This is a genomic window from Agromyces tardus, from assembly GCF_003710805.1.
GTDB classification, from domain to species: domain Bacteria; phylum Actinomycetota; class Actinomycetes; order Actinomycetales; family Microbacteriaceae; genus Agromyces; species Agromyces tardus.
The window spans coordinates 1-57,671 of the sequence record NZ_RHHB01000010.1; the positions used below are offsets into that span (position 1 = coordinate 1).

Below are 57,671 nucleotides of genomic sequence, written 5' to 3' on the forward strand. Positions count from 1 at the left end.
CGGCGCGGGCGGCGGCGGCACTGGCGGGGATGGAGCCGGCGGTCGAGGTCGCGGCGCCGGCGATCGCAGCGGCCGGCCGCACCGCGGCGCCCGCCGGAGTGCAGGCGCCACGAGCGGTCCCGCGCAGCGGCCGGCATCCGTCTCGCGCGCCCGTGTCGTCGCGTTCGAGGTGCTCGAGGCCGTGCGCGAGTCCGAGGCCTACGCGAACCTGCTCATGCCGGCCCGCATCGAGCGGGCGCGGCTCGACGAGGCGGATGCCGCCCTCGCGACGGAGCTCGGCTACGGCACCCTGCGCATGCAGGGCTTCTACGACGCCGTGATCGCGCTCGCCGCCGGCCGACCCGTCGACCGCATCGATCCGCCCGTCCTCGACGTGCTGCGTCTCGGCGTGCACCAGCTGCTCGCCACCCGGGTGCCGACGCACGCGGCCGTCAACGAGTCGGTGGCGCTCGTGCGCCGCGTCGCGCCCGGCGCGACGGGCTTCGTCAACGCGGTGCTGCGCAACGTGTCCCGCCGCGAGCGCGACGACTGGAGTGCCCTCGTCGCGGAGGAGGCGACGACCGACGACGCCCGGCTCGCGGCGGTGCACTCGCATCCCGAGTGGATCGTGCGGGCCCTGCGCTCGGCGCTCGAGCGCGAGGGTCGCGGCGACGAGCTCGTGCCCCTCCTCGAGGCCGACAACGCCTCGCCGCGGATCAACCTCGTCGCGCTGCCCGGAATCGAGGCGAGCGGCGAGGCGGATGCCGCGGCCGCGGCCCCGATCGACAGGGTCGCCCTCGGGGAGCCCGACCGCTATTCGCCGATCGGCTTCACCGCCGCACGGCCGCTCGATCTCGTGGCGGCGCACGCCGGCCGCATCCGCGTGCAGGACGAGGGCTCGCAGCTCGCGGCGCTCGCGCTCAGCCGGGCGGAGCCCGTGCGGGCGGGCGAGCGGTGGCTCGACCTCTGCGCGGGGCCGGGCGGCAAGACCGCGGTGCTCGCCGCGGAGGCGCTCGCGGGCGGCGCCGTGCTCGTCGCCAACGAGATGGTGCCGGCGCGGGCCGAGCTCGTGCGTCGCGCCGTGGCGGGCGTGCCGCTCGACGTCCCCGTCGAGGTCGGCGACGGGCGAGAGCTCGACCCTGCGCGGCTCGGCGCAGACGGCGGCTTCGACCGCATCCTGCTCGACGCCCCGTGCACGGGCCTCGGCGCGCTCCGCCGCCGTCCGGAGGCTCGCTGGCGCAAGGCGCCCTCCGACGTCGCCGAGCTCACGGCGCTGCAGGGCGAGCTGGCGGATGCCGCGTTCCGGGCGCTCGCGCCCGGCGGCATCCTCGCCTACGTCACGTGCTCGCCGCACACCGCCGAGACGCACGGCACCCTGCGCGCCGCGCTCGCCCGCTGGGGCGACGACGCGGAGCAGCTCGACACCGCCGCGGTCGTGCAGGGGCTGTCGGGGCATCCGCTCGACCTCGCGGGGGAGCCGACGACCGTGCAGCTCTGGCCGCACCGGCACGGCACCGACGCGATGTTCATCGCGCTCGTGCGCCGTCGCGCCTGACGCACCGCGACACCCTCCTCGGCGACGACGTCACGCGACGCGAGGGGACCTGCGGTGCTCGGTAGGCTGGCGGCATGACGACGCGGATCAACCCGAGCATCCTCGCTGCCGACTGGGCCAACCTCGAGCACGAGCTCGGGCGCATCGCCACGGCGGACCTCGTGCACGTCGACATCATGGACAACCACTTCGTGCCGAACCTGACCTTCGGCCTGCAGATGGTCGAACGGCTGCAGCAGGTCTCGCCGATCCCGCTCGACGTGCACCTCATGATCGACGACCCCGACCGGTGGGCTCCGGCCTACGCCGAGGCGGGCGCGTTCTCGGTCACCTTCCACGCCGAGGCCGCCGGCGAGCCGGTGTCGCTCGCGCGCCGCCTGCGCCAGATCGGCGCCCGTGCGGGCATCGCGCTGAAGCCCGGCACCGACGCCACGCCGTACCTCGACCTCCTGCCCGAGTTCGACCAGGTGCTCGTCATGACGGTCGAGCCGGGATTCGGCGGCCAGTCGTTCATCCACGAGACGATGCCGAAGCTCGCCCGCGTCGCCGATGCGGTGCACGACGCGGGCCTCGACGTCTGGCTCCAGGTCGACGGCGGCATCACGGCCGACACGATCGGCATCGCCGCCGAAGCCGGCGCCGACACCTTCGTCGCGGGCTCCGCCGTGTTCAACGGCGACGTGCCGGCCGATCGTATCGCGTCGCTGCGGGCCTCCGCTGCCGCGCACCCGCACCGGCACGCCCCGAGGCACCGGTAGTCTGGACGGGTGAAGACCTTCGACGACCTCTTCGTCGAGCTCAGCGAGAAAGCCCGCACCCGCCCAGAGGGTTCCGGCACCGTGCGCGAGCTCGACGCGGGCGTGCACGCCATCGGCAAGAAGATCGTCGAGGAGGCCGCCGAGGTGTGGATGGCCGCCGAGTACCAGGGCGACGACGAGCTCGCCGAGGAGATCTCGCAGCTGCTCTACCACCTCCAGGTGCTCATGCTCGCGAAGGGGCTCGCGCCCGAGGCCGTGTACCGACATCTCTGACCGCTGACCATGCTCATGACCGATCAGTACCGTCGACACGAAAGTCAGGGAATGCTCCGCATCGCCGTGCCCAACAAGGGTTCGCTGTCCGAAACCGCCGCGCAGATGCTCTACGAGGCCGGGTACACCGGTCGCCGTGACCCGCGCGAGCTCATCGTCGCCGACCCCCGCAACGGGGTCGAGTTCTTCTACCTCCGCCCCCGCGACATCGCGACCTACGTGGGCTCGGGCGCGCTCGACGTCGGCATCACCGGGCGCGACCTCCTGCTCGACTCCGGGTCGGATGCCGGTGAGATCGCCTCGCTCGGCTTCGGCGACTCGACGTTCCGGTTCGCCGGTCCGCCCGGCGCGTACACCGTGCTCGCCGATCTCGACGGCAGGCGCGTCGCCACGAGCTACCCGGGCCTCGTGGGCGCGTTCCTCGCCTCGCACGGCGTCACGGCGAAGCTCGTGAAGCTCGACGGGGCCGTCGAGTCGGCCGTACGGCTCGGCGTCGCCGACGCCGTCGCCGACGTGGTCTCCACGGGATCCACCCTGCGCAAGGCGGGCCTCGAGATCTTCGGACCCGTCATCCTCGAGTCCGAGGCCGTGCTCATCGGATCGGGCGTCGACCGTCCCGGCACCGAGACGCTCGTGCGGCGCCTGCAGGGCGTGCTCGTCGCGCGCCAGTACGTGCTGCTCGACTACGACGTGCCCGTGGCCGACCTCGAGGCCGCCACGGCCGTCGCGCCCGGATTCGAGTCGCCCACCGTCTCGCCCCTGCACGACCCCGAGTGGGTCGCGGTGCGGGTCATGATCCCGCGCGACGAGATGAACCACGTGATGGACGAGCTCTACGCCCTGGGCGCGCGCGCGATCCTCGTGAGCGCGATCCACGCGGCACGGTTGTGAGGTAACGGATGACTCTCGCCGTTCGCGTGATCCCCTGCCTCGACGTGGCCGCGGGCCGCGTCGTCAAGGGCGTGAACTTCCAGAACCTCCGCGACGCGGGCGATCCCGTGGCGCTCGCCGCCCGGTACGCCGAGCAGGGCGCCGACGAGCTCACCTTCCTCGACGTCACGGCCACGGTCGACGACCGCTCCACCACCTACGACGTGGTGCAGCGCGTCGCCGAGCAGGTCTTCATCCCGCTGACGGTCGGCGGCGGCGTGCGCTCCAACGACGACGTCGCGCGACTCCTCGGCCATGGCGCCGACAAGATCGGCGTGAACAGCGCCGCGATCGCGCGGCCGGAGCTGCTCGCCGAGATCGCCGAGCGCTTCGGCGCCCAGGTCCTCGTGCTCTCGCTCGACGTGAAGCGATCGGATCGCACCGAGTCGGGCTTCGTCGTGACGACCCACGGCGGGCGCACCGAGACCGACCTCGACGCGCTCGACTGGGCGCGCCGGGCCATCGAGCTGGGCGCAGGGGAGCTGCTCGTCAACTCGATCGACGCCGACGGCACGAAGGCGGGCTTCGACCTCGAGCTCACCGCGCTCATGCACGAGCTGGCCCGGGTGCCCGTGATCGCGTCGGGTGGCGCCGGCAAGGTCTCGGACTTCGCCCCGGCGATCGCGGCGGGCGCCGACGCGGTGCTCGCGGCATCCGTGTTCCACAACGGCGAGGTCACGGTCGGCGAGGTCAAGGCGGCGCTGCGCGCCGATGGGAGGATCGTGCGATGAGCGAGCCGGGCGACGAGGAGCTGGAGCGCGACGAGGAGGCGTGGACGCCGCACGGCACCGCGCTCGACCGGGCCGCGTTCAACGCCGACGGCCTGCTGCCCGCGATCATCCAGCAGTGGGACACGGGCGAGGTGCTCATGCTCGGCTGGATGGACCGCGAGGCGCTGCGCCGCACGCTCACCGAGGGCCGCGTGACCTTCTGGTCGCGGTCGCGCCAGGAGTACTGGCGCAAGGGCGACACCTCGGGACACGTGCAGTACGTGCGCACGGCCGCGCTGGACTGCGACGCCGACGCCCTGCTCGTGCAGGTCGAGCAGGTGGGCGTCGCCTGCCACACGGGCACCCGCACCTGCTTCGACGGCGACCCGCTCGAGGTCGTCGTCGGATCCGCGATCGAGGGATGACGAGGACGAGATGACGGACCCTGCCGCCGGCGCCACGACGCGCTTCGAGGACTTCGCGAGACTGCTCGCCGGCCGACGAGTCGTGCCCGTCGTGCGGGAGCTCTTCGCCGACGGCGAGACGCCCGTGGGCATCTACCGCAAGCTCGCCGCGGGCCGCCCGGGCACCTTCCTGCTCGAGTCCGCCGAGCAGGGCGGCATCTGGTCGCGTTACTCCTTCGTCGGTGCGGGATCGTACGGCGTGCTCACCGAGCACGCCGGCCGCGTGCAGTGGCTCGACTACGGGCTCCCGGCCGAGCGCGCGCTCGGCGAGGCATCCGGCCTGGCCCCCCTCGCCGCGCTCGAGGCGCTGTACGAGCGCTGGGCCACCGAGGACGTTCCCGGCGCCCCGCCGCTGACCGGCGGCCTCGTCGGGTTCATCGGCTGGGAGGCGATCCGCCAGATCGAGCACCTGCCGAACCGCCCGCCCGCCGACTTCCCGATGCCCGGACAGGCGTTCGCCTTCGTCTCGGAGCTCGTCGTGATCGACCACCGAACGGGCACGGTGCAGCTCATCGCCTCCGCGCTCACCGACACGGATGCCGCGGCCGACGCGCTGTGGGCCGACGCCCAGTCGCGGCTCGACCGCATGCAGGCCGACCTCGCGCGGCCGTCGGAGGCGTACCTCGCCGAGATCGACCTCGGGCGGGCCGCTTCGCCCGCTCACCGCACCGAGAAGGCCGACTTCCTCGCCGCCGTGGAGCGCTCGAAGGAGTACATCCGCGAGGGCGACATCTTCCAAGTGGTGATCTCGCAGCGGTTCGAGCAGGAGACGTCCGCCGACCCGATCGACGTCTACCGGGTGCTGCGGAGCCTCAACCCGAGCCCCTACATGTACTTCCTGCACCTCGAGGACGCGGCAGCCGAGCCGTACTGGATCGTGGGCTCCTCGCCAGAGGCGCTCGTGAAGGTCGAGGACGGCCGGGTGTTCACGCACCCGATCGCGGGCTCCAAGCCCCGCGGCGCCTCGCCGGAGGAGGACGCCGACCTCGAGGCCGAGCTCGTCGCCGACCCCAAGGAGCAGGCCGAGCACCTCATGCTCGTCGACCTCGCCCGCAACGACCTCGCGAAGGTGTGCGACGCCGGCTCGGTGGAGGTCACCGAGTTCATGCGCGTGGAGCGGTTCAGCCACATCATGCACCTCGTCTCCTCGGTCGAGGGCGACCTCGCGAGGGGCCGCAACGCGGTCGACGTGTTCCGCGCGACGTTCCCCGCCGGAACGCTGTCGGGTGCGCCGAAGCCGCGCGCCCTCGAGATCATCGACGAGCTCGAGCCCGCGCAGCGCGGGCTGTACGGGGGAGTCGTGGGCTACTTCGGGTTCGGCGGTGACGCCGACCTCGCGATCGCCATCCGCACCGCCACGATCTCGGGTGGCGTCGCGCGCGTGCAGGCGGGCGGGGGACTCGTCGCCGACTCGATCCCCGAATCGGAGTTCCAGGAGTCGGTCAACAAGGCCGCCGCACCGCTGCGCGCCGTGGCCGTGGCCGATGCGATGCGGAGGGTCGGCTAGGTGCGCCGCGATCGCATGAAGCTGCCTTCGATCGTCGCCGTCATCGCCGGCGCCGGCCTCGTGCTGCTGTCGTGGAGCCAGGCCTGGTTCGAGCTCGTGCTCACCGCCGATTCGGCCGCGCCGTCGGGCGGCGCCGCGATCGAGGTGTCCGGGCAGGTCGCATCGCCCGCGCTCGCGGCCCTCGCGCTCGCGGGCCTGGCGCTCGCGGGCGCGCTCGCGATCGCGGGTCCCGCCATCCGCATCGTCCTCGGCATCCTCGCGGTCGTGCTCGGCGGAGCGGTCCTCCTCGCCGCCGGGATCACGCTCGGCGACCCGGTGGCCGCGGTCTCGCCCGCCGTTGCCGCCGCGACGGGCGTCACGGGCGACGATCCCACGGCCGCGCTCGTGCAGTCGGCCACGGCGACCCTGTGGCCGCTGGCCGCCATCGCCGGCGGCGTGCTGGTCGCGGCATCCGGCGTGCTCGTGCTCGCCACCGGCACCGCGTGGCCCGTCTCGACGCGCCGCTACCGCGCCGTGCGGTTCGCCGCAGCGGATGCCGCAGCGGATGCCGCAGCGGGCGGATCCGGCTCCGATCGGGCCATCGACGACTGGGACGAACTGAGTCGCGGCGACGATCCCACCGGCGACGAGCCGCGGGGCGCCAGCCGCTAGACTTGTCCGGACCCCGCAACGAAGGAGCATCATGAGCACTGAGACCGCTGATCCCGGCCACGGACACTCGCCCGCGGCGTGGACCGCCGTCGTGATCATGCTCGTCGCCGTCGCCATCGGCACGGTGGCGTTCTTCCTCGACGTGCAGTGGCTCGTGTGGGCGTCCGCGGGTCTGCTCGTGGTGGGCGCCATCGTCGGGTGGGCGCTCGCACGCGCCGGCTACGGCGTCGACGGAGCGAAGACCGTCTCGAAGGCGCACTGACGCGTGCTCGCCGAACTGACGGCGAACGCCGTCGCCGACGCACTCGCGCGCCGCGAGGGCCGTCCGCTCGCCGAGGTGGAGGCCGCTGCGCTCGCGCGCCCGCCGGCACTCGACGCGCTCGCCGCGCTCGCCCCCGCCGACCACGTCAAGGTCATCGCCGAGATCAAGCGCTCGAGCCCATCGCGCGGCTCGCTCGCGTCGATCTCCGACCCCGCGGCTCTCGCTCGCAGCTATGAGCTCGGCGGTGCGAGCGCGATCAGCGTGCTCACCGAGGGTCGCAAGTTCGGCGGCTCGCTCGCCGACCTCGAGGCGGTGCGCGCGGCGGTGTCGCTCCCCGTACTGCGCAAGGACTTCATCGCGACGCCCTACCAGGTGCTCGAGGCGCGCGCGGCCGGTGCCGACCTCGTACTGCTCATCGTGGCCGCGCTCGACGACGCGCAGCTCGCGGAGCTCTTCGCGCTCATCACCGACCTCGGCATGACCGCGCTCGTCGAGACGCACGGCGCCGACGAGCTCGACCGTGCCGCGCAGCTCGGAGCCCGGCTCATCGGCGTCAACGCCCGCGACCTCTCGACCTTCGAGCTCGACCGCGACCTCTTCGCGCGCCTCGCCGACCGGTTCCCCGACGACGCGATCCGCGTCGCCGAGTCTGCGGTGCTCTCGGCCGACGACGTCGCGCACTACCGCCGTTCGGGCGCCGACGTCGTGCTCGTCGGCGAGGCGCTCGTCACCGGCGATCCGATTGCCAACCTCTCTGCATTCCTGGCGGTGTGACATGGCGCTCAGAGCGCAGACCGGTCCGTACTTCGGCGACTTCGGCGGGCGCTTCGTGCCCGAATCGCTCGTCGCCGCCCTCGACGAGCTCTCCGAGGCCTACGAGCTCGCGAAGCTCGACCCGCTGTTCCAGGAGGAGCTCGCCGAGCTCGGCCGCAGCTACACCGGCCGCCCGTCGATCATCACCGAGGTGCCCCGGTTCGCTGCGCACGCCGGCGACGCCCGCATCATCCTGAAGCGCGAGGACCTCAACCACACGGGCTCGCACAAGATCAACAACGTGCTCGGCCAGGCGCTGCTGACGAAGCGCATCGGCAAGCAGCGCATCATCGCGGAGACAGGCGCGGGCCAGCACGGTGTCGCGAGCGCCACGGCGGCGGCGCTCTTCGGCCTCGACTGCACGATCTACATGGGCGAGGTCGACACCGAGCGCCAGGCGCTCAACGTCGCGCGCATGCGGCTGCTCGGCGCAGAGGTGATCCCGGTCACCGCGGGCTCGCGCACGCTGAAGGACGCCATCAACGAGGCCATGCGCGACTGGGTCACGAACGTCGAGACCACGAACTACCTCTTCGGCACGGTCGCGGGCCCGCACCCGTTCCCCGAGATGGTGCGCGACTTCCAGAAGATCATCGGCGAGGAGGCGCGCGAGCAGGTGCTCGCCCTCACCGGCGCGCTGCCCACCGCGGTCGCGGCGTGCGTCGGCGGCGGCTCCAACGCCATCGGCATCTTCCACGCGTTCCTCGACGACACCGACGTGGCGCTCTACGGCTTCGAGGCCGGCGGCGAGGGCGTCGAGACATCGCGCCACGCGGCGACGATCAGCAAGGGTCGCCCGGGCGTGCTGCACGGCGCGCGCAGCTACCTCCTGCAGGACGAGGACGGCCAGACGATCGAGTCGCACTCGATCTCCGCGGGCCTCGACTACCCGGGCGTCGGCCCCGAGCACTCGTGGCTGTCGGCCATCGGCCGCGCCGCGTACCGGCCGATCACGGATGCCGCGGCGATGGACGCGCTGCGACTGCTCTCCCGCACCGAGGGCATCATCCCCGCGATCGAGTCGGCGCACGCCCTCGCGGGCGCCCTCGAGCTCGGCCGCGAACTCGGTCCGGAGTCCGTCATCCTGGTGAACCTCTCGGGTCGCGGCGACAAGGACATGGAGACCGCGGCGCGCTACTTTGAGCTGCTCGACGGCGGGAGTGCCGAGTGAGGAACGTCGGTCCCGTCATCCGGGAGCGCAACGAACAGGCTGCCGGCGCGCTGATCGGGTACCTCCCCGTGGGCTTCCCCACGCTCGACGAGAGCGTGGAGGCGGCCGTGGCCCTCGTCGAGCACGGCGTCGACGTGCTCGAGCTCGGCCTGCCCTACTCCGACCCGGTCATGGACGGCCCCGTCATCCAGGCGGCCACCCAGCAGGCACTCGCGAACGGCTTCCGCCTCGCCGATGGCTTCGAGGCGGTGCGCCGCATCACCGAGCGCACGGATGCCCCGGTGCTGATCATGACCTACTGGAACCCCGTGGTGCAGTACGGCGTCGACCGCTTCGCGGACGACCTCGCCGCCGCCGGGGGCGCCGGACTCATCACGCCCGACCTCATCCCCGACGAGGGCGGCGCGTGGATCGCGGCATCCGAGCGGGCCGGCCTCGACCGCGTGTTCCTCGCCGCACCCACCTCCACCGACGCACGCGTGCGCCAGGCGGTCGAGTCGAGCCGCGGGTTCGTCTACGCGGTCTCGACCATGGGCATCACGGGTGCCCGCACCGACGTCGACAGCGCGGCACGAGCGCTCGTGGCGCGCCTGCACGAGGCAGGCGCCGAGGCGGCGTGCGTCGGGCTCGGCATCTCCACCGCGGCGCAGGTCGCCGAGGTGCTCGAGTACGCGGAGGGCGCGATCGTGGGCTCCGCCCTCGTCAGGGCGCTGGCCGAGGGCGGCGTCGCCGCGGCCGGCGAGCTCGCGGCGGAACTCGCGCGCGGCACCCGCATCCAGTGAAGTAGTCTCGACACCGGCCGCACGCGGCCGCGCACCATCGACGAAAGGCAGACGCCGGCGTGATCGCACCCCTCAGCATTCCGAGCCCCGACTGGGACGGCTTCGAGATCCCCACGCCGTGGGGCACGGTCATCTCGATCCGCGCCTATGCGCTGTGCATCCTGCTCGGCATCATCCTCGCCACGATCATCACGTCGCGACGGCTGACGAAGCGGGGCGCGGAGCCCGGGGTCGTGCTCGACATCGTGCTGTGGGCGGTGCCGCTGGGCATCATCGGCGCGCGCCTCTACCACGTTCTCACGCACCCGGCCGACTACTTCTACCCCGGCGCCAACGTCTGGAACCCCTTCGAGCCCGGAGCGATCTGGAACATCTGGGAGGGCGGCAACGCCATCTACGGCTCGCTCATCGGCGGCGCCGTCGGCGTCATCATCGGATGCCGCTTCACCGGCCTGCGCTTCTGGTCGTTCGCCGACGCCCTCGCGCCGGGCCTCCTCGTGGCGCAGGCCACCGGGCGCCTCGGCAACTGGTTCAACCACGAGCTGTTCGGCTCGCCGACCGACCTGCCCTGGGGCCTCCAGATCGAGTCGACGAACCCCGCCTTCCCGGCCGGCCTGCCCGACGGCACCCTCTTCCACCCCACCTTCCTCTACGAGATCGTGTGGAACCTCCTCGGCGTCGCCGTCATCCTCTTCCTCGAGCGCCGGTTCAACCTGCGCTGGGGCAAGGCGTTCGGCGTCTACCTGATCTGGTACGGCATCGGGCGATCGTTCCTCGAGTCGATCCGCGTCGACCCGAGCGAGCTGTTCCTCGGCATCCGATCGAACGTCTGGGCGTCGTATGCGGCCGTCGTCATCGGCATCGTGATCATCATCGTGCAGTCGCGCCGACACACCGGAATCGAGCCGAGCGTCTACGTTCCCGGCCGCGAATGGACCCCTTCCGACGCTGAGGTAGACTCGGACGAAACCGAGTCCGAATCCGACTCTCTCGACGACGGCGTCGAGGGGAAGAACGAATCCGGCGAGACGGCTGCCACAAGCACGAGCCGTACGACCTCCGCGTAGGGGTCTCGCCCCGCATCGCGTTCTCCGACGTGGCGCCGCACCATGCGCCGCGACATCTCCCTCCGCGGGCCAGCGTCGTCCCCGTTGCCACCGAGTTCACCGAGGACGGTCCACGTGACGATTCCCCTTCCCCACTCGAGGTTCGGTTCCATGCCCGCCGCGCAGGGCATGTACGACCCCGCCGCTGAGAAGGACGCCTGCGGCCTGGCGATGGTCGCCACCCTGCGGGGCGCCGCCGGTCACGACATCATCACCGCGGCGCTCGACGCGCTGCGCCACCTCGAGCACCGCGGCGCCGTCGGCTCCGACGCGGGCACGGGCGACGGAGCGGGCATCGTCACGCAGGTGCCCGACGCGTTCCTGCGCGAGGTCGCGGAGTTCGCGCTTCCGCCCGCCGGCAGCTACGCCGTGGGCAACGCGTTCCTCCCGGTCGACCCCACCGCGCGCAGCGGCGTCAAGCAGCGGCTGCAGCGGATCGCGGCATCCGAGGGCCTTCGGGTGCTCGGCTGGCGCGAGGTGCCCGTGCGCCCCGACGAGCTCGGCACGCTCGCGCGGGCGGCGATGCCCGTCGTGCAGCAGCTCTTCGTGCAGGGCGAGGCCACCAATTCGGAGGGGGAGCTGGTCTCGGGGATCGCGCTCGACCGGCTCGCCTTCCGGCTGCGCAAGCGCGCCGAGCGCGAGCTCGACCTCTACTTCGCGTCGCTCTCGTGCCGCACGATCGTGTACAAGGGCATGGTCACCACGCTGCAGCTCGAGCCGTTCTACCCCGACCTCTCCGACGAGCGCTTCGCCTCGAAGCTCGCGCTCGTGCACTCGCGCTACTCGACGAACACGTTCCCGTCGTGGCCGCTCGCGCAGCCGTTCCGCATGATCGCGCACAACGGCGAGATCAACACCATCCAGGGCAACCGCAACTGGATGCGGGCCCGCCAGTCGCAGCTCGAGTCCGAGCTCCTCGGCGACCTCGACCCGATCCTCCCGATCGTCACGCCCGGCGCGAGCGACTCGGCCTCGTTCGACGAGGTGGTCGAGCTGCTGACGCTCGCCGGCCGGAGCCTGCCGCACGCCGTCATGATGATGGTCCCCGAGGCGTGGGAGAAGCAGACCGAGATCGACCCCGCGCGGCGCTCGTTCTACGAGTACCACTCGATGCTCATGGAGCCGTGGGACGGCCCTGCGGCGATCGTGTTCACCGACGGCACGCTCGTCGGCGCCACGCTCGACCGCAACGGCCTGCGTCCCGGTCGCTACCTCGTGACCGACGACGGCCTCGTCGTGCTCGCGAGCGAGATCGGCGTGCTCGATATCGACCAGAGCCGCGTCGTGCGAAAGGGGCGGCTCCAGCCCGGCCGCATGTTCCTCGTCGACACCGAGGCGGGCCGCCTCATCGAGGACGACGAGATCAAGGCCGAGCTCGCGGCATCCGAGCCCTGGGGCGACTGGCTCGACGAGGGCCGCATCCGCCTCCACGACCTGCCCGAGCGCGAGCACATCGTGCACCCGCCGGCCTCGGTCAACCGCCGCCAGCGCACCTTCGGCTACACCGAGGAGGAGGTGAAGATCCTCCTCACCCCGATGGCGAAGACCGGGGCCGAGCCGCTCGGCGCGATGGGATCCGACACGCCGATCGCGGTGCTGTCGCAGCGCCCGCGCCTGCTCTTCGACTACTTCACGCAGCAGTTCGCGCAGGTCACGAACCCGCCCCTCGACTCGATCCGCGAGGCAGTCGTGACCTCGCTGAGCACCTCGCTCGGTCCCGAGCGCAACCTCCTGTCGTCGGGACCGGACCACGCCCGCCAGGTGTCGCTCGACTTCCCGGTCATCGACAACGACGAGCTCGCGAAGATCGTGCACATGGACTACGCAGGCGCACCGCACGCCGCGCGCACCCTGCGCGGCCTGTACCGCGTCGACGAGGGTCCCGAGGCGCTGCGCGCGCGGCTCGCCGAGCTGTGCCGCGAGGTCGACGAGGCCATCGAGGAGGGCGCCGCCTTCATCGTGCTGAGCGACCGCGACTCCACGAAGGACCTCGCGCCGATCCCGTCACTGCTCATGCTCTCGGCGGTGCACCACCACCTCATCCGCTCCGAGACGCGCATGAAGGTCGGCATCGTCGTCGAGGCGGGCGACGTGCGCGAGGTGCACCACGTCGCGCTTCTCGTGGGCTACGGCGCCTCCGCGGTCAACCCGTACCTCGCGATGGAGACCTGCGAAGACCTGGTGCGGTCCGGCGTGCTCACTGGCGTCACGCCCGAGCAGGCGGTGCGCAACGTCATCACGGCGCTCGGCAAGGGCGTGCTCAAGATCATGTCGAAGATGGGCATCTCCACCATCTCGTCGTACGCGGGCGCGCAGGCGTTCGAGGCGGTGGGACTCTCCGACGAGTTCATCGACGAGTACTTCACGGGCACCACCTCGAAGCTCGGCGGCGTCGGCATCGACGTGATCGCGGCCGAGAACCTCTCGCGCCACGCGGCGGCGTACCCGCAGGATGCCGCGGTGCGGGCGCACGAGCGCCTCTCGACGGGTGGCGAGTACCAGTGGCGTCGCGACGGCTCGCCGCACCTCTTCAACCCCGAGACGGTGTTCCGCCTGCAGCACTCGACGCGCAACCGTCGCTACGACGTGTTCCGGGAGTACACGCAGCTCGTCGACTCGCAGGCGCAGGAGCTCATGACGCTGCGCGGCATGTTCGCGCTGCGCACCGGCGTGCGCCCGCCCGTGCCCCTCGACGAGGTCGAGTCGGTCGAGTCGATCGTCAAGCGCTTCTCGACCGGCGCCATGAGCTACGGCTCGATCTCGAAGGAGGCGCACGAGACCCTCGCGATCGCCATGAACCGGATCGGCGCGAAGTCGAACACGGGCGAGGGCGGCGAGGACCTCGAGCGGCTGCTCGACCCGGAGCGCCGCAGCGCGATCAAGCAGGTGGCATCCGGTCGATTCGGCGTGACGAGCATGTACCTCACCCACGCGACCGACCTGCAGATCAAGCTCGCGCAGGGCGCGAAGCCCGGTGAGGGCGGCCAGCTGCCGCCCGCGAAGGTGTACCCGTGGGTCGCCCGCACGCGTCACGCGACCGCGGGCGTCGGGCTCATCTCGCCGCCCCCGCACCACGACATCTACTCGATCGAAGACCTCAAGCAGCTCATCTTCGACCTGAAGCGCGCCAACCCCAAGGCGCGCGTGCACGTGAAGCTCGTGAGCCAGTCGGGCATCGGGGCGGTCGCGGCCGGAACCGCGAAGGCCCTCGCCGACGTGATCCTCGTCTCGGGCCACGACGGCGGAACCGGTGCGAGCCCGCTCAACTCGCTCAAGCACGCGGGCACCCCGTGGGAGCTCGGCCTCGCCGAGACGCAGCAGACGCTCATGCTCAACGGCATGCGCGACCGCGTGGTCGTGCAGGTCGACGGCCAGCTCAAGAGCGGCCGCGACGTCGTCATCGGCGCACTGCTCGGGGCCGAGGAGTTCGGCTTCGCCACGGCGCCGCTCGTGGTGGAGGGCTGCGTCATGATGCGCGTCTGCCACCTCGACACGTGCCCCGTGGGCGTCGCCACCCAGAACCCCGAACTGCGCAAGCGCTTCTCGGGCAAGCCCGAGTTCGTCGTGAACTTCTTCGAGTTCATCGCGCAGGAGGTGCGGGAGTACCTCGCAGAGCTCGGCTACCGCTCGCTCGACGAGATCATCGGGCGCCGCGAGCTCCTCGACGTCGACCGCGCGGTCGCGCACTGGAAGGCGTCGGGGCTCGACCTCACGCCCGTGCTCGTCGGACCGGACTTCGCCGACGCCGAGCCGCGCCGCAACGCCCGTGCGCAGGACCACGAGCTCGACGAGCACTTCGACAACGAGCTCATCCACCGCAGCCAGCTCGTGCTCGAGCGCGGCGGCACGGTGCAGATCGAGCTGCCCGTCGCGAACACCGAGCGCGCGGTCGGCACGATGCTCGGACACGAGGTGACGGTGCGCCACGGCGACCAGGGCCTGCCGGCGGGTTCCATCGACGTGCGGCTCACGGGCAGCGCAGGGCAGTCGCTCGGCGCGTTCCTGCCGAGCGGCATCACGATCCGCCTCGAGGGCGACTCCAACGACTACGTCGGCAAGGGTCTCTCGGGCGGACAGATCATCGTGCGTCCGGCGCGCGAGGCGGGCTTCGTGGCCGAGCGGAACGTGATCGCCGGCAACGTCATCGGCTACGGCGCGACGCGCGGCAGCATGTTCATCCGCGGCATCGTCGGCGAGCGGTTCCTCGTGCGCAACTCGGGGGCCACTGCGGTCGTCGAGGGCGTGGGCGACCACGCACTCGAGTACATGACCGGCGGCCTCGCCGTGATCCTCGGCGACACGGGCCGCAACCTCGGCGCGGGCATGTCGGGCGGCACCGCCTACGTGCTCGACCTGCGCGAGTCGCGTGTGAACCGAGAGGCACTCGCGAGCGGCGAGCTCGAGCTGCATCCGCTCGGCAGCGCCGACAGCGAGATCCTGCGCGACCTGCTCGAGCAGCACCGCGAGCACACCGAGTCCGCCGTCGCGGCCGCCCTCCTCGCCGAGGGGGATGCCGCGTTCGAGCGCTTCACCAAGGTGCTGCCGCGCGACTACGCGGCCGTGCTGCGCACGCGGCAGAGCGCCGTCGACGAGGGGCTCGACCCCGACGGCGAGGTCGTGTGGACGCGAATCCTGGAGGTCACCGGTGGCTGACCTCCTCCTGAACCGAATCAACCCGACCGAACGCGTGGAGGTGACGGGTGGCTGACCCGAAGGGCTTTCTCAAGGTCACCGAGCGCGAGCTGCCCAAGCGGCGTCCCGTGCCGGTGCGCATCATGGACTGGAAAGAGGTCTACGAGCAGGGCGACCCCGCCCAGCTCCGACGCCAGGCCGGCCGCTGCATGGACTGCGGCATCCCGTTCTGCCACCAGGGGTGCCCGCTCGGCAACCTGATCCCCGAGTGGAACGACCTCATGTGGCGCGGCGAGGGCCGCGCGGCGGCCGACCGGCTGCACGCCACGAACAACTTCCCGGAGTTCACGGGCAGGCTGTGCCCCGCTCCGTGCGAGTCGGCGTGCGTGCTGGGCATCAACCAGCCCGCCGTGACGATCAAGCAGGTCGAGGTCTCGATCATCGACCAGGCGTTCGGCAGCGGCTGGGTGCAGCCGCAGCCGCCCGGCCGGCTCACCGGCAAGACCGTCGCGGTCGTGGGCTCCGGTCCCGCCGGCCTCGCGGCAGCGCAGCAGCTCACGCGCGCCGGTCACACGGTCGCGGTGTACGAGCGCGACGACCGCATCGGCGGCCTGCTCCGCTACGGGATCCCCGACTTCAAGATGGAGAAGAAGCACCTCGACCAGCGGCTCGCGCAGATGACCGCCGAGGGCACTCGCTTCCGCGCCGGCGTCGACATCGGCACCGACCTCTCGTGGGCCGAGCTCCGCCGCCGGTACGACGCGGTCGTGGTCGCGACGGGCGCGATCGTGCCGCGCGACCTGCCGATCCCCGGGCGCAACCTTCCCGGCGTGCACTTCGCGATGGAGTACCTCGTGCAGTCGAACCGCCACCTCGCGGGCGACCAGGTCTTCGACCAGATCTCGGCGGAGGGCAAGCACGTCGTCGTCCTCGGCGGCGGCGACACCGGCGCCGACTGCATCGGCACCGCGCACCGCCAGGGCGCCCTGTCGGTCACGAACCTCGCGATCGGCAAGGAGCCGAGCCAGACCCGTCCGGCCGAGCAGCCGTGGCCCATGCACCCGACGCTGTTCGAGGTGCAGAGCGCCCACGAGGAGGGGGGCGTGCGCCAGTACCTCGCCTCCACGGTCGAGTTCCTCGCGAACGAGGTCGGCGAGGTGCGCGCGATCCGCGTCGCCGAGACCGAGTACCTCGACGGCCGCCGCGTGCCGAAGGCGGGCACCGAGCGCGAGATCCCGGCCGACCTCGTCCTGCTCGCCCTGGGCTTCACCGGCCCCGAGACGGATGCCGCGGCCGACCAGCTCGGGCTGCAGGCCGGCGAGCGCGGCAACTTCGCGCGCGGCGCCGACTACTCGACGAGCGAGCCCGGCGTGTTCGTCGCCGGCGACGCCGGCCGAGGGCAGTCGCTCATCGTCTGGGCGATCGCCGAGGGACGTGCTGCGGCGGCATCCGTCGACCGGTACCTTGAAGGGGAGACGCAGCTGCCGAGCCCCATCCCCGCGACGGCCAGGGCCTTCGCCATCTGATCCGCGCCGCAGGCGCCACACGACCGCAAAGCCAGCGCTTCGGCGCGGAACACTGGAGCACACACCACATGAGAAGAGCGAAGATCGTCGCCACCCTCGGGCCGGCGACGTCGAGCTACGAGCAGATCCGGGCGATCATCGATGCGGGCGTCGACGTCGCGCGCATGAACCTCAGCCACGGCAGCTACGACGTGCACGAGGGCGTCTACCAGAACGTGCGCAAGGCGGCCAACGACTCGGGTCGCGCCGTCGCGGTGCTCGTCGACCTGCAGGGCCCGAAGATCCGCCTCGGCAAGTTCGCCGACGGCCCGCACGAGCTCGCCGAGGGCGACGTCTTCAAGATCACCACCGAGGACGTCAAGGGCACCAAGGACATCGTCGGCACGACCTTCAAGGGCCTGCCCCACGACGTGAAGCCGGGCGACTTCCTCCTCATCGACGACGGCAAGGTGCGCGTCGAGGTGCTCGAGACCGACGGCACGGTCGTCACCACCAAGGTCATCGTCGCCGGCCCCGTCTCGAACAACAAGGGCATCAACCTCCCGGGCGTCGCGGTCAACGTGCCGGCCCTCTCGAAGAAGGACGAGGCCGACCTGCGCTGGGGGCTCGAGCTCGGCGCCGACCTCATCGCGCTGTCGTTCGTGCGCAACGCCTCCGACATCGTGCGCGTGCACGAGATCATGGACGCAGTCGGTCGCCGCGTGCCCGTCATCGCCAAGATCGAGAAGCCGCAGGCGGTCGACGCGCTCGAGGAGATCACCGAGGCGTTCGACGCGATCATGGTCGCCCGCGGCGACCTCGGCGTCGAGCTGCCGCTCGAGGCGGTGCCGATCGTGCAGAAGCGCGCGGTCGAGATCGCACGCCGCCTGGCGAAGCCCGTCATCGTGGCGACGCAGATGCTCGAGTCGATGACGCACAGCCCGGTGCCCACGCGTGCCGAGACCTCCGACGTCGCGAACGCCATCCTCGACGGCGCCGACGCGGTCATGCTCTCGGGCGAGACGAGCGTGGGGGAGTACCCCGTGCAGACCGTCACCACGATGGCGCGCATCATCGAGTCCACCGAGCGGCACGGGCTCGACCGCATCCTCCCGCTCGGCACGAAGCCCCGCACGCAGGCCGGCGCCATCACGCTCGCCGCGGTCGAGGTGGCCGACTTCGTCGAGGCCAAGTACCTCTGCGTGTTCACCGAGTCGGGCGAGTCCGTTCGGCGGATGTCGCGACTCCGCTCCAAGATCCCGATCCTCGCGTTCACGCCCTACCCCGACATCCGTCGCCGCATGGCGCTGAACTGGGGCGTCGAGTCGTTCGTCGTCGACCGCGTGAAGCACACCGACCAGATGGTCGGCCAAGTCGACGAGGTGCTCGCCCGCACGGGCAAGGCCGTGATCGGCGAGAAGGTCATCATCATCTCGGGATCCCCTCCCGGAATCCCCGGCACCACCAACGACGTGCGCGTGCACATCGTCGGCGAGGTGCTCTGAGCACTGCACCCGAGGCCCGGTCGTCCGCACGGACGGCCGGGCCTCCGGCGTCTCCGGGCGCGAGGTTCGCCGGCGACGACGAGGCTTGCGAGCGACCCCGGCCGTGACGCACGGCAGCGCGATGCGCAGGTCGGCAATGGGGGGAGGTGCCGGTGGTGGGGGTCGAACCCACACGCCCTTTCGGGCAAAGCATTTTGAGTGCTCCGCGTCTGCCATTCCGCCACACCGGCCAGAGGCCTCGCTCAGAATACCGTAGGCTTTCCTGCGTGACAGACAGTGAAGAGACCCAGTCGGCACCGCGCCGCGTCGTCGTTGCCGAGGATGAGTCGCTCATCCGCCTCGACATCGTCGAGATCCTGCGCGACAACGGCTTCGAGGTCGTCGGCGAGGCCGGAGACGGCGAGACGGCGGTCGCACTCGCGACCGAGCTCCGCCCCGACCTCGTCATCATGGACGTGAAGATGCCCCAGCTCGACGGCATCTCGGCGGCCGAGCGGCTCTCGAAGGGCCACATCGCCCCCGTCGTGCTCCTCACGGCGTTCAGCCAGAAGGAGCTCGTCGAGCGCGCCAGCGAGGCCGGAGCCCTCGCCTACGTGGTGAAGCCGTTCACGCCGAACGACCTGCTGCCCGCGATCGAGATCGCGCTCGCCCGCCACGCGCAGATCATCGCGCTCGAGGCCGAGGTCGGCGACCTCGTCGAGCGGTTCGAGACGCGCAAGCTCGTCGACCGCGCCAAGGGCCTCCTCAACGAGAAGATGGGCCTCACCGAGCCCGAGGCGTTCCGGTGGATCCAGAAGGCGTCCATGGACCGGCGCCTCACCATGAAGGACGTCTCGCAGGCGATCATCGAGCAGCTCGCGCCGAAGAAGTAGGTCTTGCGGCCCTAGGCTCGCGCCGAGCCGATGGGAGTGTGGTGTGTGAACCCGGGCGTGCCCGCCCGGTGCCGATCGAATCGGGGGAGCACACATGCTGCGCGACGAGGCGTCCACGCTGGTCAGTCGTTTCGAGGATCTGCGGATCGGCGACGCGCCGACCGTCGGCGGCAAGGGGGCGAACCTCGGCGAGATGACGTCCGCCGGGCTGCCGATCCCGCCCGGGTTCGTGGTCACGGCCTCGGCCTACCTGGAGGCCATCGACCGGGCGGGCATCCGCGGGCGCCTGCTCGAGGAGTTCCGCGCGGCCGCCGCGGCGGCCGACGACCCGGCGGCGCTCGTGCGATCCGCCGCTGCGCTGCGGGACACCGTCGGCGCCGTCCCCGTGCCCGACGACGTGCGCGAAGCGATCCTCTCCGAGTACCACCGGCTCGGCGACGGGATCGCCGTCGCCGTGCGCTCCTCCGCCACGTCCGAGGATGCCGCGGGCACGTCGTTCGCGGGCATGCACGAGACCTACAACAACGTCGTCGGCGACGACGCCGTGATCGCCCGCGTCCGCGACTGCTGGAGTTCCCTGTTCGTCGACCGCGTCATCTCGTACCGCGCGAGCCAGGGCATGGACGAGGAGCCCGTGCTCGCGGTCGTCGTGCAGACCCAGATCGCCTCCGACCGCTCCGGCGTCATGTTCACGGTCGACCCCTCGACGGGGGCGCGTGATCGGCTCGTCATCGAGGCCGCGCTCGGCCTCGGCGAGGTCGTCGTCTCGGGCGCCGTCGAGCCCGACACCTACATCGTGGCCAAGGACGGGCCGAGGCTGCTCTCGGCCCGCGTCGGCCACCAGAGCCACCGGCTCGTCCCCGGAGCCGACGGCACGGTGCGCCGGGAGGAGCTGGACACGGCAGTCGGTGCCGCCCGCGTGCTGACCGACGAGGAGGTGCTCACCGTCGCGAGGCTCGGCCTGCAGGTCGAGGCGCACTACGGCGAGCCCCAGGACACCGAGTGGGCCTACGAGGCCGGTCGCCTGTGGATGCTGCAGTCCCGCCCGGTCACCACCCTCGGCGGTGGGCCCGCCGCGTCGCCGGTGGGCGGCGCCGCCGAGCCCGGCAGTGCCCCGGCGGGCACCGTACTGCTCCGCGGACTCGCCGCCGCCCCGGGCCGGGTCACGGGCCGCGTGCGCATCCTGCAGACCCCGGCCGACGGCGAGCGCCTGCAGGCGGGCGAGATCCTCGTCGCGCCCATGACGAACCCCGACTGGGTGCCGACGATGCGGCGGGCCGCGGCGGTCGTCACCGACGGCGGCGGCATGACCTGCCACGCGGCGATCGTCGCGCGCGAGCTCGGCGTGCCGGCGATCGTCGGCGCACGCACCGCAACCACCGTCCTGCGCGACGACGAGCTCGTCACGGTCGACGGAGCGAAGGGCGAGGTCATCGAGGGAGCGGATGCCGCGGCATCCGCCACCGCGCCGGCCGCGGTCGTCTCGGCCGTCGCCGCCCCCGCGGCGCCCGAGCCGCTCGCGACGAAGCTCTACGTCAACCTCGCGATCGCCGAGCGCGCGGAGGACACGGCGGCGCTCGACGTCGACGGAGTGGGCCTCCTGCGCGCCGAGTTCATGATCACCGACGCGCTCGGCGGTCTGCACCCGCGCGAGATGCTCGCCCGCGGGCAGCGCGAGGAGTTCATCCGGCGCATGAGCGGATCGCTGCTGACGGTCACGCGCGCCTTCGGCGCCCGGCCCGTCGTCTACCGCACGATCGACTTCCGCAGCAACGAGTTCCGCGGGCTCGAGGGGGGCGAGCAGTTCGAGCCGCAGGAGAACAACCCGATGATCGGCTACCGGGGCGCCTACCGGTACGTCAAGGAGCCGGAGCTGTTCACGCTCGAGCTCGAGCTGCTCGCGCGGGTGCGGGAGGAGACCCCGAACCTGCACGTGATGCTGCCGTTCGTGCGCACCAAGTGGGAGCTGGAGGCGTGCCTCGAACTCATCGACGCGAGCCCTCTGGGGCGGCAGCGCGGACTGCGGCGATGGGTCATGGCCGAGGTGCCGTCGATCGCCTACCGCATCCCCGAATACGCGGCGATGGGCATCGACGGGGTCTCGATCGGATCGAACGACCTCACGCAGCTGATGCTCGGCGTGGACCGCGACTCCGAGATCTGCGCCGAGCTGTTCGACGAGTCCGACGCCGCCGTGCTCGATGCCATCGAGCGCATCATCACGGCATGCCGGGCCGCGGGCATCACCTCGTCGCTGTGCGGGCAGGCACCGTCGAACGATCCGGCATTCGCGGAGCACCTCGTGCGGTTCGGCATCGACTCGATCTCGGTGAATCCGGATGCCGCGGACCGCACGCGTCGCGTCGTCGCGGCGGCAGAGCGCCGCATCCTGCTCGACGCCGCGCGGGCGGGCGGGCGGGCCTGAGCGGGGCCTCGCCGGGGTCGCCCGCGCTGGTCCCGGTGACGGATCCCGTGGCCGCCCGAGGCCGTCGGCGGGACCGATCGGTGTCGGTGACCGCTTGTAGTCTTGGGGGGTGTCGGACCCCACCCCCGAAAAGCCCACCCTGCTCGTCGTCGACGGTCACTCGCTCGCGTTCCGCGCGTTCTACGCGCTGCCGGTCGACAGCTTCTCGACCCGCGACGGCCAGCACACGAACGCGATCCACGGGTTCCTGTCGATGCTGCTGCTCCTCCTGCAGAACGAGAAGCCCACCCACCTCGCGGTGGCCTTCGACATCTCGCGGCACTCGTTCCGCACGCGGGAGTACCCCGAGTACAAGGGCACCCGCAACGAGACGCCGCCCGAGTTCAAGGGGCAGGTCCCCCTGCTGCAGGAGGCGCTGCAGGCCATGGGCGTGCGCACGCTCGAGAAGGAGGACTTCGAGGCCGACGACATCCTCGCGACGCTCGCGGCGCGCGGCCAGGCGGAGGGCTACCGGGTCCTGCTCGTCTCCGGTGATCGCGACACCATCCAGCTCGTGAACGACGACGTCACGCTGCTCTACCCCAACACGCAGGGCGTCTCGCAGCTGAAGCGATACGACGTGCCGGCGGTCATCGAGCGTTACGGCATCCGGCCCGAGCAGTACCCCGACGTCGCGGCGCTCGTCGGCGAGTCGAGCGACAACCTCATCGGCATCTCGAAGGTCGGAGAGAAGACCGCCGTGAAGTGGCTCGGGCTCTACGGCGACCTCGAGGGCATCCTCGCGCACGCCGACGAGATCAAGGGCGTCGTCGGGCAGAACCTGCGCGACCAGCGTGAGAACGCGGAGCGCAACCGACGCCTCAACCACCTCGTGCGCGACGTCCAGCTCGACGTCGGCCTCGACGAGCTCATCGCCAAGCCCATCGACGTGGAGGCGGTGCGCCCGATCTTCGAGCGGCTGGAATTCCGCACCCTGCTGGAGCGCGTCACGAAGCTCGCGGCCGGCGAGGCAGGCGGCAACGGCAACGGCGGTGCGGTGGCGGCGGCCGCGCCGACCGTCGATGCGGCGCCGGCCCCGGTCGCCCCGATGCCGCGCACCCTCCAGGACGAGGAGCTCGCGGCGTGGCTCGAGCGGGCGATCGTCGCGGAGCCCGCGGGGCTGGGCCTCAGCATCGAGATCGCCGGCGGCGGCGTGATCGGCGCCGGCATCGCGACCGCCGCCGAGACGGTGTACCTGCCATGGCAGCCGGGTCGCGCCGAGTACGCGCCCTTCGAGGCCTGGCTCGCGAGCGACGCGTCCAAGGTCATGACCGACGCCAAGCCGCAGCTCGAGGCGCTCGCACGATCGGAGCTCGCCTTCGACGGGCTCGTGCTCGACACGCTCATCGCGGGCTGGCTCGTGCGGCCCAACCTGCAGGAGAAGTCGCTCGCCGACCTCGTCTCCTTCCACCTCGGCGAGTCGGTGCCGCAGGCCGATCCCGCGCTCCTCGTGCCCGAGGAGGGCACCGACGCCGGACCGGCCGAGTACGCGTGGTACACGCTGCGCCTCGCACCCGTCGTGCTGAGCCGGCTGTCCGAGGGGTCGCGACGACTGCTCGCGGAGGTCGAGATGCCGCTCGTGCCCGTACTGGCCGCCATGGAGTTGCGCGGTGTCACGGTCGACCACCCCGAGCTCGCGGCGCTGTCGGCCGAGCTCGGCGATCGCGCGGCCGGCCTCGCCCAGCTCGCCTACGCCGAGATCGGGCGCGAGGTCAACCTCGGCTCGCCGAAGCAGCTGCAGGAGGTGCTCTTCGATCAGCTCGGCATGCCGAAGACCCGCGCCACCAAGACCGGCTACACCACGGATGCCAGCGCACTCGCCGACCTGCAGGAGTCGAACCCCCATCCGTTCCTCGGATACCTCCTCGAACACCGCGACGCGACGAAGCTCCGCCAGATCGTCGAGTCGCTCGACAAGGCCATCGGAGCCGACGGGCGCATCCACACCACCTACTGGCAGATCGGCGCGGCCACCGGTCGGCTCTCGTCGAACGACCCGAACCTGCAGAACATCCCCATCCGCACCGCCGACGGCCGCCGCATCCGCAAGGCGTTCCGCCACGGGCCCGAGTACGCCGAACTGCTCACGGCCGACTACTCGCAGATCGAGATGCGCATCATGGCGCACCTCTCGGGCGACCCGGGGCTCATCGAGGCGTTCAACGCGGGCGAAGACCTGCACCGGTTCGTGGGCGCGCGCGTGTTCGGCGTCGATCCGGCCGACGTGACGCCCGTCATGCGCACGAAGGTGAAGGCCATGTCCTACGGGCTCGCGTACGGGCTCAGCGCCTTCGGCCTCTCGAAGCAGCTGCGCATCGACAGGGCCGAGGCCACGCAGCTCATGAAGGAGTACTTCGAGCGCTTCGGCGCGGTGCGCACCTACCTGCGCAGCGTCGTCGAGCAGGCGAAGATCGACGGCTACACCGAGACGATCTTCGGCCGCCGTCGCCCGTTCCCCGACCTTGCGAGCCCGAACCGCGTGCACCGCGAGAACGCCGAGCGCGCCGCCCTGAACTCGCCGATCCAGGGATCGGCGGCCGACATCATGAAGGTCGCGATGAGGAACGTCGAGGCCGCCCTCACGCAGAGGGGGCTCGGCAGCCGCATGCTCATGACCGTGCACGACGAGCTCATCTTCGAGGTCGCGCCCGGCGAGTCCGACGAGCTCGAAGAGGTCGTGCGCGACCGCATGGCGCACGCCGCCGAGCTGCTCGTTCCCCTCGACGTGCAGATCGGGCGCGGCAGCAACTGGGACGACGCGGCCCACTGACCCGGCCCGCACGCGCGACCGGCGCGCGGGACCGGCGCTGCGCATCGCGCTGGTCCGACGGGGCGGCGCCGCGTGGCGTCCGGCCCGACGAGATCCGAGGAGGCCTCGACGGTTGGCGCGTCGCGGCGCCGCTCCCTAGGCTCGCAGGCATGGCAGCAGCAGAGCGCACTCCGACCGACGTCGACCGGATCGCAGAGGACTGGGTCGACACCCTCGTCGAGTTGAACCCGGCCGTCGGCACCTACATCGGACGCACGAGCCACGACGATCGACTTCCCGACTACTCGCCGGCCGGCCACGACGCGGTCGTCTCCGCCATCCGCTCGACCCTCGGCGCGCTCCGCAGCGCCGAGCCGGCCGACGGCGTCGATCGCATCACCGTCGCGGACCTCGGCAGCGAGCTCTCGCTCGACCTCGAGAGCGACGCGGCCGGCCTGCACCTGCGCGACCTCAACGTGATCGCGAGCCCCGCACAGGAGATCCGCGAGGTCTTCGACCTGATGCCGACCGCGGCCACCGAGGACTGGGAGCGCATCGCCGCGCGGCTCGGCGCGGTTCCCGCGGCGGTCGACGGGTACATCGAGACGCTCCGCCTCGGCATCGAGCGCGGCACCGTGCCCGCCGTGCGCCAGGTGCGCGAGGTCGCCGTGCAGGCGCGTCGGCACGCGCGTCCCGACGGATTCTTCCCGTCCTTCGTCGCGGGCGCCGCCGACGACGGTGCGGCCATCGATGCAGGCCTCGAGCGTGCCCTCGCCGCGGGGGCCGAGGGCGCGGCATCCGCCTACGGGAGGCTCGCCGACTTCCTCGAGCAGGAGCTCGCGCCGCGAGCCGGATCCGCCGACGCGGTGGGGCGCGAGATCTACGCCCTGCAGTCGCGCCGGTTCCTCGGCGCCACGATCGACCTCGACGAGACCTACGAGTGGGGCATCGAGGAGCTCGCGCGCATGGTGGCGGAGCAGGAGTCGATCGCCCGGGAGATCGTGCCCGGGGCATCCGTCGCCGAGGCCATCGCGCACCTCGAGTCCGACCCGGCGCGCAAGCTCGTCGGCACCGACGCGCTGCAGCGCTGGATGCAGGAGACGAGCGACCGCGCGGTCGCCGAGCTGGGTGCGACGCAGTTCGACATCCCCGCCGAGATCCGCACGCTCGAGTGCCTCATCGCGCCCACGCAGGAGGGCGGCATCTATTACACGGGCCCGAGCGACGACTACACCCGTCCGGGGCGGATGTGGTGGTCGGTGCCCGAGGGCGTCACCGAGTTCGACACCTGGCGTGAGAAGACCACGGTCTACCACGAGGGCGTGCCGGGGCACCACCTGCAGATCGGACAGGCCGTCGTCAACCGCGGGCAGCTCAACACCTGGCGGCGCCAGCTCGCCGGCACCTCGGGCCACGCCGAGGGCTGGGCGCTCTACGCCGAGCGGCTCATGGAGGAGCTCGGCTACCTCGACGACCCCGCCGACCGGCTCGGCATGCTCGACGGCCAGCGGGTGCGCGCCGCCCGCGTCGTGCTCGACATCGGCGTGCACCTGGGCAAGCAGCGCCCCGACGGGAACGGCGCGTGGACGGGGGAGTACGCGTTCGAGTTCCTCGGGGACAACGTGAACATGCCACCGGAGTTCGTGCGCTTCGAGGTGCATCGCTACCTCGGCTGGCCGGGGCAGGCCCCGTCGTACAAGGTCGGTCAGCGCATCTGGGAGCAGCTGCGCGACGAGTCGCGCCGCCGCGCGGGCGATGCCTTCGACATCCGCGAGTTCCACAGCCGCGCGCTCGGCCTGGGCGGGCTCGGGCTCGACACGCTGCGGTCCGCGCTCCTGGCCTGACACGGGCGCCCGGCTGCGGCCGGGACGCGTGGCTAGACTGCGGCTGTGCCAGCACGCGGACGGATCACGTCGACCACGGCGCCGACCACTCGGGACGCATTCTGGGCGGAGTCGCCGGGCGCGGTGCTCGCCCGCCTGGACACGCGTGCGACGGGCCTGACCGCCGAGCAGGCGGCGGGGATCCTCGCCGCGCGCAAGCTCCGACGGCATCATCGGCACGGCCTGGCCTCGTGGCAGCGGCTCCTGCTCTCGCAGTTCAGCAGCCCGATCATGCTCATCCTGATCGTGGCGACGATCATCTCGATGCTCGTCGGCGACCTCACCGACGGCTCGATCATCATCGCGATCATCCTCGCGAGCGGACTGCTCGGCTTCTTCCAGGAGTACCGGGCGAACAACGACGTCGCCGCGCTGCTCAAGCGCGTCGAGGTCACGGTGCCCGTGCTCCGTGACGGGGCCGAGACGACCGCCCCGGTCGCCGAGATCGTGCCGGGCGACGTTGTGCTGCTGCGCGCCGGCGGCGTGGTGCCGGCCGACTGCCGCCTCCTCGAGAGCGAGAACCTGCTCGTCGACGAGTCGACGCTCACGGGCGAGTCCTACCCGGCCGAGAAGGACGCGGACCTCCCCGCCGACCCCTCGGCGACCCTCGCGGAGCGGCGCAACAGCGTCTTCCTCGGCACGCACGTCACGAGCGGCACGGCTCGCGCCGTCGCCGTGCGCACCGGCCGGGACACCGAGTTCGGCGCCGTCTCATCCGAGCTCGAGAAGAAGCGCGTGACGACGGCGTTCACACGCGGCACGACCCGATTCGGAGAGCTCCTCATCTGGGTCATGGTCGTGCTCACCGCATTCATCTTCATCGTGAACGCGCTGTTCGGCCGGCCGCTCATCGAGGCCCTGCTGTTCTCGCTGGCCCTCGCGGTGGGGCTCAGCCCCCAGATGCTGCCGGCGATCGTGTCGGTGAGCCTGTCGACGGGCGCCCGGCGGATGGCGAAGCAGCAGGTCATCGTGAAGCGGCTCGACGCCATCGAGGACCTCGGCGCGCTCACCGTGCTCTGCACCGACAAGACGGGCACCCTGACCGCCGGCTCCGTTCGGCTCGACGAAGCGCTCGACCTCGACGGCCGGGAGAGCGCCGAGGTGCTGCGGCTCGCGAGCTGCAACGCGGCGCTGCAGGAGGGATTCCCCAATCCGCTCGACCTCGCGATCCTCGCGCGCGCGGAGCCGCCCGCCGGGCTCACGGCGCTCGACGAGCTCCCGTACGACTTCAGCCGGCGACGCCTCTCGGTGGTGGTGCGGGTCGACGGCGCGCCCACCCTCATCGCCAAGGGGGCGTTCGAGGGCATGCTCGAGATCTGCGACCACGCCGTCGTCGACGGCGCCGTCGTCCCGCTCGATGCCGTGCGCAGCGGTGTCGTCGACCGGTACGAGCGGCTCAGCGCCCGGGGCCGCCGGGTCCTCGCGGTCGCCACACGCACGTTGGCCGACCCGATCCCCGCGCTGACGCCCGCGGACGAGACGGGGATGACGCTCGTCGGGATCCTCGCGTTCGACGATCCTGCCAAGGCGGATGTCGCCGATTCCCTCTCCGCGCTCGAGCGGCTCGGCGTCTCGGTGCGTCTCATCACCGGCGACAACCGGCTCGCGGCCGCTGCGATCGCCACGTCGGTCGGCCTCGACGCGGCGCACGTGCTCACCGGTCGTCAGATCGACGCGATGGACGACGCGGCCCTCGCCGCGGGAGTGGCCGGCGTGGGCGTCTTCGCCGAGATCGAGCCGGTGCAGAAGCGCCGGATCGTGTCGGCGCTGCGCGCGAACGGCGAGACGGTCGGATTCCTCGGCGACGGCATCAACGACGCACCCGCGCTGCAGGCGGCGGACGTCGGCATCTCCGTGGACACCGCCGTCGACGTCGCGAAGCAGGCCGCCAGCGTCGTGCTGCTGGCGAAGAGCCTCGCCGTCATCGTCGACGGGATCACGCTCGGCCGCGCGACGTTCGCGAACACGCTCAAGTACGTGCGCGTGACGACGAGCGCGAACTTCGGCAACATGCTCTCGATGGCGATCGCGAGCCTGTTCCTCACGTTCCTGCCACTGCTGCCGCGGCAGATCCTGCTGCTCAACTTCCTGAGCGACATCCCGGCCACGACGATCGCCGGAGACCGGGTCGACCCCGAGCGCGTCCAGGCGCCCGGCCGGTGGGACCTTCGCGGCATCCGGGACTTCATGATCACCTTCGGGCTCGTGTCGACGGTCTTCGACCTGCTCACGTTCGCCGTGCTGCTGTGGGTGTTCCGCGTCGACGACACCACGTTCCGCAGTTCGTGGTTCATCGAGTCGACGCTCACCGAGCTCGTGGTGCTGCTGTCGCTGCGCACCGGCCGACCGATCCTGCGGTCGCGGCCGGCGGCAGCGCTGCTGTGGTCGAGCATGGCGGTCGCGGTGGTGACCCTCGCACTGCCGTACTTCCCGCCGCTGGCCACGCCGCTCGGGCTCGACGCGGTGCCGCTGCCCATCCTCGGCTCGCTGTTCGCGCTCACCGGGCTCTACCTCGCGGCGAACGAGCTGCTCAAGCGCCGCTTCCTCGGGGACCGGCCTGCGCGGTTGCTGCGAACTGCCTGATACGGCTAGGATAGAGCGTCACTCGTGTGACAACCATGTCCGCATGCCGTCGCGGAACCAATCACAACGCTCTTTCCGCGTCGGCCCGATATTGTCCATTCGGAGCATTCACTACATGACAACCGTAACGACCAAGGCGCCCAAGCAGGTCGCGATCAACGACATCGGATCTGCTGACGATTTCCTCGCCGCGGTCGAGAAGACACTCAAGTTCTTCAACGACGGCGACCTCATCGAGGGTACCGTCGTGAAGATCGACCGCGACGAGGTCCTCCTCGACGTCGGATACAAGACCGAGGGTGTGATCCCCTCCCGCGAACTTTCCATCAAGCACGACGTCGACCCCAGCGAGGTCGTCAAGGTCGGCGACTCCGTCGAGGCCCTCGTTCTCCAGAAGGAGGACAAGGAAGGCCGTCTCATCCTGTCGAAGAAGCGTGCGCAGTACGAGCGCGCTTGGGGCGACGTGGAGAAGATCAAGGAGTCCGACGGCGTCGTCACGGGTTCGGTCATCGAGGTGGTCAAGGGTGGCCTCATCGTCGACATCGGCCTCCGTGGCTTCCTCCCGGCGTCGCTCATCGAGCTCCGCCGCGTGCGCGACCTCACGCCGTACCTCGGCCAGGAGATCGAGGCGAAGATCCTCGAGCTCGACAAGAACCGCAACAACGTCGTGCTCTCGCGCCGCGCGCTCCTCGAGCAGACGCAGTCCGAGTCGCGCTCGACGTTCCTCGCGAACCTCCACCCGGGCCAGATCCGCAAGGGCGTCATCTCGTCGATCGTCAACTTCGGTGCGTTCGTCGACCTCGGCGGCGTCGACGGACTCGTCCACGTCTCCGAGCTCTCGTGGAAGCACATCGAGCACGCCAGCGAGGTCGTCGAGGTCGGCCAGGAGGTCACCGTCGAGGTGCTCTCCGTCGAGCTCGACCGCGAGCGCGTCTCCCTGTCGCTCAAGGCGACGCAGGAGGACCCGTGGCAGGTCTTCGCCCGCACCCACGCGATCGGCCAGGTCGCACCGGGCAAGGTCACGAAGCTCGTGCCGTTCGGTGCGTTCGTCCGCGTGGCCGACGGCATCGAGGGCCTCGTGCACATCTCGGAGCTGTCGGGCAAGCACGTCGAGCTCGCAGAGCAGGTCGTGTCGGTCGGCGAAGAGGTCTTCGTCAAGGTCATCGACATCGACCTCGAGCGTCGCCGCATCTCGCTCTCGCTGAAGCAGGCGAACGAGGGCGTCGACCCCGAGGGCACCGAGTTCGACCCGGCGCTCTACGGCATGCTCACCGAGTACGACGAGCAGGGCAACTACAAGTACCCCGAGGGCTTCGACCCCGAGACCAACGAGTGGCGCGAGGGCTTCGAGGCCCAGCGCGAGAAGTGGGAGCAGGAGTACGCTGCCGCCCAGGCTCGCTGGGAGGCGCACAAGAAGCAGGTCGCACAGGCTGCCGTCCAGGCCGCCCAGGACGACTCGTTCTCGGCCGGCGGCTCCTCGTTCTCGAGCGAGCCCACCACCGGTGGCACCCTCGCCGACGACGCGTCGCTCGCGGCGCTGCGCGAGAAGCTCTCGAGCAACAACTAGTCGTTCGCGACTCGTACGGAAGGCCGGTCCCCGAGGGGGCCGGCCTTCCGGCGTTCGGCGACCGCGTTCCGGTCAGTAGAGTTGGGGTGTGTATCTGATCGGCCTCACCGGGGGCATCGCGTCCGGCAAGTCAACCGTCGCCCGCCGTCTCGTGGAGCACGGCGCCGTGCATCTCGATGCCGACCAGCTCGCCCGGCGGGTGGTCGAGCCGGGCAGCCCGTGCCTCGAGGCGATCGCCGACGAGTTCGGTGCGGCGGTCGTGCGGCCCGACGGCACGCTCGACCGCGACAAGCTGGGTGGGATCGTCTTCCACGACGACGCGGCGCGCGCCCGGCTCAATGCGATCGTGCACCCCGCGGTGCGCGAGCTGTCGGGCCGGCTCATCGCGAAGGCCGAGGCGGAGGACCCCGACGCCGTCGTCGTGTACGACGTGCCGCTGCTCGTCGAGGCCCAGGTCGATCACCCGTTCGACCTCATCGTCGTGACGAGCGCGCCGCGCCGCACCCAGGTGAAGCGACTCGTGGAGGAGCGCGGGCTCGACCCGATCCAGGCCGAGGCCCGCGTCGACGCGCAGGTGGGGAACACCGAGCGACTCGCCGTGGCCGACGTCGTCATCGACACGGACGGCAGCATCGCGCACACCATGAGCCAGACCGACGCGCTGTGGGCGCGCATCGCGCAGGAGCGCCGCGAGCGTTCCGCCTGACGCCCCGCAGTCCAGTCTGGATGCCGCCCAGCTTCGGTGTCGGCGGCCGAACCTAGACTTGACGGCATGCAGGCAACCCGATCCGTCCGGCCGTTCGAGGTCGTCAGCGAGTACTCGCCGAGCGGTGACCAGCCGCAGGCGATCGCCGAGCTCGCCGCGCGCATCAATGCCGGCGAGACCGATGTGGTGCTCCTCGGCGCGACAGGAACGGGCAAGTCGGCGACGACCGCCTGGCTCATCGAGCAGGTGCAGCGGCCCACGCTCGTGCTCGCCCACAACAAGACGCTCGCCGCCCAGCTCACGACCGAGTTCCGCGAGCTCATGCCCAACAACGCCGTCGAGTACTTCGTCTCGTACTACGACTACTACCAGCCCGAGGCCTACGTGCCGCAGACCGACACCTTCATCGAGAAGGACTCGTCGATCAACGCGGAGGTCGAGCGGCTCCGTCACTCCACGACGAACTCCCTGCTCAGCCGTCGCGATGTCGTCGTGGTCTCGACGGTCTCGTGCATCTACGGCCTCGGCACGCCCGAGGAGTACCTCAACGCGATGATGCCGTTGCAGGTCGGCCAGCGCGTCGATCGCGACTGGCTCATCCGCAAGTTCGTCTCCATGCAGTACCAGCGCAACGACATCGACTTCTCGCGGGGCAACTTCCGGGTGCGCGGCGACACGATCGAGATCATCCCCGTCTACGAAGAGCTCGCGATCCGCATCGAGATGTTCGGCGACGAGATCGAGGCGCTGTACACGCTCCACCCGCTCACCGGGCAGGTCGTCGAGAAGCTCGACGTCGTGCCGGTGTTCCCCGGGTCGCACTACGTCGCGAGCACCGACGTGATGCAGCGGGCGATCGGCACGATCCGCATCGAGCTCGAGGAGCGGCTCGCGGAGCTCGAACGCGAAGGCAAGCTGCTCGAGGCGCAGCGACTGCGCATGCGCACCACCTTCGACCTCGAGATGATGGAGCAGATCGGCTTCTGCTCCGGCATCGAGAACTACTCGCGGCACATCGACGGCCGTTCCCCGGGCGAGGCGCCGCACTGCCTCATCGACTACTTCCCCGACGACTTCCTCGTCGTCATCGACGAGTCCCACGTGACCGTTCCGCAGATCGGTGCGATGTACGAGGGCGACTCGTCGCGCAAGCGCACGCTCGTCGAGCACGGGTTCCGCCTGCCGAGCGCGCTCGACAACCGCCCACTCAAGTGGAACGAGTTCAAGGACAAGGTCGGCCAGGCGGTCTACCTCTCTGCGACGCCGGGCAAGTACGAGATGGGCATCGCCGACGGGATCGTCGAGCAGATCATCCGCCCGACTGGCCTCGTCGACCCCCAGATCGTGGTCAAGCCGTCGAAGGGCCAGATCGACGACCTGCTCGAGGAGATCCGCGCGCGTGCCGAGCGCGACGAGCGCGTCCTCGTGACCACCCTCACGAAGAAGATGGCCGAGGAGCTCACCGACTTCCTCACCGAGGCCGGGGTGCGCGTGCGCTACCTCCACTCCGACGTCGACACGCTGCGCCGGGTCGAGCTCCTCACCGAGCTCCGTGCCGGTGTCTACGACGTGCTCGTTGGCATCAACCTCCTGCGTGAGGGGCTCGACCTGCCCGAGGTGTCGCTCGTGGCCATCCTCGACGCCGACAAGGAGGGCTTCCTCCGGTCGTCCACCTCGCTCATCCAGACCATCGGCCGTGCCGCCCGCAACGTCTCCGGCGAGGTGCACATGTACGCCGACGTCATGACCGACTCGATGAGCATGGCGATCGACGAGACGAACCGCCGCCGCGACCGGCAGCTCGAGTACAACCGAGTCAACGGCATCGATCCCACGCCCCTCCGCAAGCGCATCGCCGACATCACCGATGCGCTCGCTCGTGAGGAGGCCGACACGGCGGCGCTGCTCGCCGGACGCGACGCGCGGCAGAAGTCGCCCGTGCCCCGCCGGGCGGGCATCGCATCGGCGGGTGCGAACGACCTCGAGGAGCTCATCCGCGACCTCAACAACCAGATGCTCGAGGCGGCGGGGGAGCTCAAGTTCGAACTCGCCGCCCGGCTGCGCGACGAGGTCTCCGAGCTCAAGCGGGAGCTGCGCCAGATGGAGAAGGCCGGACACCTCGGCTGAGCCCGGATTCGAACGTATGTTCGCTGACAGCACAGGCCGCGGCGGCATCCGTGTCAGTGGCGCTCCGTACACTCGATAGGTGCCAGTTTCACGTCTCGATGCCCATTCGCGCCTGAGCGTTCGCGGAGCCCGTGTGCACAACCTGCACAACGTCGACGTCGAGATCCCACGCGACGCGATGGTGGTGTTCACGGGCCTCTCGGGGTCGGGAAAGTCCTCGCTCGCGTTCGACACGATCTTCGCCGAGGGCCAGCGTCGCTATGTCGAGTCGCTCTCCGCCTACGCCCGCCAGTTCCTCGGCCAGGTCGACCGGCCCGATGTCGACTTCATCGAGGGGCTGAGCCCGGCCGTCTCCATCGACCAGAAGTCGACGAACCGCAACCCGCGTTCCACGGTCGGCACGATCACCGAGATCTACGACTACATGCGCCTGCTCTGGGCGCGCATCGGCGTGCCGCACTGTCCCGTCTGCGGTGAGCGCATCCAGCGCCAGACCGTCCAGCAGATCGCCGACCAGCTCATGGAGCTCGACGAGGGCACCCGGTTCCAGGTGCTCAGCCCCGTCGTGTCGCAGAAGAAGGGCGAGTTCGTCGACCTGTTCCGCGACCTGTCGGCGCAGGGCTACACACGTGCCGTCGTCGACGGCGAGGTCATCCGGCTCGACGAGCCGCCGACGCTGAAGAAGCAGGTCAAGCACGACATCTCCGTCGTGGTCGACCGGCTCGTGGCATCCGACGACATCCTTGGCCGGCTCACCGACTCGCTCGAGACCGCGCTGCGCCTCACCGACGGGCTCGTGCAGATCAACTACGTCGACCGCGAGAGCTTCGACGCGTGGCAGACCTTCTCCGAGAAGCTCTCGTGCCCCAACCAGCATCCGATCGCGCTCACCGAGATCGAGCCGCGCACGTTCTCGTTCAACGCCCCGTTCGGCGCCTGCCCCGAGTGCTCCGGCCTCGGCACGCGCATGTCGGTCGACGAGGAGCTGCTGCTCGGCGACCCCGCCCTCAGCATCGCCGAGGGCGTCATCCTGCCGTGGACCTCGCAGGGCAAGAGCCTCTACAACTACTACGAGAAGCTGCTGCACGGCCTCGCGCGCGACCTCGGGTTCTCGCTCGACACGCCGTGGGAGCAGCTTCCCGCCGACGCGCGCGATGCGGTGCTGCGCGGCGACAACTTCGAGGTCAAGGTGCGCTGGCGCAACCGGTACGGCCGTGAGATGAGCTACTCGTCGGGCTTCGAGGGCGTCGTCCCCTACATCGAGCGGCAGTACCTGCAGGCCGAGACCGACGTGCAGCGGGCCCGCTGGTCGGAGTACCTCCGCGAGGTGCCGTGCCCTGTGTGCCGTGGCGACCGGCTGAAGCCCGAGGTGCTCGCCGTGCTCGTGCACGACGCGAGCATCGCCGACGTGTGCCGGCTGAGCCTCCACGACGCGCGCTCCTTCATGGACCGCCTCGAGCTGACCGACCGCGAGCAGACGATCGCCGCGCAGGTGCTCCGCGAGATCAAGCTCCGGCTCGACTTCCTCATCCGAGTCGGCCTCAGCTACCTCGACCTCGCCCGCGCCGCCGGTACCCTCTCGGGCGGCGAGGCGCAGCGCATCCGGCTCGCGACGCAGATCGGCTCGGGACTCACGGGGGTGCTCTACGTGCTCGACGAGCCGAGCATCGGCCTCCATCAGCGCGACAACCGCCGGCTGATCGACACCCTCATCGCCCTGCGCGACCTCGGCAACACCCTCATCGTCGTCGAGCACGACGAGGACACGATCCGCACCGCCGACTGGATCGTCGACATCGGCCCGGGCGCCGGCGTGCACGGCGGCACGGTCGTGCACAGCGGCAGCTACGCCGACCTCGTCAAGAACACCCGATCGCTCACGGGCGACTACCTCTCGGGCCGCCGGGAGATCGCGATCCCGTCGCACCGCAGGCCGATCGACCCCGAGCGCATGATCGCGGTGCACGGCGCCGCCGCCAACAACCTGCGCGACGTCGACGTCGAGTTCCCGCTCGGCACGTTCACGGCCGTCACGGGCGTGAGCGGGTCGGGCAAGTCGTCGCTCGTCAACGACATCCTCTACCGGGTGCTCGCGAACCGCCTCAACGGCGCCCGCAAGGTGCCGGGCAAGCACCGCCGCGTCACCGGCCTCGACCAGCTCGACAAGGTCGTGCACGTCGACCAGGCGCCGATCGGCCGCACCCCGCGGTCGAACCCCGCCACCTACACGGGCGTGTTCGACCGCATCCGCACGCTCTTCTCCGAGACCACCGAGGCGAAGGCCCGCGGCTACCTTCCCGGCCGCTTCAGCTTCAACGTCAAGGGCGGCCGCTGCGAGGCGTGCTCGGGCGACGGCACCATCAAGATCGAGATGAACTTCCTGCCCGACGTGTACGTCGCGTGCGAGGTCTGCGGGGGCAAGCGCTACAACCGCGAGACCCTGCAGGTGCACTACAAGGGCAAGAACATCGCCGAGGTGCTCGAGATGCCCATCAGCGAGGCGGCCGAGTTCTTCGAGCCGATCTCGGCGATCCACCGGTACCTGAAGACGCTCGTCGACGTGGGCCTCGGCTACGTGCAGCTCGGACAGAGCGCCACGACGCTCTCGGGCGGCGAGGCGCAGCGCGTGAAGCTCGCCACCGAGCTGCAGCGCCGGTCCAACGGCCGCAGTGTCTACGTGCTCGACGAGCCCACCACGGGCCTCCATTTCGAAGATGTGCGCAAGCTCCTCAAGGTGCTCGGCAAGCTCGTCGACAAGGGCAACACCGTGATCGTCATCGAGCACAGCCTCGACGTCATCAAGTCCGCCGACTGGATCATCGACCTCGGGCCCGAGGGCGGCTCGGGCGGCGGCCAGGTCGTCGCGACGGGCACGCCCGAGCAGGTGGCGCGGGTGACCGCGAGCCACACCGGCTACTTCCTCCGCGAGATCTTCGACGCGGCATCCGAGCGCACCGAGGTCGCCAGCTAAGCGATGCGCGACGTCCTCCCGTACCGGCCGAAGCCGGGCGAGATCCCCACCTCGCCCGGCGTGTACCGTTTCCGCGACGACGAGGGGCGGGTGCTCTACGTCGGCAAGGCGAAGAACCTCCGCGCACGCCTCTCGAACTACTTCGCGCCGATCTACAGCCTCCACGAGCGCACACGGCGGATGGTGACCACCGCGAGCTCCGTGGAGTGGACCGTCGTCGGGAACGATGTCGAGGCCCTCCAACTCGAGATCACGCTGATCAACGAGTTCCACCCGCCGTTCAACGTGCGCTTCAAGGACGACAAGAGCTATCCCTACCTGGTGGTGACGCTCGCCGACGACGCGCCCCGGGCCATGATCAGCCGGCGTCGCGGCATCCCCGGCGCGCGCTACTTCGGCCCGTACCCCAAGGTCTGGGCGGTCAACGAGACGCTCGAGACGCTGCTCACGCTGTTCCCGATCCGCACCTGCAAGGACAGCGACTACAAGCGCGCGATGACGAGCGGCAAGCCGTGCTTCGCCGGCCAGATCGGCCGGTGCTTCGGCCCGTGCTCGATGAAGGTCACGATCGAGGAGCACCGCGAGAACGTCGACCGGTTCGTCGCCTTCATGCAGAACCAGGATCGTCGCATCATCGGCGAACTGACCCAGCAGATGAAGGCCGCCGCCGCGACGCTGGACTACGAGACGGCGGCGCGGCGCCGCGACCAGATCCAGGCGGCCGAGTCGTTCTTCGAGAAGAGCGCGGTCGTGCTCGGCGAGCACGTCGACATCGACGTCTTCGGCATCGACCACGACGAGCTCTCGGCCGCCGTGCAGCTGTTCATCGTGCGCGGCGGGAGGGTCCGTGGCGTGCGGTCGTGGACCGTCGACAAGGAACTCGACGTGCCCCTCGGCGAGCTCGTCGACTCGGTCGTGCAGAACGCCTACGGTGACGACATCGTGCCGCCCGGCGAGGTCGTCGTTCCCGAGCTGCCCGACGACGCACCCGCCCTCGAGGGTTGGCTCGCCGCGATCGCCGGGCGGAAGGTGCGCCTGCGCGCCGCCCAGCGCGGCGACAAGGCCGCGCTCCTCCAGACCGCCACGCAGAACGCGAAGCAGACGCTCATGCTCTACAAGACGCGTCGCAGCGCCGACTTCACCACGCGCTCCCGGGCGCTGGAAGACATTCAGGAGGCGCTCGGCATGGCCGACGCGCCCCTGCGCATCGAGTGCTTCGACGTCTCGCACCTCTCGGGCACCAACATCGTCGCGTCGATGGTCGTCTTCGAAGACGGCCTGCCCCGCAAAGACGAGTACCGCCGCTTCACCATCCCGAATTCCACCGACGACACCGACTCGATCCACCAGGTGCTCACCCGCCGGCTCGCGTACCTGGCCGAGCCGTCGCGCCCTTCGGCGACCGCGGCGGCGGGTGCGGATGCGGCGGGCGCGGATGCCGCGGGCGACGACGCCGACGCGGCATCCGTGCGCCGTGCCAAGTTCGCCTACCGGCCGAACCTGCTCGTCGTCGACGGCGGACAACCGCAGGTGCAAGCCGCCGCGAGGGCGCTCGAGGAGTCCGGCGTCGAGGGCGTCTACCTGTGCGGGATCGCGAAGCGGCTCGAGGAGATCTGGACGCCCGACTCCGACTTCCCCGTGATCCTCCCGCGCAACAGCGACGCGCTGTTCCTCTTCCAGCGCGTGCGCGACGAGGCGCACCGGTTCGCCATCACGCACCAGCGCCAGCGGCGCAAGCGCGACATCGCCACCGTGCTGAGCGACATCCCGGGGCTCGGGCCGACGCGCGTCTCCCAGCTGCTGCGGCACTTCGGCTCGGTGACCCGCCTGCGTGCCGCCGACGAGGCCGCGATCGCGGAGGTGAACGGCATCGGCCCCGCGCTCGCGGCCACCGTGCACCAGCACCTGCGGGCGGGAAGCTCGCGTGACGCCGACTAGGCTGGGGGAGCGCGACGCGGAAGGGGGCCCGACGGCAATGGGGGACGGCGACCAGCAGGAGATGCTCATCGTCACGGGGATGTCCGGAGCGGGCCGATCCACGGTGGCCAATGCGCTCGAGGACCTCGGATGGTACGTCGTCGACAACCTGCCGCCGCAGATGCTCCGACCGCTCGTCGAGCTCGTGGAGCGCGCCGGCGCCTCGCTGCCCCGCATCGCCGCCGTCGTCGACATCCGCGGCGGCGGATTCTTCTCCGAGTTGCGCGACATCGTGCAGGCGCTGCGCACCGGCGTCAACGTGCGCGTCATGTTCCTCGACGCGAACGACGCGGTGCTCGTGCGGCGGTTCGAGTCGGTGCGGCGCCCGCATCCGCTGCAGGGCGACGGCACGCTGCTCGACGGCATCACCGCCGAGCGGGTGCGGCTCGCCGAGGTGCGCGAGGCGAGCGACATCTTCGTCGACACCTCCGACCTCAACATCCACCAGCTCGCGAACCTCGTCACCGAGTCCTTCGCCGAGGCCGACCGCGCAGGGCTGCGCGTCACGGTCATGAGCTTCGGGTTCAAGTACGGGCTGCCGGCCGACGCCGACCTCGTCGCCGACGCGCGCTTCCTGCCGAATCCCTTCTGGCAGCCCGAGCTGCGGCCGCTCACCGGCGAGGACGCGATCGTGGCCGACTACGTGCTGGGCCAGAATGGAGCCCGCGAGTTCCTCGACGCCTACGACACGGCGCTCGTGCCGGTGCTCGCGGGCTACCAACGCGAGAACAAGCGGCACGTGACCGTCGCGATCGGATGCACCGGCGGAAAGCATCGCTCGGTGGCGCTCGTGCGGGAACTCGCGACGAGGCTCGCGAAGCACCCGGGCGTCGCGGTCAGCGTGAAGCATCGCGACCTCGGCAGGGAGTGACCGCCGGCGTCCGGCCGGGCGCGAGGGCGCGGGGGACCGACGACACCGGGGGAATGACAGAGAGGACGACCACGTGGCACTGACCGCGGATGTGAAGGAAGAGCTCGCGCGAGTCGAGGTGTCGAAGACCTCGGTGCGCGCCGCGGAGCTCGCGTCGGTGCTGCGGTTCGCGGGAGGCCTGCACATCATCTCGGGGCGCATCGCGATCGAGGCGGAGCTGGATTCGCCCAACATCGCGCGGCGCGTGACCCGCGATCTCGGCGAGCTCTACGGCGTGCGACCGGATGTCTCGGTCATCTCCGCCTCGGGCCTCCGGCGCACGAACCAGTACCTCGTGCGGGTCCTCGACGGCGGCGAGACGCTCGCCCGCCAGACCGGCCTGCTCGACGCCCGGCGGCGGCCCGTGCGCGGACTGCCGAACAAGCTCACGACCGGCTCGCGCGACGACGTCGCGGCGGTGTGGCGCGGCGCGTTCCTCGCGCACGGCAGCCTCACCGATCCGGGCCGCTCGGCCGCGCTCGAGGTCACCTGCCCGGGCAACGAGACGGCGATGGCCCTCGTGGGCGCGGCGGGCAGGCTCGGCATCTCCGCGAAGGCCCGCGAGGTGCGCGGCGTGCACCGCGTCGTCATCCGCGACGGCGAGGCGATCAGCGCCATGCTCGCGGTGATGGGCGCGACCGAGACGGTGCGCAACTGGGAGGAGCTGCGGCAGCGCCGCGAGGTGCGCGCGACCGCGAACCGCCTCGTCAACTTCGACGACGCGAACCTGCGCCGATCCGCCCAGGCCGCGGTGGCCGCGTGCGCGCGCGTGGAGCGCGCCATGGAGCTCCTCGGCGACGACATCCCCGACCACCTCCGCTACGCGGGCGAGCTGCGGCTCGCCCACCGCGACGCGAGCCTCGACGAGCTCGGCCACCACGCCGACCCGCCCATGACGAAGGACGCGGTGGCCGGCCGCATCCGTCGACTGCTCGCGATGGCCGACAAGAAGGCGGCCGAGCTCGGCGTGCCCGGCACCGAGGCGAGCCTGCCCGCCGATCTCGACGAAGTCTGAATGGGTCACGGCCCCGGCACGGCTCGTGCCCACGGGCATAGGATCGACGATGGCGCGGTGGAACCGGGCAGAGGCTCGGTTCCCCGGCATCTGACAAGGAGAAGCAATGGCTGACTACACCCTCCCAGATCTCGCGTACGACTACTCGGCGCTCGAGCCGAGCATCAGCGGCACGATCATGGAGTTGCACCACTCGAAGCACCACCAGGCCTACGTGACGGGCGCGAACACTGCGCTCGCGCAGCTCGCGGAGGCGCGCGACTCGGGCAACCTCGCGAACGTGAACAAGCTCGAGAAGGACCTCGCGTTCAACCTCGGCGGCCACGTCAACCACTCGATCTTCTGGACGAACCTCTCGCCCGACGGCGGCGACAAGCCCACCGGCGAGCTCGCCGCGGCGATCGACGACCACTTCGGCTCGTTCGACAAGTTCCAGGCGCACTTCACGGCCACCGCGCTCGGCGTGCAGGGCTCCGGCTGGGCCGTGCTCGCATGGGACTCGCTCGGCCAGCGCCCCATCATCGCGCAGTTCTTCGACCAGCAGGGCAACCTCCCGGCAGGCCTGATCCCGCTGCTCATGCTCGACGTCTGGGAGCACGCGTACTACCTCGACTACAAGAACGTGCGCGCCGATTACGTGAAGGCGTTCTGGAACATCGCGAACTGGGACAACGTCCAGCAGCGCTTCCAGGCAGCAAACGAGAAGTCCTCGGGGCTGCTGCTACTGTCATAGCGGATGGTGTCCCCGGACGCCGTCCGGGGACACCGTCGTCCGAGCAGTTCACCACCGAAACAGCGCGCTCGCGCCCCGTCAATACAGGAGACATCCGTGTCCGTAAAGATCGGCATCAACGGCTTCGGCCGCATCGGCCGTAACTACTTCCGCGCCGCCCTCGCCCAGGGCGCCGACCTCGAAATCGTCGCGGTGAACGACCTCACCGACAACAAGACCCTCGCCCACCTCCTCAAGTACGACTCGATCACGGGCCGCCTCGACGCGACCGTCGAGTACGACGACGAGAACCTCATCGTGAACGGCAAGGCCATCAAGGCGTTCGCCGAGCGCGACCCCGCGAACCTGCCCTGGGGCGAACTCGGCGTCGACATCGTCATCGAGTCGACGGGCTTCTTCACCAAGGCCGCCGACGCGCGCAAGCACATCGAGGCCGGCGCCAAGAAGGTGCTCATCTCGGCTCCCGCCACCGACGAGGACGCCACCTTCGTCATGGGCGTCAACGAGCACGAGTACGACCCCGAGAAGCACCACATCATCTCGAACGCCTCCTGCACCACCAACTGCCTCGCGCCGCTCGCGAAGGTCTTCAACGACGCGTTCGGCATCGAGCGCGGCCTCATGACGACCGTGCACGCCTACACCGCCGACCAGAACCTGCAGGACGGCCCGCACAAGGACCTCCGCCGTGCGCGTGCCGCCGCGGTCAACATCGTGCCGACCTCGACCGGAGCCGCCAAGGCGATCGGCCTCGTGCTCCCGGAGCTCATCGGCAAGCTCGACGGCTTCGCGCTGCGCGTGCCGGTCCCCACCGGCTCGATCACCGACCTCACGGTCACCTCCTCGCGTCCGGTCACGGTCGACGAGGTCAAGGCGGCCTACAAGGCCGCGGCCGAGGGGCCGATGAAGGGCATCCTCAAGTACACCGAAGACGAGATCGTCTCGAGCGACATCGTCACCGACCCGCACTCGTCGATCTTCGACGCGGGCCTGCTCCGCGTGCTCGGAGACCAGGTCAAGCTCTCGAGCTGGTACGACAACGAGTGGGGCTACTCGAACCGACTCGTCGACCTCACCGAGTACGTCGCCGAACGTCTCTGAGACGAGCAGCTCGTGACCCTGCGAACGATCGATTCCCTCGGTCCGCTCGCCGGCAAGCGCGTCGTCGTCCGTTGTGACCTCAACGTTCCTCTCCAGGACGGGGCCATCACGGACGACGGCCGCGTGCGGGCATCGGTCCCCACGCTCGATGCACTCGTGGCGCAGGGCGCCCGCGTGATCGTCGTGTCCCACCTCGGCCGCCCCGACGGCGCCCCCGAGGCGAAGTACAGCCTGGCCCCGGTGGCCGCGCGGCTCGACGAGCTGCTCGACGCATCCGTCGCCTTCGCGACCGACACGGTCGGGGCGGATGCCGCGGCCAAGGTCGCGGCGCTCGGCGACGGCGAGGTGCTCGTGCTCGAGAACCTGCGGTTCAACCCCGGTGAGACCGCGAAGGACGACGCGGAGCGCGGTGCCTTCGCGGCCCAGCTCGCGGAGTTCGCCGACGTCGTCGTGTCCGACGGCTTCGGCGTGGTGCACCGCAAGCAGGCGAGCGTCTACGACCTCGAGCAGCTGCGGCCGAGTGCCGCGGGCCTGCTCATCGCCGCCGAGCTCGACGTGCTCGACCGGCTCACCGAGAACCCCGAGCGGCCGTACGCGGTCGTGCTCGGCGGGTCGAAGGTGTCGGACAAGCTCGGCGTGATCGAGCACCTGCTGCCGCGCGTCGACACGCTCCTCATCGGGGGCGGGATGCTGTTCACCTTCCTCGCGGCGCAGGGTCACAAGGTGGGCTCGAGCCTCCTCGAGGCCGACCAGATCGACACCGTGAAGCGCTACCTGTCCGACGCCGAGGAACGCGGCGTGACGATCGTGCTGCCGACCGATGTCGTGGTCGCCGCCTCGTTCTCGGCCGACGCCGACCACGTGGTGGCTCCTGCAGACGCGATCGAGGAGACGCCGTTCGGCGCCTCCGGCCTCGGGCTCGACATCGGCCCCAACACGGCGGCCACCTTCGCGGGGTACATCCGCGACTCCCGCACCGTGTTCTGGAACGGCCCCATGGGCGTGTTCGAGCTGGCGCCGTTCGCAGCGGGCACACGTGCCGTGGCCGACGCGCTCACCGAGGTCGACGGGCTCAGCGTCGTGGGCGGCGGCGACTCCGCCGCTGCCGTACGGCAGCTGGGATTCGCCGACGACCAGTTCGGACACATCTCGACGGGCGGGGGCGCGAGCCTCGAGTTCCTCGAAGGCAAGCATCTCCCCGGACTGGAGGTCCTCGGATGGCAGTGACACGCACCCCGTTCATCGCGGGCAACTGGAAGATGAACCTCGATCACCTGCAGGCGATCGCGTTCGTGCAGAAGCTCGCGTGGGCGCTCGCCGACGCGAAGCACGACTTCGCCGACGCGGAGGTCGCCGTCTTCCCCCCGTTCACCGACCTGCGTTCGGTGCAGACGCTCGTCGCCGCAGACGACCTGCCCATCGCCTACGGCGCCCAGGACGTCTCGCAGCACGATTCGGGCGCGTACACCGGTGAGGTGTCGGGTGCGTTCCTCGCGAAGCTCGACTGCCGGTACGTCATCATCGGCCACTCCGAACGGCGCACGCTGCACGGCGAGACCGACGCGGTCGTGAACGCGAAGGTGCAGGCGGCGCATCGCCACGGCATCGTTCCCGTGCTGTGCGTGGGCGAGACGGCGGACGACCTCGAGCAGCACGGCGCGAGCGCCGTGCCGGTCGCCCAGTTGCGCGCCGCACTCGACGGCGTCGACGCGTCGAAGGGCCTCGTCGTGGCGTACGAGCCGGTCTGGGCGATCGGATCGGGCCAGGCGGCCACCCCCGAGCAGGCGCAGCAGGTCTGTGCGGCGCTCCGCGCGGTGCTCGCCGAGGTCGCCGGCGACGACGTCGCCGCATCGACCCGCGTGCTCTACGGCGGGTCGGTGAAGGCCGCCAACATCGCGTCGTTCCTCCGCGAGGTCGATGTCGACGGTGCACTCGTCGGCGGTGCGAGCCTCGACATCGACGAGTTCTCGAGCATCGTCCGCTTCAAGAAGCACGTGGGCGCCTGAGCCGCGAGGCGCCGCGAACACGTCGCACCCGCACCCGCCGTCCCGGCCCGTGACCACGGGCCGGGACGGCGGTGCGGCTATACTCGACTGGTCGGCATCGACACTTCGTCATGCCCGGAAAGGTTTCACCGTGGAGATTCTCCAGGTCGTCCTGCAGGTGCTGCTCGGTCTCACGAGCCTCCTGCTCACGCTCCTGATCCTGTTGCACAAGGGTCGTGGTGGCGGTCTGTCCGACATGTTCGGCGGCGGCGTCACCTCGAACCTCGGCGCCTCGGGCGTCGCAGAGCGCAACCTCAATCGCATCACGATCATCCTCGCGCTCGTGTGGGTGACGTGCATCGTCGTGCTCGGACTCATCACGAAGTTCGACGCGGGAATCTGACGGAGGACCCAGTGGCATCAGGAAACAGCGCAATCCGCGGCTCGCGCGTCGGTGCGGGCCCCATGGGCGAGCAGGACCGGGGCTTCCACGCCGACCGCATCGCGGTGAGCTACTGGGACGCGCAGGGCAACGAGACCGTGCGGTACTTCGCGGCGAACCTCCCCGAGGAGGAGATCCCCGACGTCATCGACAGCCCGTCCACGGGCCTTCCCGCCGGTCGCGACAAGGACAACCCGCCGTCGGTGTCGAAGCTCGAACCCTACAAGACGCACCTCGCCTACGTGAAGGAGCGGCGCACCGAGGAGGAGGCCGCGGCGCTCCTCGAGGAAGCGCTCGAGCAGCTGCGCGCGCGTCGAGGCACGGGCACAAAGGACTGAACTTGCACGACGACGGGGCCGCCCACCGGGCGGCCCCTTCGTCGTTCCCGCTCGCGCGGGTGGCGTGCGGTCAGTACTCGCGTGCGATGAGCGCCTCGGGCACCTCTGCCGCGGCATCCTGATCGATGAAGAACACGGTGCGCCGGCGACCCTTGATGCCCGCCACGGGCACTTCGTCGCGGCTGGCGCCCGCGAGCGCGAGGCCGAGGGCGGAGGCCTTGTCGGCCCCGGCGAGCACGAACCAGATGCGCTGCGAGGAGTTGAGCACCGGCCGGGTGAGGCTCAGCCGCTCGGGCGGTGGCTTCGGGGACTCGCGCACGGCGATGACCGGGCGGTCGATCACCTGGATCCCGGAGCGGTGCGGGAACAACGAGGCGATGTGGCCGTCGGGTCCGACGCCGAGGAACGTGATGTCGAAGATCGGGTACCCGAGCCCCGCCGCGCCGTGCCGGGCGAGCTCGGCCGCGTAGGCGTCGGCCGCCTCGTCGAGCGTGAGCCCCGAATCGGATGCGGGGAACGGGTGCACCTGCTCGGGTGCGAGCTCGAGCGCATCGAGCAGCGCGGCGCGCGACTGCACGTCGTTCCGCTCGGCGTCGCCGGCCGGAACCCACCGCTCGTCGCCCCACCAGAAGTGGATGCGGCTCCAGTCGATCGAGTGCCGCGCCGGCGACTCCGCGACGGCCTCGAGCACCGCCCCGCCCATCGACCCGCCGGTGAGGACGACGTGCACCGTCTGCTGCACGTCGAGCAGGTCGAGCACCTTCGTGATGAAGCGCGCAGCGACCGAGCCGGCCAGGGTGGACTTGTCGGGGTGCACGAGCACGCGCCGCTCGTTCGTCATACGTGGACTCCTTCGTCCCGCTCTCGGAGCAGCCGGAGGCCGCTCGTGATCACCTCACCGTACAGTTCATCCGGGTCCAGGCGGCGGAGTTCGTCGGCGAGGCAGTCGCGGAGGCTGCGACGGGGGAGTGCGACGTCGTGCAGGGGCTGGCCGGGCTGGCGCAGCGTCGCGACGCCGGGAACGTCGCGCACGAGTTCGATGACACCGCTCGCACGCTCGAGCTCCACGCCGTGGATGCCCCGTGAGCCGTGCTCGAGACCGGCCAGGATGCACGTGGTCTTCGCGCCGAGCTGCTCCTGCAGCCAGGCGGCGAGGAGGGTGGTCGAGGGCGAGTCGATCGAGCCCGTGACGCGCACGGCCGTCACCGGCTCGTACGGGGGCTGGTCGAGCACCGCAGCGAGTTGGGCCCGCCACAGGGTCAGGCGCGTCCAAGCGAAGTCGGCGTCGCCCGGCGTGTAGTGCTGCTCGAGGGTGAGGAGCGCCGCCTGCGGGTCGGGCTGCGCCGAGGCATCCGTGATGCGACGGCTGGCGATGCGCCCGAGCGGCGACGTGCCGGGCACGTCGGGCGCGATGCCCGGCCACCAGGTGACGACCGGCGCGTCGGGCAGCAGGAGGCCCATGACGAGGCTCTCCTGGTCGAGCGCGGCGTCGCCGCGGGCGCGGAGGACGATGACCTCGCTCGCACCGGCGTCGCCGCCGACGCGGATCTCGGCGTCGAGGCGAGCCTCGCCCTGCTCGGTGCCGGGTTCGGTCGACACCACGATGACGCGCATCGGATGCTCACGCGAAGCGTCGTTCGCCGCCTCGATGGCCTCCTCCTCGGCATCGGGGGTCGTGGCGATGACGAGGGTGAGCACGCGGCCGAGGGCCACCACCCCGCCGTCCTCGCGGATCTTGACGAGGGTCTTCGACACCTGGCTGGTGGTGGTGTCGGGCAGGTCGACGATCACGGGCGCCTCCAGGTTCGTCCGTCGCGGGCGAGGAGCTCGTCGGCCGACGAGGGCCCCCAGGTGCCGGGGCGGTACTGCTCGGGCTGGCCCTGCGTCGCCCAGAACTCCTCGATCGGGTCGAGGATCTTCCACGAGAGCTCCACTTCCTCCTGGCGGGGGAAGAGGGGCGGGTCGCCGAGCAGCACGTCGAGGATGAGCCGCTCGTAGGCCTCGGGGCTCGCCTCGGTGAAGGCGTGGCCGTAGCCGAAGTCCATGGTGACGTCGCGGACCTGCATGCCGGCGCCCGGCACCTTGGAGCCGAAGCGGATCGTGACGCCCTCGTCGGGCTGCACGCGGATCACGAGCGCGTTCTGGCCGAGCTCCGAGGTCTGGCTGTCGGCGAACACCTGCTGGGGCGCACGCTTGAACACGACCGCGATCTCGGTGACGCGGCGACCGAGGCGCTTGCCGGCGCGCAGGTAGAACGGCACGCCGGCCCACCGGCGGGTGCCGATCGTGAGCTTCATCGCGGCGTACGTCTCGGTGGTCGACTCGGGGTTCATGCCGTCCTCGTCGAGGAAGCCGATGACCTTCTCGCCGCCCTGCCATCCGCCCGCGTACTGGCCGCGGGCCGTGCCCGTGGCGAGGTCGTCGGGCAGGCGCACGGCCGCCAGGATCTTCTCCTTCTCGGCGCGGAGGTCGGCGGCCTCGAACGAGATCGGCTCCTCCATCGCGGTGAGGGCGAGCAGCTGCAGCAGGTGGTTCTGGATGACGTCGCGCGCCGCGCCGATGCCGTCGTAGTACCCCGCGCGCCCACCCACGCCGATGTCCTCGGCCATGGTGATCTGCACGTGGTCGACGTAGTTCGCGTTCCAGATGGGCTCGTAGAGCTGGTTCGCGAAGCGGAGCGCCAGGATGTTCTGGACCGTCTCCTTGCCGAGGTAGTGGTCGATGCGGAACACCGAGTCGGGCGGGAAGACCGACGCGACGACGTCGTTCAGCTCCTTCGCCGTCTTGAGGTCGGAGCCGAACGGCTTCTCGATCACCACGCGCCGCCACTGGTCGTCGCGCTGCTCGGTGAGCCCGGAACGCTTCAGCTGCTCGGTCACGAGCGGGAACGACTTCGGCGGGATCGACAGGTAGAACGCGTGGTTGCCCATCGTGCCGCGCTCGCGGTCGAGCTCCTCGACGACGGTGCGCAGGCGGTCGAACGCCGCGTCGTCGTCGAAGTCGCCCTGCACGAAGCGGATGCCGCGGGCGAGCTGCTTCCAGACGTCCTCACGGAACTCGGTGCGCGCGTACTGCTTGACCGAGTCGTGCACGACCGCCTCGAAGTCCTGGTCGTCCCAGTCTCGACGGGCGAAGCCGACGAGCGCGAAGCCCGGGGGCAGGAGCCCCCGGTTCGCGAGGTCGTACACGGCGGGCATGAGCTTCTTGCGTGACAGGTCGCCGGTCACGCCGAAGATGATGAGGCTCGACGGCCCCGCGATCCGGTTGAGCCGATAGTCCTTCGGCGACCGGAGCGGGTTGTGCGTCGCGGTGATCTCGGCGGGTTGCATTCGCTTCTCCGGCGTCCTCAGCCGATCGCGTCGAGCAGCGTCGCGAGGTTCGCGGCGGGCTCGGTGAGCGTGAGCGTCAATACCGGGCGGTCGTGCTCGGCGAGCACGCTCGCGTCGCCCGAGGCCTGTGCTGCGATGAGCTGGCCGAACGTGAACGGCCGCTCGGGGATCGACAGGTCTTCGGTCGGGCGCTGCGTGAGCTGGAGGAACACGCCGACCGCGGGGCCGCCCTTGTGGAACTGGCCCGTCGAGTGCAGGAAGCGGGGACCCCAGCCGAAGGTGACCGGTCGTCCGGCACGCGCGGCCAGCGCGTCGCGCAGCTGCGCCACCTCGGGGTACGCGACGCGGTCCACGTACGCCTGCACGGAGAGGTAGCCGTTCGCCGGGAGCTCCTCGAGGAGCACGTCGATGGCGGAGCGGAGGTCGCTCGACGCGCCGATGACCTCGGGGGTGCCGCGCACCTCGATGCCCTCGGACACGAAGGCGGCGGGCGCCGGCTCGGGCCGCGCGTCGAGCAGGCCGCGGGCCGCGATCTTGGCGGACTCCACGTCGGGCTGGTCGAACGGGTTGATGCCGAGGATGCGGCCGGCGACGGCGGTCGCGTACTCCCACACCAGGAGTTGTGCGCCGAGGCTGCCGGAGACCCGGATCTCGCCGGTGTCGTGGCGCGAGAAGATCTCGTCGCCCGCGTCGTCGACGAGCCGCACGACCTGGAGGTCGTCGAGGTTCGCCGAGAGCTCGGGGGAGTCGACGTCGAGCACGACGGGCAGGATGCCGGTGCCCTCCTTGCCGGTGGACTCGGCGATCAGCTGCTCGGCCCAGTCGGCGAAGCCCACGATGTGCGTGCCGTCGGCGACGATCCCGAGCTTGTCCTTGAGCGGCGAGGTGGCGGAGATGGCTGCGCCGAGCACGAGGCCCGGGTTGGTCTCGCTGTCGATCGCGAGCGAGAGCTCGATCGTCTCAGCCTCGTCGAGGATCTCGGAGATGTTCACGCCCGCGAGGCCGGACGGCACGAGGCCGAACGCCGTGAGCGCGGAGTAGCGGCCGCCGACGGTCGGGTCGGCGTTGAACACGCGGTACCCGGCAGCCCGGGCCGACTCGTCGAGCGGCGAGCCCGGGTCGGTCACGACGATGATGCGCTTCGCGGGGTCGATGCCCGCATCGCGGAACGCCTGCTCGTACGCACGGCGCTGGCTGTCGGTCTCGACCGTCGAGCCGGACTTCGACGACACGACGAGGGCCGATGACGTCAGCCGGTCGGCGAGCGCGGCGCGGACCTGGCCCGGCTCGGTCGAGTCGAGCACGGTGAGGTGGGCGCGCGTCGTACGCGTGATGACCTCGGGGGCGAGCGACGAGCCGCCCATGCCGCCGAGCACGATGTGGTCGACGCCCTCGGCGAGCAGCTCGTCGCGCAGGGCCAGGATCTCGGGCACGAGCGGGCGGGAGACCGCCACGGCCTCGACCCAGCCGAGGCGCTTGGACGCCTCGGCCTCGGCCTCGGGACCCCAGAGGGCCCCGTCGAGCCCCGTGATGCCCGAGGCGACGCGGTCGGCGACGAGCTGGGGCACGGTGCGGCGCACGGCGTCGGCCGCCGCGCCGCTCACGGAGATGCGGAAGCTCATCGTGCCTCCTCCAGCGCGGTGCGCACGGTCTCGAGCAGTTCGTGCCACGAGACGATGAACTTCTCGACGCCCTCGCGCTCGAGCACGAGGGTGACGTCGTCGTAGTCGACGCCCACGCCCGCGAGCGCGTCGAGCACCTTGCCGGCGTCGGCGAAGGCACCGGTGACGGTGTCGCCCTCGATCACGCCGTGGTCGAACGTGGCCTCGAGGGTCTTCTCGGGCATCGTGTTGACGACGCCGGGCGCGACGAGCTCGGTGACGTAGAGGGTGTCGGGCAGCGCCGGGTCCTTGACGCCGGTGGACGCCCAGAGGGGGCGCTGGCGGTTGGCGCCCGCGTCGAGCAGCGCGACCGCGCGCTCCGATGCGAACTCCTCGAGGAACAGCTCGTAGGCGAGGCGGGCGTTCGCGACGCCGGCCTTGCTCTTGAGCGCGAGCGCCTCGTCGGTGCCGATCTCCGTGAGGCGCTTGTCGATCTCGGTGTCGACGCGCGACACGAAGAACGAGGCGACCGAGTGGATCGTCGAGAGGTCGACGCCGGCGGCCTTCGCCTGCTCGAGCCCGGTGAGGTACGCGTCGATGACGGCGCGGTAGCGGTCGAGGCTGAAGATGAGCGTGACATTGACACTGATGCCGGCGCCGATCGCGGCGGTGATCGCGGGCAGGCCCTCGAGCGTCGCCGGGATCTTGATCATGACGTTGGGCCGGTCGACCTTCTCCCAGAGCGCGTGCGCCTGGGCGATCGTCGCGTCGGTGTCGTTCGCGAGGTCGGGGGAGACCTCGATCGAGACGCGGCCGTCGTAGCCGGCCGACGCGTCGTAGACGGGGCGGAAGACGTCGGCCGCATCGCGCACGTCGTCGGTGGTGGTCTCGAACACCGCCGTGTCGACATCGGCGCCCGCGGCGGCGAGCTCGTGGAGCTGCGCCTGGTAGCCGTCGCCCTTCGAGAGGGCGCCCGCGAAGATCGTGGGGTTGGTGGTGACGCCGACGACGTTGCGCTCGGCGATGAGGCGTGCGAGGCCACCCGACGTGATGCGCCCACGCGAGAGGTCGTCGAGCCAGATGCTGACGCCGGCCTCGGAGAGGGCGGCGGTGGGGGAGGTGCTCATGGTGCTGGATCTCCTTCGTGCTCGGTCAGGACGACGCGAGCGATTCCTTCGCGGCGGCGACGACGGCCTCGGCCGTGATGCCGAACTCGCGGAACAGGGTCTTGTAGTCGGCGGAGGCGCCGAAGTGCTCGATGGACACGGCGCGGCCGCGGGTGCCGAGGTAGCGCTGCCACGAGAGGGCGATGCCGGCCTCGACCGAGACGCGGGCGGTGACGGATGCGGGGAGCACCGACTCGCGGTACGCGGCATCCTGCTGCTCGAACCACTCGAGGCTCGGGGCCGACACGACGCGTGCGCCGATGCCCTCGGCCGCGAGCTCGCCACGCGCGGCGAGGGCGAGCTGCACCTCGGAGCCGGTCGCGATGAGGATCACGTCGGGGGTGCCCGACGCTGCCTCGGCGAGCACGTACGCGCCCTTGCCGACGTTCGTCGCCGAGGCGAGCGTGTCACCGGATGCCTCGCCGTCGCCGCGCTCGAACACCGGGATGTTCTGGCGCGTCAGCGCGATGCCGGCGGGGGCGTCGCGGCGCTTGAGGATCTCGAGCCACGCGTGGGACACCTCGTTCGCATCGGCGGGGCGCACCACGGCGAGGCCGGGGATCGCCCGCAGCGTGGCGAGCTGCTCGATGGGCTGGTGGGTCGGGCCGTCCTCGCCGAGCGCGACGGAGTCGTGCGTCCACACGAAGGTCGACGGCACGCCCATGAGGGCGGCGAGCCGCACCGCGGGGCGCATGTAGTCGCTGAAGATGAGGAACGTGCCGCCGAAGGGCCGGGTCGGTCCGTGCAGCACGATGCCGTTGAGGATCGCCGCCATGGCGTGCTCGCGGATGCCGAAGTGCAGCACCCTGCCGTACGGGTTGCCGGCGAATTCGTGCGTCGACCACTCGGTGGGGATGAACGACGCCGCACCGTTGATGGTCGTGAGGTTCGACTCGGCGAGGTCGGCCGACCCGCCCCAGAACTCGGGGAGCTCGGCGGCGAGCGCGTTGATGACCTTGCCGGACGCGGCGCGGGTCGACACGTCGCTGCCCGCCTCGAACACGGGAAGCGCGGACTCGATGCCCTCGGGCAGCTCGCCGGCCTCGAGCCGGTCGAGGAGCGCCTTGCGCTCGGGGTTCGCCGCGGCCCAGGCGTCGAACGCCTGCTGCCACTCGGCGCGCTGCGCGGCGCCGCGCTCGAGCGCGCCGCGGGTGCGGGCGATCACGTCGTCGGCGACGACGAAGGTCTGCTCGGGGTCGAAGCCGAGCACCTCCTTCGTGGCGGCGAGCTCGGCCGCGCCAAGGGCGGAGCCGTGGATCTTGCCCGTGTTCTGCTTGCCGGGACTCGGCCAGCCGATGATGGTCTTGAGGATGATGATCGAGGGCTTGCCGGTCTCGCCCTTGGCGGCCTCGATGGCGTCGTGGAGCGCGGCGACGTCTTCGACGTACTCGCCGGTCTTCTTCCAGTCGACGACCTGCACCTGCCAGCCGTAGGCCTCGTAGCGCTTGGCGACGTCTTCGGTGAAGGCGATGTTGGTGTCGTCCTCGATGGAGATCTGGTTCGAGTCGTAGATCACGACGAGGTTGCCGAGCTGCTGGTGGCCCGCGAGCGAGGACGCCTCGCTCGTCACGCCCTCCTGCAGGTCGCCGTCGCCGGCGATGACGTACACGAAGTGGTCGAACGGGCTCGTGCCGGGTGCGGCATCCGGATCGAACAGCCCGCGCTCGTAGCGGGCGGCGTACGCGAAGCCGACCGCCGAGGAGAGCCCCTGGCCGAGCGGGCCGGTGGTGATCTCGACGCCGTCGGTGTGGCCGTACTCGGGGTGGCCGGGGGTCTTGGAGCCCCACGTGCGGAGGGCCTTGAGGTCGTCGAGCTCGAGGCCGTCGCCGGCCAGGTAGAGCTGCACGTACTGCGTGAGCGAGCTGTGACCGGCCGACAGGATGAACCGGTCGCGGCCGAGCCAGCGGTGGTCGGCCGGGTCGCGGCGCATGACCTTCTGGAAGAGGAGGTAGGCGGCGGGAGCGAGGCTCATCGCCGTGCCGGGGTGCCCGTTGCCGACCTTCTCGACGGCGTCGGCCGCGAGGACGCGGGCGGTGTCCACCGCGCGCTCGTCGATGGGGTCCCAGTGCAGAGTTGCCACGAGGTTGCTGTTCCTTCCGATCGTGACGGTGTGCGGGAGCAGGAAGGGCTCCCGACCCGCCGGATACACGACGGCGCGGTGGAGCCTGGCGACCGATCCGATCGGACGTCGCGAGACGGCACTGCGAATCCGCGCCGCCGGGCGCGCTGTGCTCAAGTATATGGATCCGGGGGGCACTGTGACGGGCTGTGACTCACACGCGCGCGCAGGCGATGTGAGGAGGAAAGGGCATTCCGGCGGCCGCGCGCAACGGGCATGGCCTAGAATCGAGTCCGGTCGCGCGGGGTCTGGACGAAACGTGCCCGCGCCCGGAAGAGGAACGATGCAGGCAATCGCAGAAGCCCGTGACACGCGACGGGCGACGGGTCTGCGGCGCAAGGTCGCCGCATACGTCGCCCTCACGAAACCGCGGGTGATCGAGCTGCTGCTCGTCGTCACGGCGCCCACGATGATCCTCGCGCAGGGCGGCCTGCCCGACCTGTGGCTGCTCGTCGCGACGCTCATCGGCGGCGCTATGAGCGCGGGCTCGGCGGGGGCGTTCAACTGCTACATCGACCGCGACATCGACCGCGTCATGAAGCGCACCAAGGGCCGCCCGCTCGTCACCGGCGAGCTCACCGACCGCGAGGCGCTCGTCTTCGCGTACGCCCTCGGCGTCGCGTCGATCGCCTGGCTCTGGGTCTTCACCAACTGGCTCGCCGCCCTGCTCTCGCTCGCGGCGATCCTGCTCTACGTCGTCTTCTACAGCCTCATCCTCAAGCGCCGCACCGCCCAGAACATCGTCTGGGGCGGCGTCGCCGGCTGCATGCCCGTGCTCATCGGCTGGGCAGCGGTGACCGAGAGCCTCAGCTGGACGCCGTTCATCCTGTTCCTCATCATCTTCCTGTGGACGCCGCCGCACTACTGGCCGCTCTCCATGAAGTACAAGGCCGACTACGCCGCCGCCGGCGTGCCCATGCTCGCCGTGGTGCGCGGCCGCGCACAGGTGGGCCTGCAGGTCATCCTCTACGCGTGGGCCACGGTCGCCTGCTCGCTCCTGCTCATCCCCGTGGCGGGCATGGGCCTCGTGTACTCCGCGGTCGCGCTGGTCACCGGCGGCTGGTTCCTCTACGAGAGCCACCGCCTCTACAACCTCGCGATCCGCCACGAGCAGGTCTCGCCGATGCGCGTGTTCCACGGCTCCATCGCCTACCTGTCGCTGCTCTTCCTGGCGATCGGCATCGACCCGCTGCTCCCGTTCTAGGGCAGCGTCAGCGGTCGGATGCCGCGCCGTCGGCGTCGCCGAGCACGATGTCGTCGGCGTGGCTCGCGTAGAAGGCCGATTGCCGCGTCATGATCTCGCGCATGTCGGCGGCCCTCGGACTGCCGTAGACCGTGCCGACGAAGTCGAGGCGCTGCTGGATCGCCTGGATCTCGTCGTGGCGCTCGGGCGGCAGGATCGCGGCAGGGTCGCCGACCGCCACCCACGAGATGGGCACGACCGCGCCCGGGTGGAGCCTCGTGTTCACCTGCACGACGCCGTTGATGCGCACCTCGGCACCCCGCCCGATCACCGCGCCCGGGAACACGGACGCGCCCGTCGCGAGGAACGCCTCGTCCTCGACGACCGCCCCGTTGACATGGGCGTGCGGTCCGATGAGCACGCGCTCGCCGATCACCGCGGGGTGGCCGGCGCGTCCGCGCACGAGGGCATGCTCCATGACGACGGACCCGTCGCCGATGCACACCTCGCCGTCCTCGGCGGTGAGCACCGCGCCGTACAGGATGCGCACGCCCGCGCCGACCGTGACGTCGCCGGAGACCACCGCGTTCGGTGCGACCGTGGCGCTCGGGTGCACGACGGGCCGCCGACCGCGGTGTTCGATGAGCATGTCAGCGGGCGGATGCCGCCAGCTCGGCGTCGTCCGTCGCGGCATCCGTCGTCGCCGGGCGCTTCAGGCGCATGACGAACACGGTCATGGCAGCGGCGAGCAGCGCCGCGAGCACCATGTGGAGCCCCACCGCGACGGGCGGGAGGCCGTTGCGGGCCTGGTAGAGGCCGACGCCGATCTGCACGAGCTCCACGGCGAGCAGCGCGACGGCCCAGCCGAGCGTGGGGAGGTGCAGGCGCCATGCGGCGACGAGCAGCACGATCGTCAGCGCGAAGAGGGCGTAGCCCGGCCAGGCGTGGACGTGTTCGAGCAGCTCCGAGTCGAAGCCCGTGCGCCCGGCGTCGGCGTCGCCCGAGTGCGGCCCCGACGCGGTCGTGAGCACGCCGAAGACGATCGAGACCGCGAGCACCGCGGTGGTCGCGTGCGTGAGCGTCGCGTACCAGCGCGGCACCGCGAGCTCCCGGGGGCCGGGCACGGTGCGAAGGCGCACGAGGAACGCGGCGGTGACGCACACGAGCAGGAGCGAGGCCACGTAGTGGAAGCCGACGATGAAGGGGTTCAGCCCGGTGAGCACCGTGATGCCGCCCACGACGGCCTGCGCGACGATGCCCAGCAGTACCACGAGCGAGAGCACCCAGAGGTCGCGGCGGCTGCGCCGCATCCGCCAGACCGACAGCACGACGAGCACGGCGATGATGCCGACGACGCCCGTCATGAGCCGGTTCCCGAACTCGATGATGCCGTGTATGCCCATCTCGGGCGTCGTGACGAGGGAATCGGCGGTACAGGTGGGCCACGTGGGGCAGCCGAGCCCCGAGCCGGTGAGCCGCACGGCGCCGCCCGTGCCGATGATGATCGTCTGCGCGAGGAACGAGAGCCACGCGAGCACGCGCACCCTGCGATCGATGACCTCGGGCAGCCACGCGGTGAAGCGGTTCACGCTCGTCGTTTCCTGATCCGGGTCGCGCTGGATCCGCGCTGGGACCGCGCTGGGAGTCGGGACCGAGGTCCCTGCGACCCTATAGACTTGATTGGTTGGCGGAGTCCGGCCCGCGTGCCTCGGCACACGGCGGATCCGACACCATTCTAGGTTCGCAACGAAGCCACCCGCACATCACCCCTCGACCGCAGCGGCACCTCGACCCGGCGGCGGGGGTGGGCCGGACTGATAGCCGGTGAGCGGGAGGAGAAGAGGGAGAGCATGACGGACGTACTGATCGACCGCCCCGAGCTGGAAGGCCTCGGCGTCTACGAGTTCGGCTGGTCCGACTCCGACGCCGCAGGAGCCTCCGCGCGTCGCGGCATCTCGCCCGAGGTCGTCGCCGACATCTCGGCCCTGAAGAGCGAGCCCGAGTGGATGCTCCAGCGCCGCCAGCGCGCGCTGCAGCTCTTCGAGCGCAAGCCCATGCCCACGTGGGGTGCCGATCTCTCGGAGATCGACTTCGACAACATCAAGTACTTCGTCCGTTCCACCGAGAAGCAGGCCCAGAGCTGGGAGGACCTGCCCGACGACATCAAGAACACCTACGAGAAGCTCGGCATCCCCGAGGCCGAGCGCCAGCGCCTCGTCGCGGGCGTCGCCGCCCAGTACGAGTCCGAGGTGGTCTACCACCAGATCAACGAGGAGCTCGAGCGCCAGGGTGTCATCTTCATGGACACCGACACCGCGCTGAAGGAGCACCCCGAGTTCTTCGAGGAGTACTTCGGCACGGTCATCCCCGCGGGCGACAACAAGTTCGCGGCGCTCAACACGGCCGTGTGGTCGGGCGGATCGTTCGTCTACGTTCCGCCCGGAGTGCACGTCGACATCCCGCTGCAGGCCTACTTCCGCATCAACACCGAGAACATGGGCCAGTTCGAGCGCACGCTGATCATCGCCGACGAGGGCAGCTACGTGCACTACATCGAGGGCTGCACCGCCCCGATCTACAAGAGCGACTCCCTGCACTCGGCCGTGGTCGAGATCATCGTCAAGAAGAACGCCCGCGTTCGCTACACGACGATCCAGAACTGGTCGAACAACGTCTACAACCTCGTCACCAAGCGGGCCACCGCCGCCGAAGGCGCCACCATGGAGTGGATCGACGGCAACATCGGCTCCAAGGTCACCATGAAGTACCCCTCGATCTTCCTCATGGGCGAGCACGCCAAGGGCGAGACGCTCTCGGTCGCGTTCGCGGGCCCGGGCCAGCACCAGGACGCCGGCGCGAAGATGATCCACATGGCGCCGTACACGCAGTCGTCGATCGTCTCGAAGTCGATCGCCCGCGGCGGCGGCCGCGCCGGCTACCGCGGCGAGGTGCGCATCGACGCGAACGCGCACCACTCGGCGAACACCGTGCGCTGCGACGCGCTGCTCGTCGACACCATCTCCCGCTCCGACACCTACCCGGCGATCGACATCCGCGTCGACGACGTGAAGCTCGGCCACGAGGCCACGGTCTCGAAGGTCAGCGAGGAGCAGCTCTTCTACCTCATGAGCCGCGGCATGCCCGAAGACGAGGCCATGGCCATGATCGTGCGCGGCTTCATCGAGCCGATCGCCCGCGAGCTGCCCATGGAGTACGCGATGGAACTCAACAAGCTCATCGAGATGGG

Annotated in this window: 44 protein-coding genes and 1 tRNA gene (1 of these 45 running past the window's edge); 36 read left to right on the top strand and 9 right to left on the bottom strand. The window is 70.8% G+C overall.

Going from position 1 to position 57,671, the window contains the following annotated elements:
• The 16 genes from EDM22_RS07745 to pyk form a co-directional block, all read left to right on the top strand.
• Nucleotides 1–1,534: RsmB/NOP family class I SAM-dependent RNA methyltransferase (locus EDM22_RS07745; RefSeq protein WP_122936491.1), on the top strand; the 1,534-nt coding region annotated here is incomplete at its 5' end.
• A 74-nt stretch (nt 1,535–1,608) separates the two neighbouring features.
• Entirely contained in the window at nt 1,609–2,292 is a 684-nt protein-coding gene (rpe, locus tag EDM22_RS07750) for a ribulose-phosphate 3-epimerase (RefSeq protein ID WP_122936492.1), read from the top strand.
• 9 nt (nt 2,293–2,301) lie between these two features.
• Nucleotides 2,302–2,565 (top strand): phosphoribosyl-ATP diphosphatase, encoded by a 264-nt coding sequence (locus EDM22_RS07755; protein WP_122936493.1) that lies wholly within the window; start codon nt 2,302–2,304, stop codon nt 2,563–2,565.
• Between the two features lie 51 nt (nt 2,566–2,616).
• Nucleotides 2,617–3,456 (top strand): ATP phosphoribosyltransferase, encoded by an 840-nt coding sequence (hisG, locus tag EDM22_RS07760; RefSeq protein WP_122936494.1) that lies wholly within the window; start codon nt 2,617–2,619, stop codon nt 3,454–3,456.
• Nucleotides 3,457–3,464: 8 nt separating this feature from the next.
• On the top strand, nt 3,465–4,226 hold the full coding sequence (hisF, locus tag EDM22_RS07765) for an imidazole glycerol phosphate synthase subunit HisF (protein ID WP_122936495.1): 762 nt from the start codon (nt 3,465–3,467) through the stop codon (nt 4,224–4,226).
• Nucleotides 4,223–4,630, top strand: a complete 408-nt coding sequence (gene hisI / locus EDM22_RS07770) for a phosphoribosyl-AMP cyclohydrolase (protein WP_122936496.1) — start codon at nt 4,223–4,225, stop codon at nt 4,628–4,630. Before hisF ends, hisI begins: the two co-directional genes overlap by 4 nt.
• Before the next feature lie 10 nt (nt 4,631–4,640).
• Complete coding sequence (locus EDM22_RS07775; protein ID WP_122936497.1) at nt 4,641–6,176, top strand: anthranilate synthase component I; 1,536 nt, start codon at nt 4,641–4,643, stop codon at nt 6,174–6,176.
• A gap of 15 nt (nt 6,177–6,191) precedes the next feature.
• Entirely contained in the window at nt 6,192–6,827 is a 636-nt protein-coding gene (locus tag EDM22_RS07780; RefSeq protein WP_138708046.1) for a Trp biosynthesis-associated membrane protein, read from the top strand.
• Nucleotides 6,828–6,858: 31 nt separating this feature from the next.
• Nucleotides 6,859–7,089 (top strand): DUF6704 family protein, encoded by a 231-nt coding sequence (locus EDM22_RS07785; RefSeq protein WP_122936499.1) that lies wholly within the window; start codon nt 6,859–6,861, stop codon nt 7,087–7,089.
• 3 nt (nt 7,090–7,092) lie between these two features.
• Nucleotides 7,093–7,863, top strand: a complete 771-nt coding sequence (gene trpC, locus EDM22_RS07790) for an indole-3-glycerol phosphate synthase TrpC (RefSeq protein ID WP_122936500.1) — start codon at nt 7,093–7,095, stop codon at nt 7,861–7,863.
• Nucleotide 7,864: 1 nt separating this feature from the next.
• Nucleotides 7,865–9,073 carry a tryptophan synthase subunit beta gene (trpB, locus tag EDM22_RS07795; RefSeq protein ID WP_122936501.1) on the top strand — a complete coding sequence of 403 codons (1,209 nt, stop codon included), beginning with the start codon at nt 7,865–7,867 and terminating at the stop codon, nt 9,071–9,073.
• Nucleotides 9,070–9,855, top strand: a complete 786-nt coding sequence (gene trpA, locus EDM22_RS07800) for a tryptophan synthase subunit alpha (RefSeq protein WP_122936502.1) — start codon at nt 9,070–9,072, stop codon at nt 9,853–9,855. The genes trpB and trpA overlap by 4 nt, the downstream gene beginning before the upstream one ends.
• A gap of 59 nt (nt 9,856–9,914) precedes the next feature.
• A complete protein-coding gene (gene lgt / locus EDM22_RS07805; RefSeq protein WP_122936503.1) occupies nt 9,915–10,922 on the top strand; it encodes a prolipoprotein diacylglyceryl transferase in 1,008 nt (335 codons plus the stop codon).
• A gap of 150 nt (nt 10,923–11,072) precedes the next feature.
• Nucleotides 11,073–15,614: a glutamate synthase large subunit gene (gltB, locus tag EDM22_RS07810; RefSeq protein ID WP_245989272.1), complete on the top strand. Its 4,542-nt coding sequence runs from the start codon at nt 11,073–11,075 to the stop codon at nt 15,612–15,614.
• Nucleotides 15,615–15,661: 47 nt separating this feature from the next.
• Nucleotides 15,662–17,119 carry a glutamate synthase subunit beta gene (locus tag EDM22_RS07815; protein ID WP_122936505.1) on the top strand — a complete coding sequence of 486 codons (1,458 nt, stop codon included), beginning with the start codon at nt 15,662–15,664 and terminating at the stop codon, nt 17,117–17,119.
• A gap of 68 nt (nt 17,120–17,187) precedes the next feature.
• Nucleotides 17,188–18,603, top strand: a complete 1,416-nt coding sequence (gene pyk / locus EDM22_RS07820; RefSeq protein WP_122936506.1) for a pyruvate kinase — start codon at nt 17,188–17,190, stop codon at nt 18,601–18,603.
• Between the two features lie 147 nt (nt 18,604–18,750).
• On the opposite strand, the gene EDM22_RS07825 is transcribed toward pyk, so the two are convergent.
• A tRNA-Leu gene (locus EDM22_RS07825) sits at nt 18,751–18,833 on the bottom strand.
• Between the two features lie 36 nt (nt 18,834–18,869).
• Between EDM22_RS07825 and EDM22_RS07830 the strand changes: the two genes are divergently transcribed.
• The 18 genes from EDM22_RS07830 (at nt 18,870) to EDM22_RS07915 (ending at nt 45,026) form a co-directional block, all read left to right on the top strand.
• A complete protein-coding gene (locus EDM22_RS07830; protein ID WP_122936507.1) occupies nt 18,870–19,475 on the top strand; it encodes an ANTAR domain-containing response regulator in 606 nt (201 codons plus the stop codon).
• A gap of 94 nt (nt 19,476–19,569) precedes the next feature.
• Nucleotides 19,570–21,900, top strand: a complete 2,331-nt coding sequence (gene ppsA / locus EDM22_RS07835; protein ID WP_122936508.1) for a phosphoenolpyruvate synthase — start codon at nt 19,570–19,572, stop codon at nt 21,898–21,900.
• Between the two features lie 109 nt (nt 21,901–22,009).
• Nucleotides 22,010–24,709, top strand: a complete 2,700-nt coding sequence (gene polA / locus EDM22_RS07840; RefSeq protein WP_122936509.1) for a DNA polymerase I — start codon at nt 22,010–22,012, stop codon at nt 24,707–24,709.
• 149 nt (nt 24,710–24,858) lie between these two features.
• The gene (locus tag EDM22_RS07845; protein WP_122936510.1) at nt 24,859–26,532 is read left to right on the top strand and encodes a DUF885 domain-containing protein; all 1,674 of its coding nucleotides are present in this window, start codon (nt 24,859–24,861) and stop codon (nt 26,530–26,532) included.
• A 45-nt stretch (nt 26,533–26,577) separates the two neighbouring features.
• Nucleotides 26,578–29,154, top strand: a complete 2,577-nt coding sequence (gene mgtA, locus EDM22_RS07850; RefSeq protein ID WP_212591914.1) for a magnesium-translocating P-type ATPase — start codon at nt 26,578–26,580, stop codon at nt 29,152–29,154.
• 115 nt (nt 29,155–29,269) lie between these two features.
• On the top strand, nt 29,270–30,721 hold the full coding sequence (gene rpsA, locus EDM22_RS07855) for a 30S ribosomal protein S1 (RefSeq protein ID WP_122936511.1): 1,452 nt from the start codon (nt 29,270–29,272) through the stop codon (nt 30,719–30,721).
• 88 nt (nt 30,722–30,809) lie between these two features.
• A complete protein-coding gene (gene coaE / locus EDM22_RS07860; RefSeq protein WP_122936512.1) occupies nt 30,810–31,427 on the top strand; it encodes a dephospho-CoA kinase in 618 nt (205 codons plus the stop codon).
• 66 nt (nt 31,428–31,493) lie between these two features.
• On the top strand, nt 31,494–33,554 hold the full coding sequence (gene uvrB / locus EDM22_RS07865; protein WP_122936513.1) for an excinuclease ABC subunit UvrB: 2,061 nt from the start codon (nt 31,494–31,496) through the stop codon (nt 33,552–33,554).
• Nucleotides 33,555–33,633: 79 nt separating this feature from the next.
• Nucleotides 33,634–36,525, top strand: a complete 2,892-nt coding sequence (gene uvrA / locus EDM22_RS07870; protein ID WP_122936514.1) for an excinuclease ABC subunit UvrA — start codon at nt 33,634–33,636, stop codon at nt 36,523–36,525.
• Between the two features lie 3 nt (nt 36,526–36,528).
• Nucleotides 36,529–38,463, top strand: coding sequence for an excinuclease ABC subunit UvrC (gene uvrC, locus EDM22_RS07875; protein WP_122936515.1), 1,935 nt, complete (start codon nt 36,529–36,531; stop codon nt 38,461–38,463).
• Between the two features lie 37 nt (nt 38,464–38,500).
• On the top strand, nt 38,501–39,373 hold the full coding sequence (gene rapZ / locus EDM22_RS07880) for an RNase adapter RapZ (RefSeq protein WP_122936516.1): 873 nt from the start codon (nt 38,501–38,503) through the stop codon (nt 39,371–39,373).
• Between the two features lie 73 nt (nt 39,374–39,446).
• The gene (gene whiA, locus EDM22_RS07885) at nt 39,447–40,427 is read left to right on the top strand and encodes a DNA-binding protein WhiA (RefSeq protein WP_122936517.1); all 981 of its coding nucleotides are present in this window, start codon (nt 39,447–39,449) and stop codon (nt 40,425–40,427) included.
• Between the two features lie 106 nt (nt 40,428–40,533).
• Complete coding sequence (locus EDM22_RS07890) at nt 40,534–41,160, top strand: superoxide dismutase (RefSeq protein WP_122936518.1); 627 nt, start codon at nt 40,534–40,536, stop codon at nt 41,158–41,160.
• 96 nt (nt 41,161–41,256) lie between these two features.
• Nucleotides 41,257–42,261 carry a type I glyceraldehyde-3-phosphate dehydrogenase gene (gene gap / locus EDM22_RS07895; protein ID WP_122936519.1) on the top strand — a complete coding sequence of 335 codons (1,005 nt, stop codon included), beginning with the start codon at nt 41,257–41,259 and terminating at the stop codon, nt 42,259–42,261.
• A gap of 12 nt (nt 42,262–42,273) precedes the next feature.
• A complete protein-coding gene (locus EDM22_RS07900) occupies nt 42,274–43,488 on the top strand; it encodes a phosphoglycerate kinase (protein WP_122936520.1) in 1,215 nt (404 codons plus the stop codon).
• Entirely contained in the window at nt 43,479–44,267 is a 789-nt protein-coding gene (tpiA, locus tag EDM22_RS07905; RefSeq protein ID WP_122936521.1) for a triose-phosphate isomerase, read from the top strand. The genes EDM22_RS07900 and tpiA overlap by 10 nt, the downstream gene beginning before the upstream one ends.
• Before the next feature lie 130 nt (nt 44,268–44,397).
• Entirely contained in the window at nt 44,398–44,649 is a 252-nt protein-coding gene (gene secG / locus EDM22_RS07910; RefSeq protein WP_122936522.1) for a preprotein translocase subunit SecG, read from the top strand.
• Between the two features lie 11 nt (nt 44,650–44,660).
• Nucleotides 44,661–45,026: an RNA polymerase-binding protein RbpA gene (locus EDM22_RS07915; RefSeq protein WP_122936523.1), complete on the top strand. Its 366-nt coding sequence runs from the start codon at nt 44,661–44,663 to the stop codon at nt 45,024–45,026.
• A 70-nt stretch (nt 45,027–45,096) separates the two neighbouring features.
• On the opposite strand, the gene pgl is transcribed toward EDM22_RS07915, so the two are convergent.
• From pgl to tkt, 6 genes are read right to left on the bottom strand one after another with little or no spacing between them, the layout of a single operon-like run.
• Nucleotides 45,097–45,867, bottom strand: coding sequence for a 6-phosphogluconolactonase (gene pgl / locus EDM22_RS07920; protein ID WP_122936524.1), 771 nt, complete (start codon nt 45,865–45,867; stop codon nt 45,097–45,099).
• The gene (locus EDM22_RS07925) at nt 45,864–46,817 is read right to left on the bottom strand and encodes a glucose-6-phosphate dehydrogenase assembly protein OpcA (RefSeq protein ID WP_122936525.1); all 954 of its coding nucleotides are present in this window, start codon (nt 46,815–46,817) and stop codon (nt 45,864–45,866) included. The genes pgl and EDM22_RS07925 overlap by 4 nt, the downstream gene beginning before the upstream one ends.
• Nucleotides 46,814–48,355, bottom strand: coding sequence for a glucose-6-phosphate dehydrogenase (gene zwf, locus EDM22_RS07930; protein ID WP_122936526.1), 1,542 nt, complete (start codon nt 48,353–48,355; stop codon nt 46,814–46,816). The genes EDM22_RS07925 and zwf overlap by 4 nt, the downstream gene beginning before the upstream one ends.
• A 17-nt stretch (nt 48,356–48,372) precedes the next feature.
• Entirely contained in the window at nt 48,373–49,977 is a 1,605-nt protein-coding gene (locus tag EDM22_RS07935; RefSeq protein WP_122936527.1) for a glucose-6-phosphate isomerase, read from the bottom strand.
• Complete coding sequence (gene tal, locus EDM22_RS07940) at nt 49,974–51,083, bottom strand: transaldolase (RefSeq protein WP_122936528.1); 1,110 nt, start codon at nt 51,081–51,083, stop codon at nt 49,974–49,976. The genes EDM22_RS07935 and tal overlap by 4 nt, the downstream gene beginning before the upstream one ends.
• Before the next feature lie 25 nt (nt 51,084–51,108).
• Nucleotides 51,109–53,202 carry a transketolase gene (gene tkt / locus EDM22_RS07945; RefSeq protein ID WP_122936565.1) on the bottom strand — a complete coding sequence of 698 codons (2,094 nt, stop codon included), beginning with the start codon at nt 53,200–53,202 and terminating at the stop codon, nt 51,109–51,111.
• Between the two features lie 322 nt (nt 53,203–53,524).
• On the opposite strand from tkt, the gene EDM22_RS07950 reads away from it, so the two are divergent.
• Complete coding sequence (locus EDM22_RS07950; RefSeq protein ID WP_122936529.1) at nt 53,525–54,445, top strand: heme o synthase; 921 nt, start codon at nt 53,525–53,527, stop codon at nt 54,443–54,445.
• Between the two features lie 7 nt (nt 54,446–54,452).
• Here the strand turns inward: EDM22_RS07950 and EDM22_RS07955 are convergent, their stop codons facing one another.
• Together EDM22_RS07955 and EDM22_RS07960 are read right to left on the bottom strand one after the other, a co-directional pair.
• On the bottom strand, nt 54,453–55,073 hold the full coding sequence (locus EDM22_RS07955) for a gamma carbonic anhydrase family protein (RefSeq protein WP_122936530.1): 621 nt from the start codon (nt 55,071–55,073) through the stop codon (nt 54,453–54,455).
• 1 nt (nt 55,074) lies between these two features.
• Nucleotides 55,075–56,013, bottom strand: a complete 939-nt coding sequence (locus EDM22_RS07960; RefSeq protein WP_122936531.1) for a COX15/CtaA family protein — start codon at nt 56,011–56,013, stop codon at nt 55,075–55,077.
• A 261-nt stretch (nt 56,014–56,274) separates the two neighbouring features.
• Between EDM22_RS07960 and sufB the strand changes: the two genes are divergently transcribed.
• Nucleotides 56,275–57,671 carry the 5' portion of a Fe-S cluster assembly protein SufB gene (sufB, locus tag EDM22_RS07965; RefSeq protein ID WP_122936532.1) on the top strand. It continues 22 nt past the right edge of the window, so 1,397 of the gene's 1,419 nt are visible here — the first part of the coding sequence; it begins with the start codon at nt 56,275–56,277; its stop codon lies beyond the right edge, outside the window.

Bases quoted from the DNA above. Each gene is read 5' to 3' on its own strand.
- rpe (WP_122936492.1), top strand. From the start codon at position 1,609: ATGACGACGCGGATCAACCCGAGCATCCTCGCTGCCGACTGGGCCAAC.
- hisG (WP_122936494.1), top strand. From the start codon at position 2,617: ATGCTCCGCATCGCCGTGCCCAACAAGGGTTCGCTGTCCGAAACCGCC.
- hisF (WP_122936495.1), top strand. From the start codon at position 3,465: ATGACTCTCGCCGTTCGCGTGATCCCCTGCCTCGACGTGGCCGCGGGC.
- hisI (WP_122936496.1), top strand. From the start codon at position 4,223: ATGAGCGAGCCGGGCGACGAGGAGCTGGAGCGCGACGAGGAGGCGTGG.
- EDM22_RS07775 (WP_122936497.1), top strand. From the start codon at position 4,641: ATGACGGACCCTGCCGCCGGCGCCACGACGCGCTTCGAGGACTTCGCG.
- EDM22_RS07780 (WP_138708046.1), top strand. From the start codon at position 6,192: ATGAAGCTGCCTTCGATCGTCGCCGTCATCGCCGGCGCCGGCCTCGTG.
- EDM22_RS07785 (WP_122936499.1), top strand. From the start codon at position 6,859: ATGAGCACTGAGACCGCTGATCCCGGCCACGGACACTCGCCCGCGGCG.
- trpB (WP_122936501.1), top strand. From the start codon at position 7,865: ATGGCGCTCAGAGCGCAGACCGGTCCGTACTTCGGCGACTTCGGCGGG.
- gltB (WP_245989272.1), top strand. From the start codon at position 11,073: ATGCCCGCCGCGCAGGGCATGTACGACCCCGCCGCTGAGAAGGACGCC.
- pyk (WP_122936506.1), top strand. From the start codon at position 17,188: ATGAGAAGAGCGAAGATCGTCGCCACCCTCGGGCCGGCGACGTCGAGC.
- ppsA (WP_122936508.1), top strand. From the start codon at position 19,570: ATGCTGCGCGACGAGGCGTCCACGCTGGTCAGTCGTTTCGAGGATCTG.
- EDM22_RS07845 (WP_122936510.1), top strand. From the start codon at position 24,859: ATGGCAGCAGCAGAGCGCACTCCGACCGACGTCGACCGGATCGCAGAG.
- rpsA (WP_122936511.1), top strand. From the start codon at position 29,270: ATGACAACCGTAACGACCAAGGCGCCCAAGCAGGTCGCGATCAACGAC.
- uvrB (WP_122936513.1), top strand. From the start codon at position 31,494: ATGCAGGCAACCCGATCCGTCCGGCCGTTCGAGGTCGTCAGCGAGTAC.
- uvrC (WP_122936515.1), top strand. From the start codon at position 36,529: ATGCGCGACGTCCTCCCGTACCGGCCGAAGCCGGGCGAGATCCCCACC.
- rapZ (WP_122936516.1), top strand. From the start codon at position 38,501: ATGGGGGACGGCGACCAGCAGGAGATGCTCATCGTCACGGGGATGTCC.
- EDM22_RS07890 (WP_122936518.1), top strand. From the start codon at position 40,534: ATGGCTGACTACACCCTCCCAGATCTCGCGTACGACTACTCGGCGCTC.
- tpiA (WP_122936521.1), top strand. From the start codon at position 43,479: ATGGCAGTGACACGCACCCCGTTCATCGCGGGCAACTGGAAGATGAAC.
- pgl (WP_122936524.1), bottom strand. From the start codon at position 45,867: ATGACGAACGAGCGGCGCGTGCTCGTGCACCCCGACAAGTCCACCCTG.
- zwf (WP_122936526.1), bottom strand. From the start codon at position 48,355: ATGCAACCCGCCGAGATCACCGCGACGCACAACCCGCTCCGGTCGCCG.
- EDM22_RS07935 (WP_122936527.1), bottom strand. From the start codon at position 49,977: ATGAGCTTCCGCATCTCCGTGAGCGGCGCGGCGGCCGACGCCGTGCGC.
- tal (WP_122936528.1), bottom strand. From the start codon at position 51,083: ATGAGCACCTCCCCCACCGCCGCCCTCTCCGAGGCCGGCGTCAGCATC.
- EDM22_RS07950 (WP_122936529.1), top strand. From the start codon at position 53,525: ATGCAGGCAATCGCAGAAGCCCGTGACACGCGACGGGCGACGGGTCTG.
- EDM22_RS07955 (WP_122936530.1), bottom strand. From the start codon at position 55,073: ATGCTCATCGAACACCGCGGTCGGCGGCCCGTCGTGCACCCGAGCGCC.